The 54,716-nt window shown below is 62.2% G+C and carries 58 protein-coding genes and 3 tRNA genes (1 of these 61 running past the window's edge); 39 read left to right on the top strand and 22 right to left on the bottom strand.

Translation table 11 applies throughout. The features are described 5' to 3' along the window. From gatB to C8D77_RS33590, 5 genes are all read left to right on the top strand, one after another. Positions 1 to 1,163 carry the 3' portion of an Asp-tRNA(Asn)/Glu-tRNA(Gln) amidotransferase subunit GatB gene (gene gatB / locus C8D77_RS33610; RefSeq protein WP_109671709.1) on the top strand. Its footprint begins 343 nt before the window's first position, so only the last 1,163 of its 1,506 coding nucleotides appear in the window; its start codon lies off the left edge, out of view; its stop codon occupies positions 1,161 to 1,163. Further along, positions 1,160 to 1,855, top strand: coding sequence for a hypothetical protein (locus C8D77_RS33605; RefSeq protein WP_109671708.1), 696 nt, complete (start codon positions 1,160 to 1,162; stop codon positions 1,853 to 1,855). The genes gatB and C8D77_RS33605 overlap by 4 nt, the downstream gene beginning before the upstream one ends. Positions 1,856 to 1,870: 15 nt before the next feature. Then, positions 1,871 to 2,359, top strand: a complete 489-nt coding sequence (locus C8D77_RS33600; RefSeq protein ID WP_109671707.1) for a GNAT family N-acetyltransferase — start codon at positions 1,871 to 1,873, stop codon at positions 2,357 to 2,359. Positions 2,360 to 2,475: 116 nt separating this feature from the next. Next, positions 2,476 to 3,174 carry an AIM24 family protein gene (locus C8D77_RS33595; protein WP_109671767.1) on the top strand — a complete coding sequence of 233 codons (699 nt, stop codon included), beginning with the start codon at positions 2,476 to 2,478 and terminating at the stop codon, positions 3,172 to 3,174. A 102-nt stretch (positions 3,175 to 3,276) separates the two neighbouring features. Beyond that, positions 3,277 to 3,621 (top strand): VanZ family protein, encoded by a 345-nt coding sequence (locus tag C8D77_RS33590; RefSeq protein ID WP_164757748.1) that lies wholly within the window; start codon positions 3,277 to 3,279, stop codon positions 3,619 to 3,621. A gap of 35 nt (positions 3,622 to 3,656) precedes the next feature. Here the strand turns inward: C8D77_RS33590 and panC are convergent, their stop codons facing one another. Next, entirely contained in the window at positions 3,657 to 4,508 is an 852-nt protein-coding gene (panC, locus tag C8D77_RS33585; RefSeq protein ID WP_109671706.1) for a pantoate--beta-alanine ligase, read from the bottom strand. Beyond that, positions 4,505 to 5,347 carry a 3-methyl-2-oxobutanoate hydroxymethyltransferase gene (gene panB, locus C8D77_RS33580; protein ID WP_109671705.1) on the bottom strand — a complete coding sequence of 281 codons (843 nt, stop codon included), beginning with the start codon at positions 5,345 to 5,347 and terminating at the stop codon, positions 4,505 to 4,507. Before panB ends, panC begins: the two co-directional genes overlap by 4 nt. A 229-nt stretch (positions 5,348 to 5,576) precedes the next feature. On the opposite strand from panB, the gene C8D77_RS33575 reads away from it, so the two are divergent. The 3 genes from C8D77_RS33575 (at position 5,577) to C8D77_RS33565 (ending at position 7,170) form a co-directional block, all read left to right on the top strand. Beyond that, positions 5,577 to 5,975: an NADH:ubiquinone oxidoreductase subunit NDUFA12 gene (locus tag C8D77_RS33575; protein ID WP_109671704.1), complete on the top strand. Its 399-nt coding sequence runs from the start codon at positions 5,577 to 5,579 to the stop codon at positions 5,973 to 5,975. A gap of 141 nt (positions 5,976 to 6,116) precedes the next feature. Then, complete coding sequence (locus C8D77_RS33570) at positions 6,117 to 6,710, top strand: DUF2155 domain-containing protein (protein ID WP_164757747.1); 594 nt, start codon at positions 6,117 to 6,119, stop codon at positions 6,708 to 6,710. Between the two features lie 73 nt (positions 6,711 to 6,783). After that, positions 6,784 to 7,170, top strand: coding sequence for a hypothetical protein (locus C8D77_RS33565; RefSeq protein ID WP_109671762.1), 387 nt, complete (start codon positions 6,784 to 6,786; stop codon positions 7,168 to 7,170). A gap of 12 nt (positions 7,171 to 7,182) precedes the next feature. Here C8D77_RS33565 and aat read toward each other — a convergent pair whose 3' ends face one another. From aat to C8D77_RS33535, 6 genes are all read right to left on the bottom strand, one after another. Next, positions 7,183 to 7,800 carry a leucyl/phenylalanyl-tRNA--protein transferase gene (gene aat, locus C8D77_RS33560; protein WP_109671703.1) on the bottom strand — a complete coding sequence of 206 codons (618 nt, stop codon included), beginning with the start codon at positions 7,798 to 7,800 and terminating at the stop codon, positions 7,183 to 7,185. A gap of 12 nt (positions 7,801 to 7,812) precedes the next feature. Continuing rightward, the gene (accC, locus tag C8D77_RS33555; RefSeq protein WP_023812133.1) at positions 7,813 to 9,156 is read right to left on the bottom strand and encodes an acetyl-CoA carboxylase biotin carboxylase subunit; all 1,344 of its coding nucleotides are present in this window, start codon (positions 9,154 to 9,156) and stop codon (positions 7,813 to 7,815) included. A 10-nt stretch (positions 9,157 to 9,166) separates the two neighbouring features. Then, entirely contained in the window at positions 9,167 to 9,625 is a 459-nt protein-coding gene (gene accB, locus C8D77_RS33550; RefSeq protein ID WP_109671760.1) for an acetyl-CoA carboxylase biotin carboxyl carrier protein, read from the bottom strand. Positions 9,626 to 9,651: 26 nt separating this feature from the next. Then, a complete protein-coding gene (gene aroQ, locus C8D77_RS33545) occupies positions 9,652 to 10,086 on the bottom strand; it encodes a type II 3-dehydroquinate dehydratase (RefSeq protein ID WP_109671702.1) in 435 nt (144 codons plus the stop codon). Between the two features lie 149 nt (positions 10,087 to 10,235). Next, a complete protein-coding gene (locus C8D77_RS33540; protein ID WP_109671701.1) occupies positions 10,236 to 11,039 on the bottom strand; it encodes a DsbA family protein in 804 nt (267 codons plus the stop codon). Positions 11,040 to 11,100: 61 nt separating this feature from the next. Continuing rightward, entirely contained in the window at positions 11,101 to 12,495 is a 1,395-nt protein-coding gene (locus C8D77_RS33535) for a M48 family metalloprotease (protein ID WP_109671700.1), read from the bottom strand. Between the two features lie 145 nt (positions 12,496 to 12,640). Between C8D77_RS33535 and C8D77_RS33530 the strand changes: the two genes are divergently transcribed. From C8D77_RS33530 to C8D77_RS33520, 3 genes are read left to right on the top strand one after another with little or no spacing between them, the layout of a single operon-like run. Beyond that, on the top strand, positions 12,641 to 13,789 hold the full coding sequence (locus C8D77_RS33530; RefSeq protein ID WP_109671699.1) for a pyridoxal phosphate-dependent aminotransferase: 1,149 nt from the start codon (positions 12,641 to 12,643) through the stop codon (positions 13,787 to 13,789). Between the two features lie 4 nt (positions 13,790 to 13,793). Next, positions 13,794 to 14,723, top strand: a complete 930-nt coding sequence (locus C8D77_RS33525) for a glutaminase (protein WP_109671698.1) — start codon at positions 13,794 to 13,796, stop codon at positions 14,721 to 14,723. Between the two features lie 27 nt (positions 14,724 to 14,750). Continuing rightward, on the top strand, positions 14,751 to 14,981 hold the full coding sequence (locus C8D77_RS33520) for a hypothetical protein (protein WP_109671697.1): 231 nt from the start codon (positions 14,751 to 14,753) through the stop codon (positions 14,979 to 14,981). A gap of 122 nt (positions 14,982 to 15,103) precedes the next feature. Here C8D77_RS33520 and C8D77_RS33515 read toward each other — a convergent pair whose 3' ends face one another. Next, positions 15,104 to 18,034 (bottom strand): Rne/Rng family ribonuclease, encoded by a 2,931-nt coding sequence (locus C8D77_RS33515; protein ID WP_109671696.1) that lies wholly within the window; start codon positions 18,032 to 18,034, stop codon positions 15,104 to 15,106. Between the two features lie 653 nt (positions 18,035 to 18,687). Here C8D77_RS33515 and C8D77_RS33510 point away from each other — a divergent pair. The 8 genes from C8D77_RS33510 (at position 18,688) to C8D77_RS33475 (ending at position 27,103) form a co-directional block, all read left to right on the top strand. Then, positions 18,688 to 19,950 (top strand): N-acetylmuramoyl-L-alanine amidase, encoded by a 1,263-nt coding sequence (locus C8D77_RS33510; protein WP_109671695.1) that lies wholly within the window; start codon positions 18,688 to 18,690, stop codon positions 19,948 to 19,950. Positions 19,951 to 20,163: 213 nt separating this feature from the next. Then, positions 20,164 to 22,608 (top strand): penicillin-binding protein 1A, encoded by a 2,445-nt coding sequence (locus tag C8D77_RS33505; RefSeq protein ID WP_109671694.1) that lies wholly within the window; start codon positions 20,164 to 20,166, stop codon positions 22,606 to 22,608. Positions 22,609 to 22,725: 117 nt separating this feature from the next. Then, positions 22,726 to 23,857, top strand: a protein-coding gene (prfB, locus tag C8D77_RS33500; RefSeq protein ID WP_109671693.1) for a peptide chain release factor 2 whose coding sequence is annotated in 2 segments (ribosomal slippage) — positions 22,726 to 22,791 and positions 22,793 to 23,857 — 1,131 coding nt in all. Because the reading frame shifts where the segments join, the coding sequence is not laid out codon by codon here. A gap of 90 nt (positions 23,858 to 23,947) precedes the next feature. Beyond that, on the top strand, positions 23,948 to 24,370 hold the full coding sequence (locus C8D77_RS33495; RefSeq protein ID WP_109671692.1) for a GFA family protein: 423 nt from the start codon (positions 23,948 to 23,950) through the stop codon (positions 24,368 to 24,370). A gap of 193 nt (positions 24,371 to 24,563) precedes the next feature. Then, the gene (locus C8D77_RS33490) at positions 24,564 to 24,941 is read left to right on the top strand and encodes a hypothetical protein (protein ID WP_109671691.1); all 378 of its coding nucleotides are present in this window, start codon (positions 24,564 to 24,566) and stop codon (positions 24,939 to 24,941) included. A gap of 114 nt (positions 24,942 to 25,055) precedes the next feature. Continuing rightward, on the top strand, positions 25,056 to 25,424 hold the full coding sequence (locus C8D77_RS33485; protein ID WP_109671690.1) for a GFA family protein: 369 nt from the start codon (positions 25,056 to 25,058) through the stop codon (positions 25,422 to 25,424). A 175-nt stretch (positions 25,425 to 25,599) separates the two neighbouring features. Next, positions 25,600 to 26,250, top strand: coding sequence for a YiaD family glycine zipper/OmpA-like lipoprotein (locus C8D77_RS33480; RefSeq protein ID WP_013531371.1), 651 nt, complete (start codon positions 25,600 to 25,602; stop codon positions 26,248 to 26,250). Positions 26,251 to 26,497: 247 nt separating this feature from the next. Continuing rightward, the gene (locus C8D77_RS33475) at positions 26,498 to 27,103 is read left to right on the top strand and encodes a hypothetical protein (protein ID WP_109671689.1); all 606 of its coding nucleotides are present in this window, start codon (positions 26,498 to 26,500) and stop codon (positions 27,101 to 27,103) included. Positions 27,104 to 27,244: 141 nt separating this feature from the next. On the opposite strand, the gene C8D77_RS33470 is transcribed toward C8D77_RS33475, so the two are convergent. Next, positions 27,245 to 28,831, bottom strand: coding sequence for a DEAD/DEAH box helicase (locus C8D77_RS33470; RefSeq protein ID WP_164548698.1), 1,587 nt, complete (start codon positions 28,829 to 28,831; stop codon positions 27,245 to 27,247). A gap of 192 nt (positions 28,832 to 29,023) precedes the next feature. Then, positions 29,024 to 29,797 (bottom strand): NAD kinase, encoded by a 774-nt coding sequence (locus tag C8D77_RS33465; protein WP_109671687.1) that lies wholly within the window; start codon positions 29,795 to 29,797, stop codon positions 29,024 to 29,026. A gap of 788 nt (positions 29,798 to 30,585) precedes the next feature. Here C8D77_RS33465 and C8D77_RS33460 point away from each other — a divergent pair. The 6 genes from C8D77_RS33460 (at position 30,586) to C8D77_RS33435 (ending at position 36,822) form a co-directional block, all read left to right on the top strand. Beyond that, positions 30,586 to 31,668, top strand: coding sequence for an ABC transporter ATP-binding protein (locus C8D77_RS33460; RefSeq protein WP_109671686.1), 1,083 nt, complete (start codon positions 30,586 to 30,588; stop codon positions 31,666 to 31,668). Positions 31,669 to 31,672: 4 nt separating this feature from the next. After that, the gene (locus tag C8D77_RS33455; protein ID WP_109671685.1) at positions 31,673 to 32,593 is read left to right on the top strand and encodes an ABC transporter permease; all 921 of its coding nucleotides are present in this window, start codon (positions 31,673 to 31,675) and stop codon (positions 32,591 to 32,593) included. Further along, the gene (locus C8D77_RS33450; RefSeq protein WP_109671758.1) at positions 32,586 to 33,386 is read left to right on the top strand and encodes an ABC transporter permease; all 801 of its coding nucleotides are present in this window, start codon (positions 32,586 to 32,588) and stop codon (positions 33,384 to 33,386) included. Before C8D77_RS33455 ends, C8D77_RS33450 begins: the two co-directional genes overlap by 8 nt. 40 nt (positions 33,387 to 33,426) lie before the next feature. Continuing rightward, entirely contained in the window at positions 33,427 to 34,461 is a 1,035-nt protein-coding gene (locus C8D77_RS33445) for an extracellular solute-binding protein (protein WP_109671684.1), read from the top strand. Between the two features lie 91 nt (positions 34,462 to 34,552). Then, a complete protein-coding gene (locus tag C8D77_RS33440) occupies positions 34,553 to 35,980 on the top strand; it encodes an amidase (RefSeq protein ID WP_109671683.1) in 1,428 nt (475 codons plus the stop codon). Positions 35,981 to 36,120: 140 nt separating this feature from the next. Further along, on the top strand, positions 36,121 to 36,822 hold the full coding sequence (locus C8D77_RS33435; RefSeq protein ID WP_109671755.1) for a TetR/AcrR family transcriptional regulator: 702 nt from the start codon (positions 36,121 to 36,123) through the stop codon (positions 36,820 to 36,822). A gap of 6 nt (positions 36,823 to 36,828) precedes the next feature. Here C8D77_RS33435 and C8D77_RS33430 read toward each other — a convergent pair whose 3' ends face one another. Genes C8D77_RS33430 through C8D77_RS33410 form a run of 5 tightly spaced genes read right to left on the bottom strand, consistent with a single transcriptional unit; the run spans position 36,829 to position 41,421 of the window. Further along, on the bottom strand, positions 36,829 to 37,587 hold the full coding sequence (locus tag C8D77_RS33430) for an MBL fold metallo-hydrolase (protein WP_109671682.1): 759 nt from the start codon (positions 37,585 to 37,587) through the stop codon (positions 36,829 to 36,831). Positions 37,588 to 37,589: 2 nt separating this feature from the next. Continuing rightward, positions 37,590 to 38,654 carry an ABC transporter ATP-binding protein gene (locus tag C8D77_RS33425; protein ID WP_109671681.1) on the bottom strand — a complete coding sequence of 355 codons (1,065 nt, stop codon included), beginning with the start codon at positions 38,652 to 38,654 and terminating at the stop codon, positions 37,590 to 37,592. Next, positions 38,651 to 39,433 (bottom strand): ABC transporter permease, encoded by a 783-nt coding sequence (locus tag C8D77_RS33420; RefSeq protein WP_109671680.1) that lies wholly within the window; start codon positions 39,431 to 39,433, stop codon positions 38,651 to 38,653. Before C8D77_RS33420 ends, C8D77_RS33425 begins: the two co-directional genes overlap by 4 nt. 1 nt (position 39,434) lies before the next feature. Then, positions 39,435 to 40,316, bottom strand: a complete 882-nt coding sequence (locus C8D77_RS33415; protein ID WP_109671679.1) for an ABC transporter permease — start codon at positions 40,314 to 40,316, stop codon at positions 39,435 to 39,437. A gap of 13 nt (positions 40,317 to 40,329) precedes the next feature. Beyond that, complete coding sequence (locus C8D77_RS33410) at positions 40,330 to 41,421, bottom strand: polyamine ABC transporter substrate-binding protein (protein WP_109671678.1); 1,092 nt, start codon at positions 41,419 to 41,421, stop codon at positions 40,330 to 40,332. Positions 41,422 to 41,512: 91 nt separating this feature from the next. On the opposite strand from C8D77_RS33410, the gene C8D77_RS33405 reads away from it, so the two are divergent. From C8D77_RS33405 to C8D77_RS33395, 4 genes are all read left to right on the top strand, one after another. Next, positions 41,513 to 42,127: a TetR/AcrR family transcriptional regulator gene (locus C8D77_RS33405; RefSeq protein ID WP_109671677.1), complete on the top strand. Its 615-nt coding sequence runs from the start codon at positions 41,513 to 41,515 to the stop codon at positions 42,125 to 42,127. 127 nt (positions 42,128 to 42,254) lie between these two features. Further along, positions 42,255 to 42,674: a Sec-independent protein translocase family protein gene (locus tag C8D77_RS33400; RefSeq protein WP_245951951.1), complete on the top strand. Its 420-nt coding sequence runs from the start codon at positions 42,255 to 42,257 to the stop codon at positions 42,672 to 42,674. After that, a complete protein-coding gene (locus C8D77_RS38580) occupies positions 42,560 to 42,823 on the top strand; it encodes a DUF2569 family protein (protein ID WP_245951948.1) in 264 nt (87 codons plus the stop codon). Before C8D77_RS33400 ends, C8D77_RS38580 begins: the two co-directional genes overlap by 115 nt. A 368-nt stretch (positions 42,824 to 43,191) precedes the next feature. Continuing rightward, positions 43,192 to 43,845, top strand: a complete 654-nt coding sequence (locus C8D77_RS33395) for a hypothetical protein (protein WP_109671676.1) — start codon at positions 43,192 to 43,194, stop codon at positions 43,843 to 43,845. Positions 43,846 to 43,931: 86 nt separating this feature from the next. Here C8D77_RS33395 and C8D77_RS33390 read toward each other — a convergent pair. Then, positions 43,932 to 44,007: transfer RNA gene (locus tag C8D77_RS33390), tRNA-Thr, on the bottom strand. Positions 44,008 to 44,163: 156 nt separating this feature from the next. Here C8D77_RS33390 and C8D77_RS33385 point away from each other — a divergent pair. From C8D77_RS33385 to C8D77_RS33375, 3 genes are all read left to right on the top strand, one after another. After that, positions 44,164 to 44,331, top strand: a complete 168-nt coding sequence (locus C8D77_RS33385) for a hypothetical protein (protein ID WP_013531392.1) — start codon at positions 44,164 to 44,166, stop codon at positions 44,329 to 44,331. Positions 44,332 to 44,503: 172 nt separating this feature from the next. Beyond that, positions 44,504 to 44,704, top strand: a complete 201-nt coding sequence (locus C8D77_RS33380; protein WP_109671675.1) for a hypothetical protein — start codon at positions 44,504 to 44,506, stop codon at positions 44,702 to 44,704. Between the two features lie 266 nt (positions 44,705 to 44,970). Continuing rightward, entirely contained in the window at positions 44,971 to 45,273 is a 303-nt protein-coding gene (locus C8D77_RS33375) for a BA14K family protein (protein ID WP_109671674.1), read from the top strand. 71 nt (positions 45,274 to 45,344) lie between these two features. Here the strand turns inward: C8D77_RS33375 and bhcR are convergent, their stop codons facing one another. Further along, positions 45,345 to 46,166 (bottom strand): HTH-type transcriptional regulator BhcR, encoded by an 822-nt coding sequence (gene bhcR, locus C8D77_RS33370; RefSeq protein WP_109671753.1) that lies wholly within the window; start codon positions 46,164 to 46,166, stop codon positions 45,345 to 45,347. 215 nt (positions 46,167 to 46,381) lie between these two features. Between bhcR and gcl the strand changes: the two genes are divergently transcribed. The 3 genes from gcl (at position 46,382) to C8D77_RS33355 (ending at position 50,057) form a co-directional block, all read left to right on the top strand. Continuing rightward, positions 46,382 to 48,163 carry a glyoxylate carboligase gene (gene gcl, locus C8D77_RS33365; protein WP_109671673.1) on the top strand — a complete coding sequence of 594 codons (1,782 nt, stop codon included), beginning with the start codon at positions 46,382 to 46,384 and terminating at the stop codon, positions 48,161 to 48,163. A 21-nt stretch (positions 48,164 to 48,184) separates the two neighbouring features. Next, the gene (gene otnI / locus C8D77_RS33360; RefSeq protein WP_109671672.1) at positions 48,185 to 48,982 is read left to right on the top strand and encodes a 2-oxo-tetronate isomerase; all 798 of its coding nucleotides are present in this window, start codon (positions 48,185 to 48,187) and stop codon (positions 48,980 to 48,982) included. A 142-nt stretch (positions 48,983 to 49,124) separates the two neighbouring features. Then, entirely contained in the window at positions 49,125 to 50,057 is a 933-nt protein-coding gene (locus C8D77_RS33355) for a 2-hydroxy-3-oxopropionate reductase (RefSeq protein WP_281277068.1), read from the top strand. 131 nt (positions 50,058 to 50,188) lie between these two features. On the opposite strand, the gene C8D77_RS33350 is transcribed toward C8D77_RS33355, so the two are convergent. Continuing rightward, positions 50,189 to 51,037, bottom strand: coding sequence for a TrmH family RNA methyltransferase (locus C8D77_RS33350; RefSeq protein WP_109671670.1), 849 nt, complete (start codon positions 51,035 to 51,037; stop codon positions 50,189 to 50,191). Between the two features lie 198 nt (positions 51,038 to 51,235). Between C8D77_RS33350 and C8D77_RS33345 the strand changes: the two genes are divergently transcribed. Then, a tRNA-Tyr gene (locus C8D77_RS33345) sits at positions 51,236 to 51,320 on the top strand. 89 nt (positions 51,321 to 51,409) lie between these two features. Next, positions 51,410 to 51,483 (top strand) — tRNA-Gly (locus C8D77_RS33340). A gap of 71 nt (positions 51,484 to 51,554) precedes the next feature. Here the strand turns inward: C8D77_RS33340 and C8D77_RS33335 are convergent. After that, a complete protein-coding gene (locus C8D77_RS33335) occupies positions 51,555 to 52,019 on the bottom strand; it encodes a YidB family protein (protein WP_109671669.1) in 465 nt (154 codons plus the stop codon). 130 nt (positions 52,020 to 52,149) lie between these two features. Between C8D77_RS33335 and C8D77_RS33330 the strand changes: the two genes are divergently transcribed. Next, positions 52,150 to 52,407, top strand: a complete 258-nt coding sequence (locus C8D77_RS33330) for a GlsB/YeaQ/YmgE family stress response membrane protein (protein WP_109671668.1) — start codon at positions 52,150 to 52,152, stop codon at positions 52,405 to 52,407. A gap of 89 nt (positions 52,408 to 52,496) precedes the next feature. Here C8D77_RS33330 and C8D77_RS37880 read toward each other — a convergent pair whose 3' ends face one another. After that, on the bottom strand, positions 52,497 to 52,634 hold the full coding sequence (locus C8D77_RS37880) for a hypothetical protein (protein WP_164757902.1): 138 nt from the start codon (positions 52,632 to 52,634) through the stop codon (positions 52,497 to 52,499). Positions 52,635 to 52,747: 113 nt separating this feature from the next. Continuing rightward, the gene (locus tag C8D77_RS33325; RefSeq protein WP_109671667.1) at positions 52,748 to 53,635 is read right to left on the bottom strand and encodes a DMT family transporter; all 888 of its coding nucleotides are present in this window, start codon (positions 53,633 to 53,635) and stop codon (positions 52,748 to 52,750) included. Positions 53,636 to 53,928: 293 nt separating this feature from the next. Here C8D77_RS33325 and C8D77_RS33320 point away from each other — a divergent pair. Beyond that, positions 53,929 to 54,716 (top strand): elongation factor Tu (locus C8D77_RS33320; RefSeq protein WP_109671751.1); only part of this gene is annotated, 788 nt, incomplete at its 3' end.

Genomic DNA, 54,716 nt, shown 5'->3' with positions numbered 1-54,716 from the left:
AGCAGCCAATCGTCGGCGAGGGCACCGTGATCGTCTCGGTCGGCCCGGACCGCCAGGGCGAATTCGAGGACATCGAGGTCGGCATCGAGCGGCTGCATCTGGAGCAGGATGCCGGCAAGTCGATGCACGACCAGCATCCGACCATGTCCTATGTCGACCTGAATCGCTCCGGCGTGGCGCTGATGGAAATCGTCTCCAAACCGGATATGCGCTCGGCCGACGAAGCCAAGGCCTATGTCACCAAGCTGCGCACCATTGTGCGTTATCTCGGCACTTGCGACGGCAACATGGACGAAGGTTCGATGCGCGCCGACGTCAACGTCTCGGTGCGCAAGCCGGGCGGCGAGTTCGGCACGCGCTGCGAGATCAAGAACGTCAACTCGATCCGCTTCATTGGCCAGGCCATCGACTACGAGGCGCGCCGGCAGATCGCCATTCTCGAGGATGGCGGCAAGATCGACCAGGAAACGCGGTTGTTCGACGCCGTCAAGGGCGAGACGCGTTCGATGCGCTCCAAGGAAGAGGCGCATGATTACCGCTACTTCCCCGATCCGGATCTTCTGCCGCTGGAATTCGACCAGGCTTATGTCGATGCACTGGCCAAGGAATTGCCAGAACTGCCCGACGACAAGAAGGCGCGGCTGATCGCGTCGCTCGGCCTGTCGACCTATGACGCCTCGATCCTGGTGTCGGAAAAGCCGATCGCCGATTATTTCGAGAAGGTGGCCGCCGGCCGCGACGGCAAACTGGCCGCCAACTGGGTCATCAACGATCTGCTCGGGCAGCTGAACAAGGCCGGAAAAGACATTGAAAACGCTCCGGTTTCGCCCGACCAGTTGGGCGCGGTCATCGATCTGATCAGGGATGGCACCATTTCCGGCAAGATCGCCAAGGATCTTTTCGAAATCGTCTGGAATGAGGGCGGCGATCCGCGCCAGCTGGTCGAAAGCCGTGGCATGAAGCAGGTCACCGACACCGGCGCCATCGAGAAGGCTGTCGATGAGGTGATCGCTGCCAACCCCGACAAGGTCGAACAGGCGCGCGCCAAGCCGAGTATGGCCGGCTGGTTCGTTGGCCAGGTGATGAAGGCGACCGGCGGCAAGGCCAACCCGCAAGCAGTCAACGACCTGGTGAAGACTAAGCTCGGCATAGCGGATCAATGAGCGGAGACCCGAACCCGGGAAACCCGGCAAGCGTCTCGTCGGCTCTGTTGATTGCCGGCGCCGTGCTGCTTTTTGGCGGCACGCTGCTTCATCCGATGCATGAAGACCCGAATGATGCGCTTCGCGCCTTCCGTGAATATGCCGCCGACCCTGTCTGGCTGTTCAGCCACATGGCACAGCTTGCCGGCGTCCTGTCTATGGTCGCCGGCCTGGTGCTCATCCTTGGCCGTCCGTCGGCCGGCCCGCTTCGTGGCTGGGCGCTTCTGACGACCGTATTCGGCGCAGCGTCTCTGGCGGCGGCAGCTGCCTTGCAGGCCGTCGACGGCATTGCGCTGAAAGCGGTGGTCGATGCCTGGGCAATGGCTGATGCTGCGACAAAACCATCGTTGTTCAGTGCCGCCTTCGCCGTGCGCCAGATCGAAGTCGGCTTTGCCGCGATCAGTGCCATGCTGCTCGGCTTGACGGTTTTGCTCGCCAATGTCGCCCTGCGTCAGGCTAGGCACAGTCCGTTGTGGCTGTCGTCGCTTGGCGGCGCCGGCGCCGTGGGTGTCCTGATCGGCGGTTTCGCTACCGCGGCAACCGGTTTCTCCGACACTGCCATGGCGGCCAACATGCCGGGCAGCATGGTGCTTCTGGTCTGGGTCGTGCTGCTTGCCGTGATCGACTTCCGGCACAAGCCGGTCGCAGCATAGGCGGGGAAAGAATCCATGTTCGTCCGCACCGCCGGAGAGCGCGACCTTGCCGCTGTGCGGACGCTGCTGGTGGAAACCTGGCATGCGACCTATGACGCCATCTATGGCGCTGCCAAAGTCACCGAGATCACCGATGAATGGCACTCGATTGCCTCGCTCCGCTCGCGGCTGACACGGCCGAACTCGGAGTTCCTGGTGGCCGATGATGGCAAGCGCATCGGCGGCATGGCTTTCGCCGCGGCCACCGCCGATGCGAAGGTCATTCTGTTGAACCAGCTCTACGTCCATCCGGACTGCCAAAGGCGCGGGATTGGACAAGCACTGCTCGACGAGGTCGAAACCAGTTTCCCGGAAGCGCGAACGCTGCGTGTCGAGGTCGAGGAGGCCAATGGCGCTGCCATTGCTTTCTACCGATCGAAGGGTTTCTTGCCCGTCAGCGCCGCCGCGGATACTCATGAGACCTCAAGGCCGACGACGCTGAGTTTCGAGAAGCCGCTCGGATAGGCAGCCCGGCCGGCAATTGTCTCGCGTTTTTGATTTGACCGGCCCCCGCAGTCGTATCAACGCTTCCTGAGCCCGCGTCCGCATCCAAGGGACGCGACGGCGCGAGGGGGATGTTCATGCCAAGCTTGCCGGAACTGATGCCGACACAGGTGTCGGACGAAACCTTTGGCGGCGTCACCTATCACATTGCGGGCGAACTGGTGCCGGTGCTGTCGGTCGACGTGACGCGGATGCCGGTCTATTTCGAGCACCACATCCTTTTGTGGAAGAATTCCACCATCACCATCGGCCTGAAATCGCTGAAGGGTGCGCTGAAGCGCATGATGGCCGGCATGCAGATCTTCGTCACCGAGGCGTCGGGGGCGGGCATCGTTGCCTTCAGCCGCGATGGGCCGGGCCACATCGTGCCGATCCATCTCAGGCACGGCGAGGAGATCCAGGTGCGCGAGCACCAGTTTCTCGCCGCCACCGGCAATGTCGACTACACCTTCGAGCGGGTGCGCGGCCTGGCGACGATGCTGTTTGGCCAGAGCGGCTTCTTCATCGACCGTTTTCGCGGCGATTCCGGCGACGGCATCGTCTGGCTGCACGGCTATGGCAATGTCTTCGAAAAGACGCTCGCCGCCGGCGAAACCATCGACATCGAACCGGGTGGCTGGCTGTTTAAGGATGTCTCGGTCAGGATGGAAACCAAGATCGACCGCCTGTCGAGCGGCTTCTTCGGAGCCAACATGAATTTTATCGTCAACCGGTTCACCGGGCCGGGTCGGGTCGGCATCCAGTCTATGTATCTGCATATGCCGACCGAGGAATAGTTCGACGAAAGCCACCGGCGGGCAGCACGGCATGGCGGCAGCGATCCGGCCATGCGTCATCCCGGCATTTGCTGTGCCGGCTCACGACGGATATGCAAGGATATGACCAAACTGTCCCGCACTCTAGCGCTGGCGCTGCTCGCCATCATCACTTTCGCGACCTTGTCGCCGATCCAGATGCGGCCGCACATCGCCGAAGCGAATGTTGAGCGTGCCTTGGCCTATGTCCTGTTGGGCTTCGCCCTGGCGCTCGGCTTCCCCAATCGACTGTATCAAGCCGTGATCTTCGTGGCTGTGACCGCCGGCATATTGGAACTGCTTCAGATCATTGATCCCGGTCGCCACGCGCAGCTTTCCGACGCAGTCGTGAAAGCCTGCGCAGGCATTGTCGGGATCCTCGTGGGGCAATTGTTCGTCAGGAGCAGCGGACGAATAGGAGAGCCGTAGGCGCGGGCAGAAAGCCGCCGCATCGACGATCCACTTTAGGTAGAGGCAACCTCCACATTGTCGATCAGCCTGGTCTTGCCGAGCCATGCGGCCGCGAGCAGGCGCCCTGCGCGGTGTTGACGCCAAGGTGCCAGCGTCAGGCTTTCGCGGGCCTCGACATAGTCGACTTTCTGGAAGCCGGCAGCGACGAGGGCGCGGCGGGCCTCTTCGGTTGCGTCGCTCTGGTCGGCGCCTGCCGCCAGGGCCACTGCCGTGTTGCGCAATATCACGTTGAGCTGGCGGGCGATCGTCAGTTCGGCCTCACTGAGATAGGCATTGCGTGACGACATGGCGAGACCATGCGCGTCGCGTATCGTCGGCGCGCCGATGATGTCGACGGGCAGGTCGAGGTCGCGGCAGAGCTGCCTGACGACGCAAAGCTGCTGGTAGTCCTTCTCGCCAAAGACCGCACAGTCGGGCGTTGCCTGTAGGAGGAGCTTTGCCACCACGGTGGCGACGCCGTCGAAAAAGGTCGGCCGAAAGTCCGATTCGAGCCCGGCTGAGGGGCCGCCGACCGAGATTTTTGTAGCGAAGCCGGCAGGATACATCTCGCCAACTGTCGGTGTGAAGGCAAGGTCGGCTTTTGCCACGCCCAGCCGGTCGAGGTCGCGGGCGAGTTGGCGCGGGTATTTGTCGAGATCTTCGGTCGGCGCGAACTGCGTCGGGTTGACGAAGATCGACACGACACAGCGATCGGCTCTTTCGAGCGCGATCCTGACCAGCGAGATGTGCCCGTCATGCAACGCGCCCATGGTCGGCACCATGGCGACACGAAGGCCATCGCGCCGCCAGTCACGGATTTGCGCGCGAAGTGCGGCAACGCTGTCGACGACGACGGGTTGGTTCATGCGTCATCCCTGCTCTTTGTCGCCGAAAAGACATGGCCGGGGCCGGGGAATGTCCGGCTTCGCACTTCCGCCGCGTAGGTTTCGGCGGCATGCGAGATCACGCTGCGCAGATCGGCATATTCCTTGACGAATTTCGGCACGCGGTCGACGGTGAGCCCGACCATGTCGTCGATGACCAGGATCTGGCCGTCGCAGTCGCCGCTGGCGCCGATGCCGATGGTTGGAATGGCGATGCGGCGGGTGATATCGGCGGCGACGGCCTCGACCGTGCCTTCGATGACCACCGAGAAAGCCCCTGCGTTCTCGACGGCAAGCGCATCGCGAAGCAAAGCCGCGACAGCCTCCTCGGTGCGGCCCTTGATCTTGTAGCCGCCGTCCTTCTCGACCGATTGCGGCTGCAGGCCGATATGTCCCATCACCGGAATGCCGGCGGCGACGATGGCCGCGATCTGGCTGGTCATGTCGACGCCGCCTTCGAGCTTCACCGCCTGGCAGCCGGTTTCGTCGATGACCCGCCGCGCCGAGGCAACGGCTTGTGTCGCCGAAGCCTCATAGGTGCCAGCCGGCAGGTCGACGACGACGCAGGCCCTGGCCGAGCCGCGCATCACCGCCTGGCCATGCGCGATCATCATCTCCAGCGAGGCGCCCAGCGTCGTCTTGTAGCCATGCAGGACCATGGCGACACTGTCGCCGACCAGAAGCAGGTCGACATGGTCGTCGAGCAGACGGGCGACGGGGTAGGTGTAGGCGGTCAGGCAGACAATCGGCGTGCCGGCCTTGCGGCGGCGAATCGCCTCAGTGCTGATGCGGATATCGGTGGTCGGCAATTCCGTGGCCAATCGTCACCTCCTTCGGCCTCAAGCCGGGCTGGATGCCCGCATGGGCGCGCAGAGCTTTAGAAAGACCGCAAAGGCTTGGCAAGCGCCCATCCTGTCGCCCGGAAAGATCACAGGCTTGTATCGGGTTTCCGGCAAGCCATTTGCGCGCTCCACGTGGCAAAAGCCTTGCCTTCGGCAAGGCCTGACGCCATAAGCAGGAAACGGGCGCCGTCGGCGCGAGGGTTTTGTGATGAAGACTTTCCTTACTCAGTTTTTCACCTGGTGGAACAGCCAGACTCTGGGAACGCGCCTGCACACTTGGCGGCATGGCAAGAGGGTCGGCCAGGACGAGACGGGCAACATCTATTATGAGGGCGGCATCGATTCGGAAGGCCGCACGCGCCGCTGGGTCATCTACCGCAACTATTCGGAAGCCTCAGCGATACCGCCTGGCTGGCACGGCTGGATACATCACCGTGTCGACGTCGCGCCGTCCGGCGAAGACTACAAGCCGCGCGACTGGCAGAAGTCGCATCAGCCCAATCTGACCGGCACTCCGGCAGCCTATCGTCCGAAGGGTTCGGTACTGACCAATCAGCACCGCCCGCAGGTCACCGGCGACTATGACGCCTGGACGCCCGGGTCGTAACGGCCCCGACTTGTAACGGCGCAAGGTGCAAGCCGGTCCTTTATCGCCACAATTGGTGTTTAGCTGCTTGCTGATCAGAAAACGGCGACTAGCCTTGGCGATCGACAGAATCACCCGGGCGCGAACCACCGGTACCCCTATATGAGCTTTTTCAGCCTGACATCGATGGGCGGCCTGATGGTAGCCGCCGGCCTTGCCGTCAGCACCGCAGCCCTCGCGGCTTCGCCTGAACCCGCCGCGCCGGCGCCGGCGCCGCCCGCGGGAGCGAACCGGGTCACCAATCCCGTCGCCGAGTTTGCCGGCATCGACAAGATCACCGGCCGCATCATCACCTTCGATGTCTATATCGACGAGACCGTACAGTTCGGTGCTTTGCAGGTGACGCCGCGCGTCTGCTATTCGCGGCCGCAGACCGAGGAGCCGAAGACGGATTCCTTCGTCGAGGTCGACGAGATCACGCTCGACCGCAAGATCCGCCGCATCTTCACCGGCTGGATGTTTGCCGAAAGCCCCGGCCTCAACGCCGTCGAACATGCCGTCTATGACGTCTGGCTGAAGGAATGCAAGCAGAAGTCGGATGTGCCGGCGCCCGACGGCGCCAAGGCCGACGCAACCAAAGCCGAGGCACCCAAGCCTGCCGCAGCCAAACCGAAGCCCGCAGCCACTCCAGACGTGACCGAGCCTGATGTGGCTGAGCCGGACGCTTCGGAACCCGATACGACCGACTCCAACTGATCCTTCGGAACCGTCCTGGCCACCATGCGTTGGGCCTGACGACCGTGCATTTATGCGCAGGGAGGATTTTCCGATGTCAGACAGCAAGCGGATCACCGCCGGCAAGAAAGAGCTGCTGGAGCTCGAAAAGGGGTTCTGGACGGGCGACGCGGCCTACTATGCGGCCAATGCCGACACCGAATGCCTGGTGGCATTTCCGCAGATGGCCAAGGCGATGGACAATGCTGATCTCGCCAAGACCGCAACCAGGCCCAACCGTTGGCGGGACCTGAAGATCGACCTCAAGGGTATCATCGAGCCGGGCAGCGACATTGTCATGCTGACCTACGAGGCGCATGCCACGCGGGAGAACGGCGAACCCTACGCGGCCCTGGTCAGCACCGGCTATGTCCATCGCGTCAATGGCTGGAAGATGATGTTCCATGCGCATACGCCGATGGAAGCCGCTGCCGGGAAATAAGGGGCTCAATCGTCAGGGGTAGAATACGGCCTCGCCCTTCAGTGCGTCGGCCAGCATCTTCTCGTATTTGCCGCGCGGCACGTCGATCGCGCCGAAGCGCTTGAGGTGCTCGGTGGTAAACTGCGTATCAAGCAGAGCAAAGCCGCGTGCCTTCAACCGCTCGACGAGATAGAAAAGGCAGGTCTTGGAGGCGTCCGTCTCCCTGGCGAACATGCTTTCGCCAAAAAACACCCGGCCAAGCGATACGCCATAGAGACCGCCGACCAGCCGGTCCTCGCGCCACGCCTCGACCGAATGGCAATGCCCTATCCGATGCAGTTCGACATAGGCTTCGCGGATCGGCGCGTTGATCCAGGTCGACCGCCGTTCCGCACGTTTTTCCGCGCAACCGTCGATCGTGGCTTCGAAATCGAAATCGAAACGGATGTCGAAAGGGTGCTTCTTGATCGTTTTCTTCAGGCTTTTCGGCGCGTGAAAACCATCGAGTGGAATGATGCCGCGCGTCTCTGGGCGCACCCAGAACACCTCCGGGTCGCCGGCGCTTTCGGCCATCGGGAAGACGCCCGAGGCATAGGCCTTAAGCAAAAGGTCGGTGGGGATGCGATAGCCGGGCGCGTAGGGACGGGTCATCGCGTCTGCGCGCTACTCTTCCTTGGCCAGATATTTTTCCAGCCAGTGGATGTCGTAGTCGCCATTGGCGATGTCGGCATTGCCGACGAGATCACGAAACAGCGGCAGCGTCGTCTTGATGCCGTCGACGACGAATTCATCGAGCGCCCGGCGAAGCCGCATCATGCATTCGACGCGGTTGCGCCCATGCACGATGAGCTTGCCGATCAGGCTGTCGTAATAGGGCGGGATCTTGTACCCGGAATAGACGCCGGAATCGACGCGGATGCCGAGGCCGCCCGGCGTGTGGAAGTGGGTGATCGTGCCGGGCGAGGGCGTGAAGGTGCGCGGGTCCTCGGCGTTGATGCGGCATTCGATGGCGTGGCCATTGAACTTGATGTCCTCCTGCTTCACCGACAGGCCGCCGCCGGAGGCGACGCGGATCTGCTCGTGAACGAGGTCGATGCCGGTGATCGCTTCGGTCACCGGATGCTCTACCTGCAGGCGCGTGTTCATCTCGATGAAATAGAACTCGCCGTTCTCATAGAGGAATTCGATGGTCCCGGCGCCGGAATAGCCGAGATCGGCGATCGCCTTGGCGCAGATGCCGCCGATACGGGCGCGTTCTTCGGCATTGAGGGCCGGCGAGGGCGCCTCTTCCCAGACCTTCTGGTGGCGGCGCTGCAAGGAACAGTCGCGCTCGCCGAAATGCACGCCGCGGCCAAAGCCGTCGCCGAACACCTGCACCTCGATGTGGCGCGGCTTTTCCAGATATTTCTCGATGTAGACGGCATCGTCGCCGAAGGCCGCACCGGCTTCCGTGCTTGCTGTCTGCAAGGCGATCTCGAGATCAGCTTCGGTGAGGGCGACCTTCATACCGCGCCCGCCACCGCCGGCCGAGGCCTTGATGATCACGGGATAGCCGATCTCGGCGGCAATGCGCCTGGCTTCCTTTTGATCGGTGACGGCGCCGTCGGAACCTGGCACAACCGGAATGCCGAGACGCTTGGCGGTGCGCTTGGCCTCGATCTTGTCGCCCATGATGCGGATATGGTCGCCGGATGGGCCGATGAAGGTGATGTTGTGCGCGGCCAGTATGTCGGCGAACTTGGCGTTCTCCGACAGGAAGCCGTAACCCGGATGCACGGCATCAGCGCCGGTGATCTCGCACGCAGCGACGATCTGATGGATGTTGAGGTAGCTGTCGCGCGATGGCGGCGGGCCGATGCAGACGCTCTCGTCGGCGAGCCGCACATGCATGGCGTCGGCGTCGGCGGTCGAATGCACCACCACCGTCTGGATGCCGAGTTCCTTGCAGGCGCGCAGGACCCGGAGGGCGATTTCGCCGCGATTGGCGATGAGGATCTTCTGGAACATCAGGCCCGCTCTACTCGATCACGACGAGCGGCATGCCATATTCGACCGGCTGCGAATCCTCGAACAGGATCGCCGTCACAGTACCGGCGCGCGGCGAGGGGATCTGGTTCATCGTCTTCATCGCTTCGATGATCAGCAGCGTCTGGCCTTCCTTGACCTTCTGGCCGACCTCGATGAATGCCTTGGCATCCGGCGACGGCGCCAGATAGGCGGTGCCGACCATCGGCGAGGTGACCGCATTCTTGGAAAGGTCGGCTACAACAGGCACAGCGATGGCGGCAGCTTGGGCTGCTGCCGGGGCATAGGCCGGCTGCGGCGCTGCGATCGCATGAACGGCCGGTGCCTGGCGCGAGACGCGCACCTTCAGGTCGCCCAGTTCGACCTCGATCTCGGTCAGGTTGGTGTCGTTCAGTATGCCCGCCAGATCGCGGATCAGCTGCTGGTCAACACCGGTCTTCTTTATCGACATTTTCGAGCCTTCTGTTTGTTGGCCGGTCATAGGCGTGCTGCCAGCGCCTGCAATGCCAGCGTGTAGCCGAGCGGCCCAAAGCCACAGATCATGCCGACGGCGACCGGCGCGACCATGGAGACGTGGCGGAATGGTTCCCGCGCATGGATGTTGGAAAGATGAACTTCGGCGACGGGCAGCGGCGCTATGGCGCGGATGGCGTCGTGGATGGCGATCGAGGTGTGGCTGTAGGCGCCTGGATTGATGACGATGCCGACAGCCTTGTCGCCGGCTTCCTGGATCCAGTCGACAAGGTCGCCCTCATGGTTCGACTGGCGGAAATCGACCTCGAGCCCGAGTGCCGTGCCGGCCTGCTTGCAGTCCTCGGCGATGGCGGCCAGCGTCTTGCCGCCATAGATGCCCGGCTCGCGCTTGCCGAGCGCGTTGAGATTGGGACCGTTCAGGACGAAAACCGTTTTCAAAAAAACCGACCTTTTCCGGCGCCGGCATCAAGCCGGCGCGTTGGGCCCTCTATAATGGGCATAGCTGCCCGCGGAAAGAGCGCAAGTGCGTTCTTTCACTGTCCACAACGGGTGGAAATGTGGCCGTGAGAAATATGCCGGTGAGCAAATCAAAGCGCGGCTTTCGCCGCCTCGATCTTTTCAGCCAGCACTTCCTGCCCAAGCGCCCCGAACACGACCTCGTTGCCGACCACGTAGGACGGCGTTCCGGTGATCGCCAGCTTGTTGGCAAGATCGTAGGTCTTGGCGAGGGCCTCGTTGATTGTCGGGTCCTTCATTTTCTCACGCAGCGCCGCTTCGTCGGCACCGAGCGACAGCGCGACCTTGATGGCCGCCGCCTCGGTTGCGCGTCCCTGGCCGCCGAGCAGCGCATTGTGGAACTCGCCGTACTTTTCCGGCTTCATCAGATGGAAGGCCATCGAAACGACGCTCGCCTTCTGCGAATCCGGTCCGAGGATGGGGAATTCCTTAAGCACGAAGCGCAGGTCCGGATCGGACTTGGTCAGCGCCCGCATGTCGTCGATGGCGCGTTTGCAGAAGCCACAATTGTAGTCGTAGAACTCGACGATGGTGACCTTGCCGTTCGGGTTGCCGACGACGCCGTCGAAGGCGGAGTTGAATATCTGGTCCTTGGCATTCTTGATCACGCCGAGATGAGCGATGCGCTGCTCTTCCTTCTGCTTGGCCTCAAGCGCGTCCTGAACTTCCAGAAGGACTTCCGGGTTCTTCAACAGATAATCGCGGATGATGCCTTCGACCTCGGCGCGGTCGATCTTGGTGTCGGCCGCCACCGTCTCGACGGGCTGCGCGGTACCAGCCCTGGCAATCTGTGGACTTCCGGCCACGAATCCGAAAGCCAGCATGGCCAGGGCGACCGCAACCCCCGTGGTGCCCAACAGCAGTGCCTTTTTCATCGTTCCTGTTCCTTCTACCTGTTTTCCGGTCTGGCTATGTCGCAGCGCGCGACCGGAAGGTTCACTTGATCTTGGTTGATGGCCTGTAGTTTATGATATCCTGGGCGCGAAGCCAGCGCGGCTCGCCACGCTTCATCTCTTGCTGCGCCCGCATGGCAAAAATCTTCGCATCCTTGTAGTTGCCGGAATAGAAGTGGCCCTCGGCGGTGGCGAGTTCGGCGCCCGGTATGTCGCCCAGCTCGCCATAGGCCTGCGCCAGATAGCGATACCCGGCCGAATTTTCCTTGTCGCGCCCGAGGCCATTGTTGATTTGCACGACGGCTTTTTTGAGCGAGTCAGGCGTGCCGACGGCCATCAGTGCCTGGCCAAGGGAGACAGGCAGCAATCCGGACCGCGCCGGATCGAGGCTGACCGCCTTGGCATAGGCGTCCGCGGCATCCTTGGGCTTGTTCGCCTTCATCAGGATATCGCCGCGCAATTCCTGGAAATAAGCGTTCTTCGGCTGCGCCTTGATCAGTGCATTGGTCTTGGCGAGCGCGGCGGCGATACTGCCGAACAGGTAGGTCGACTGGGCATCGCCATATTGCGCGGCGAGGGTCCCTTGCATCTTGCGCATCAAACGCGACGCGGCGGCCTGGCCTTCCATATAGACGGCGATCTTCACCCGCATCATGTCATGACGCTGCTGCAGCGCGGGCGGGTCGAGCTTGTCGACATTGGGGCTCTGTTTCACCAGCACTTCAAGATTGGCGATGCGGTCCTGCGGCATCGGATGGCTGATCCGATAGGGATCGACCTGCGCGCCCGATAGCGAGAGTGCCGTTTGGAAGCGATGGAACGTCTTCAGCATGCCCATGCCGGATTGGCCGGTGGCGTTGAGATAGGTGATCGCCGAGCGGTCGGCGGTCATCTCCTCGGTGCGCTGATAGGCGAGGATGCTGCGCTGTGCCATCTCGCCGCCGCCGGCAGCCACACCCATGCCCGCACCGGCAAGGCCGCGGCTGTTGGTGGTTGCACCGGCGACGATGGCGCCGGCGCCAAGCAATGTCGCGATGATGGCCATCGTCTTGGCGCGTTCGAGCTGGTCGCGCAGCTTCTGCTGGTGGCCGCCGGCGATATGGCCGGCTTCGTGGGCAATGACGCCAATGATCTCGTTGGGCGTTTCGGCCGTCATCAGCGCGCCGGTGTTGATGAACAGCCGGCGCCCGGTGACAAAGGCGTTGAAACTCTGGTCGTTGACCAGAACGATGTCGATGCCGTCATTCGCCAGACCCGCCGCCCTGAAGATCGGCCGTGCGTAATCGCGCACCAGCGCCTCGATCTCGGCGTCGCGCACCACCGGCACGTTCTGGGCAAAGGCGCTGACCGAACTCGCCATTGCAACGGCTACGCCAAGCGAAAGCGTCGCGAAGACGCGCGCTGCCTGGGCAATCGTCGATCTGGGTCGGCTCAACATGATGGCTCCACTGGTAGACGAGCGGGCGAAAGATGAAAAGTCGGCGCCGGAAACTTCCTCAACTTGTGATCCTCACATCAATCGGGCATTTGTGCGGCACATGCGCCAGTGCTTGGCGCCGTCAGTCATCGGGAATACTGGTTAAATGGTCGTTTCGCTCTCACGCCGTGGCAATGTCGAACCCTTCCATGCCATGGACATTCTGGCAGAGGCAAACCGGCTGAAGGCCGAGGGCGTGCCGGTTGTTTCGATGGCCGTCGGCCAGCCCTCCGATCCCGCGCCGGTTCTGGTTCGTGCGGCCGCGGCCAAGGCTCTGCAGGACGGACGCATCGGCTACACCGACGCGCTCGGCCTCGCCGCCTTGCGCAAGGCGATCGCCGGACACTACGCTGATCACTACGGGCTTGATATTGAGCCCGGCCGGATCGCGGTGACGACCGGGTCGTCGGCCGCCTTCAACCTCGCCTTCCTGGCGATGTTCGACCCGGGTGACCGCGTCGCCATCGCGGCGCCCGGCTATCCCGCCTATCGCAACATCATGGCCGCACTCGGCATCGACGTGGTCGAGATCGAGCTCGGCGACGCCGCCTACCTGCATGCCGGCCATCTCGAGACCGCGCATCGTGGAAAGCCGCTGAAAGGTGTTCTGTTCGCCAGTCCGGCCAATCCAACAGGCGCGGTCATTCCGGCCGATGAACTGGGGGCTCTGGTGAGGACGGCACAAGACCTCGGCGTCGCCGTCATCTCCGACGAGATCTACCATCGGCTGGCCTACGCCGCACCCGACACCACGGCGCTTGCCTATGGCGGCGACGTGACGGTGATCAACTCGTTTTCGAAATACTATTGCATGACCGGCTGGCGCATCGGCTGGATGGTGCTGCCGCAAGACCTGGTGCGGCCGGTCGAGCGCGTCGCCCAGAGCCTCTACATCTCGCCGCCTGAATTATCGCAGATTGCCGCGATCGAGGCGTTCAGGGCAACTGAGGAGCTGGAGGCGGTGAAAGGCCGTTACGCCTGGAATCGTGAGCTCTTGATGAAACGTTTGCCGGAACTCGGCTTTCCGCTGGCGGCGCCAATGGACGGCGCCTTTTACGCCTTCTGCGACGTCACCAGGCACACCAATGACAGCATGGCCTTTGCACGCAAGATGCTGGCCGAGGCGCATGTGGCGGCAACGCCTGGCCGCGACTTCGACACGCAGGCGGGCCACCGGACCATGCGTTTCTCCTACGCCGGCAGCCACGACGACATGGTCGAGGCAATGGCGCGCATCGAACGCTGGTTGAGGTAGGGCCATGCCGGAACTCGAACAAGCGCTGGCCGAAGTCGCAGCCGAAATGGCCGAGCGCACCGATCGCGGCGACGTCGCTTCCTACATTCCGCAGCTGGGCAAGGTCGATCCGAAGAGATTCGGCATCGCGGTGGTCACCAATGACGGCCGCGTGCTGATGGCGGGTGACGCCGAACAGGCCTTTTCGATCCAGAGCATCTCGAAGGTGTTCACGCTGACGCTGGCGCTCGGCAATGTCGGCGACGCGCTGTGGCAGCGGGTCGGGCGCGAACCGTCAGGCAACCCGTTCAACTCGATCGTGCAGCTCGAGCATGAGAACGGCATTCCGCGCAATCCGTTCATCAATGCCGGCGCCATCGTCATTTCCGACATCCTGCTTGCCGGCCACCAGCCGCGTGAAGCGATCGGCGAAATCCTGCGCTTCATCCAGTTTCTGGCCGATGACGAGACGATCATTATCGACCGAGAGGTCGCGGCGTCCGAACGGGCCACCGGCTACCGCAACTTCGCGCTTGCCAACTACATGAAATCCTTCGGTAATCTCCACCATGCGCCGGAGTTGGCGCTGGGTGTCTACTTCCACCACTGCGCCATCGCCATGAGTTGCCGGCAACTGGCGCTCGCCGGCCGCTTCCTCGCCAATGGCGGCAAGAACCCGGCGACCGGGCATTCCGTGGTGTCGGCCGAGCGAGCACGCCGCATCGGCGCGATGATGCTGACCTGCGGCCACTATGACGGTTCCGGTGATTTCGCCTTCCGTGTCGGCATCCCCGGCAAAAGCGGCGTCGGCGGTGGCATATTGGGCATCGTGCCGGGCGTGGCCTCGCTTGCCGTCTGGTCGCCCGGCCTCAATGCCAACGGCAATTCCAAGCTGGGGTCGATTGCGCTGGAAAAGCTGGCCAGGATGATGAACTGGTCGATCTTCGCTCCTTAGGAATGCAACAGGATCGAGCAGGCAGCCATGGAAGATCGGAATCGCTGGATATTGCATATCAAGGAGGTTCGCTCTCGCCATGGCGTAAGTCTTCTGGAGGCGGAGCGTATTGCCTTGTCCGATCCTCATTGGCGACGTTGGGTAGAGCGCCAAATCAATGCTGACGAACGCTGCCGCAAGTTCGCACGGACCCATATGGCAGCCAATCGCCAGGCGTCCTTGGTTTACAGGGACGGCGAGGTGCTGAAACTGCGCTAGCAGGTGAAGCAGCGAATTCGCCGTTTCAATTCGGCAATGTTTGAAGCAAAAGTCCCGCGCTATCTTTCAGGATGGCACGGGACTCTTTTTTATCAAAAAATCACTTCAAGTGACTGAAAGGCTTAGAAAAAGCCCTTCCGCTGCCACCATCCGCCGCGCTTCGGCTTGTCCTCGGTTTTCGCGGCCGGTTCCTCGGCCACGGTCGAAGACACCACCGGCTCGACCGGCGCATTCACCGCCGCCGGCTTGCGCCGCGACGGGCGGGCCTTCGGAGCCTTCTCGACAGCCACCGCCTCGTCGGACGCCGTGGCCGGCGTCTCGACCGGTGCTTCCGCCTCGGCAGCCGGCTCTTCGGCGACGATTTCGGCCGCGGCCTTCTTCGGCTTGGCGGCACGGCGTGGCTTCTTCGTGCTCGGCGCGTCGTCATTGGCCGGAGCAAGCGCCACCGGCTCTTCGGCCGCTGCGGCAACCACCGGCTCGCCGGCGATCACCTCGGTTGCCGAGACTTCGACTTCGGACGCGTCGGTTGCTTCGCCAGCACTTGCCTCAGCCTCGCCTTCACCGTCTTCGCGGCGGTTGCGCTTGCCGCCGCGCTTGCCGCGCCGGCGTTTCTTGCCCTGGCCTTCGTCTGAAGCTTCAGCTGTCTCGGACGTTTCGGCAACACCAACAGGGGCGTTGTCGTCCGCTTCCGTGTCGCCATCGCTGGCGGCCGAGTCCGAGTCGGAGTCCGAAAACTCACCGGCCGGAGCCGAGACGGAAGCACCGTCCGCAGGGGCGCCATGTTCGCGATCGCGATCCTTGCCGCCGCGCCGACGCCGACGCTTGCGGCGCTTGCGGTCGCGGCCTTCGCCTTCCTCGCCACCGGCGGCAGCAGGTCGGGGTTGTTGCTGCGGCTGCTGGCGTGGCTGTTCGGCCTGCACCGGCGCCTCGTCATCCTCCTCCTCGGCGACGACAATCTCGTCCTCGGGCTCTTCCGGCTCGACATAGGCCGGGAAGCTGCGCGCCTCGACAAAGCCTTCCGGCTTTTCAGCCAGCGCGCCGCGGAAGATCGCATAGTGCTGCGAACCCACCGAATCGTCGGCCTCGACGGTGATCGTCAGCCCGAAGCGGCTTTCGAGTTCCACCAGCGTGCCGCGCTTGTGGTTGAGCACGTAGAGTGCGGTCGCCGCCGGCGTCCGCACCGTGATGTGGCTGCGCGAATCCTTGAGCAGGAATTCCTCGATCGCCCGCACCACCATCAGCGCGACCGACGAATCGGAGCGCACATGGCCGGTGCCGCCGCAATGCGGGCAGGGCTTCATGGTCGATTCCAGCACGCTGGCGCGGATGCGCTGGCGTGACATCTCCATCAGACCGAAATGCGAGATACGGCCGACCTGGATGCGCGCACGATCGTTCTTGAGGTGATCCTTCAGCCGCTTCTCGACGGAGCGGTTGTTGCGGTTCTCCTCCATGTCGATGAAGTCGATGACGATCAGGCCGGCGAGGTCGCGCAGCCTGAGCTGACGCGCGACTTCCTCGGCCGCTTCCAGATTGGTGTGGAGCGCGGTGTCCTCGATCGAGTGCTCCTTGGTGGAACGGCCCGAATTCACGTCGATGGCAACCAGCGCTTCGGTCTGGTTGATGATGATGTAGCCGCCGCTCTTCAGCGTCACCTGCGGCTGCAGCATGCGGTCGAGCTGTGCCTCGATGCCGTTGCGCACGAAGATCGGCGTCGTGTCGCGGAACGGCTGAACCACCTTGGCGTGGCTCGGCATCAGCATGCGCATGAAGTCCTTGGCCTCGCGGTAGCCTTCCTCGCCGGAGACAAGAATCTCGTCGATATCCTTGTTGTAGAGGTCGCGCACCGAGCGCTTGATCAGGCTGCCTTCCTCGTAGACCAGGGCAGGGGCCGTGGACTGCAAGGTGAGATTGCGGACATTTTCCCAAAGCCGCATCAGATATTCGTAGTCGCGCTTGATCTCGGCCTTGGTGCGGCTCTCGCCGGCGGTGCGCAGGATGACGCCCATGCCTTGCGGCACTTCGAGATCGGCAACGACCTCCTTCAGACGCTTGCGGTCGACCGCGCTGGTGATCTTGCGCGAAATGCCGCCGCCACGCGCCGTGTTCGGCATCAGCACCGAATAGCGGCCGGCAAGCGACAGATAGGTGGTGAGGGCCGCACCCTTGTTGCCGCGCTCTTCCTTGACGACCTGCACCAGCAGGATCTGCCGGCGCTTGATCACTTCCTGGATCTTGTACTGGCGGCGCACCGGCTTGCGGCGGTTGCGCACTTCTTCCAGCGCATCCTCGGCGCCGACCGATTCGACCTCGTGATCGTCCGGATGCGAGGACTGCACTTCCTCGAGCATGCCGCGATCATTGTCGCCTGACGTGGCTTCGCTGCCCTGTTCCGCTTGGGGAACGGCTTCGGAAATCACATCGCCTTCGACCGCGGCGGCGATCGATGTCGGGCCGCCTTCGCGGGGCTCTGCTTCGTCCTGGTCAGTTGAAGCTTCCTCATGCTCGGACGCGCCGGCATGCCCCGAGGCATCCGAATGTTCCGATGTATCGGCTGCGTGTTCGATGATCTCGGAGGTGTGGGAGATCTCCTCGACAACGATGTCGCCATTTTCGCTGCCTTCGCCTGCCTCGTCGGAATCGGCTGCATCGCGCTTGTGCTCACCGCGGTCGCGGGGCTTGCCACCGCGCCGGCGGCCGCGCCGCCCACGATCGCGGCTCTGGCGATCATCGCCGTCGCCGTCCTCGTTCTCTTCGTCCTCAGCCTCCTGCGCTTCCGCGCGCAGCAGTGCCTGACGATCGGCGACCGGAATCTGGTAGTAGTCGGGGTGAATTTCACTGAAGGCGAGAAAACCGTGACGGTTGCCGCCATATTCGACAAAGGCTGCCTGAAGCGAGGGCTCTACGCGCGTTACGCGGGCTAGGTAGATGTTTCCTTTGAGCTGCTTCTTGTCCTGGGATTCAAAGTCGAATTCTTCAATACGGTTACCGCGAACGACGACAACGCGTGTTTCCTCCGGGTGGGAGGCGTCTATCAGCATTTTGTTGGGCATTATTTCGTTTCCCCCCGGCAGCCGTCAGCCGCAGCTTGCGAGGCAATGCCTGCTGCTGCGTGTCTGGAGTGTGGGTGCCGGATATCTTAACGTCCGCCGGCCGCCGCTTGAGCGCCATGGCGGTGCCGCCCGCAGCCATAATGGCGCGGTTTGATGCGGACCTTTCCATGATTGCGCTTGAAGCCATCGTCACCAGCAGAACCTTTTGAACCAAAGCCCGGACGAACCGGACCAGCTTGTTTGCTCATACAGAGCCGGCACGGGGACAAACCCGGCCGTTTTCCTCACGCAGGCGATTCCCCCGCCACGGGCGCACGCCTGCGAAATTCGTCGCGATCACCTGAACCCTTTTCGCGTGAAGCGAAAGGAGCCGCCTTTACGTCTGACCCTGTAGCAAGAAGCTGCGGAGGAGGGCGGTTCCAGGATTGCAGTGATCCACCATCGCTTTTATGATTTGGCGGGGTGGAAGGCAACCCCGATTTCCGATGCCGGCAAAAAGCAGTTCCGTAACGTAAGTCTGGGTTACGACCTGCATGAAAAGGCTTGGTTAACCTTCTCTGGATACCAATCGTTAATCGAGTTCGCGGCCTAACCGGCATTTCGACAAAAACGACCGGGCGCCTGGCGCCAAACCGGGAGCGACTGGAAGAGAGATGGGACTGGCGGACTTCACAGACAAGGGATGTCGTGTTGGCGGCCGGATTCTCTGCGCCTTCTGCCTCTTGCTGCTGCTGGCGATCTGTTCTGGCTTTTCCTCGATTGCCAATGCCGCCGACGCTCCGCTGGTGGCAAAGGGCTACAAGATGGCCGGCGATGCCACCAAGATGCGCATCGTCATGGATTTCGATCGCGAACCCGATATCAAATGGTTCCTGTTGCGCGGCCCCAACCGCCTTGTCATCGATCTCGCCAATACGAGATTCGCCATTGACGCCAAGGATTTGAAAGCACGCGGCCTGGTCAAGGGTGTGCGCCTGGGCGAACTCGGCGAGGGCGTTTCGCGGCTGATCCTCACCGGCAAGGGACCGTTCGCCGTCGACAAGCTCGATGTGCTCAAGAATGAGGACGGAACCGGCTACCGCATTGCCATCGACATGTCGGCGGTCTCCGCACGCGAGTTTGATGCCGCACTTGCAAATCAGGCGCTGACCACCGGATCGACGGTTTCGACCGACAAGGGAGGGCGGGTCGGCACCGGACCGGTGTCCAATCCGGGCCATCGTTTCACCGTGGTCATTGACCCCGGCCATGGCGGCATCGACGGCGGCGCCGAGGGCCTGAACGGCACCATCGAGAAGAACGTCACGCTGGCCTTCGCCACGGAGCTGCGCGACAAACTCGCAGCCGTCGGCAATTACGATGTGTTCATGACGCGCGACACAGACGAATTCCTACGTCTGGACGATCGCGTGCGCATTGCCCGGCAGCATGAGGCCGACCTGCTCATTTCCATCCATGCCGACACAATCAGCGTCAAGGGCATTCGCGGCGCCACCGTCTACACCGTCTCCGACAGGGCTTCGGATCCCGAGGCGCAGGCGCTTGCCGACCGAGAAAACCTCTCCGACCAGTTCGCCGGCATGGAGATCAAGAACGACAAAAAGGAAGTCACCGACATCCTGATCGACCTGATCCGCCGCGAAACGCACAATTTCTCGATGAGTTTCGCCCACACGCTGGTCGGCCAGCTGTCGACCAGCGTCGGCCTTATCAACAATCCCCAGCGTTCGGCGGGCTTCAAGGTGCTCAAGGCACCCGATGTGCCGTCCGTGCTGGTCGAACTCGGTTACCTCTCGAACGCCAAGGACGAGGCGCAGCTGCTCAACGCCGACTGGCGGGGCAAGGCCGCCCAGAGCATAACCAATGCCGTCGCGCTTTTTGCTTCAGCCAAGGCCGGACCGGGAACCGGAGGCTGACATGCCTGGCGGCGCCTGCAACCAGAGGCGGCGTTGCGCGACGACAACACCCGGTGCTTTTATTTCCGGCTCGCGGCCGCGAAATCCGGCATTGCCGTATTTTGTCCACATGGTGGCGACAAGGGTTTTCGATTACGGATTGGGACCGGCTCGAAAGCTTGCGCGAAAGGCGGCTTCGTTTAGGAAATTCCCGAACCAAGGACTGGAGCGGGTATGATTCGTCTCATTGGCTATTTTTTTGGCATCGGCACGACGCTGGCCCTTCTGGTCGCGGCGGGCGTTGCGATCTACATCGGCCATGTGGCAAAGGATCTGCCTGACTACGAAGTGCTGGCCAAGTACGAGCCGCCGGTGACTACCCGCATCCATGCCTCGGATGGCTCTCTCATGGCGGAATATGCGCGCGAACGGCGCCTGTATTTGCCGATTCAGGCGATCCCCGACCGTGTCAAGGCGGCCTTTCTGTCGGCCGAGGACAAGAATTTCTACACCCACCCTGGCGTGGACATAACGGGATTGGGCCGCGCGGCGCTCACTTACGTTTCGGGTGGACCGATGCAGGGCGGTTCGACGATCACCCAACAGGTTGCCAAAAACTTCCTCCTCACTAACGAGCGCTCCCTGGAACGCAAGGTCAAGGAGGCCATCCTTTCGTTTCGCATCGAACAGGCCTATTCCAAGGACCGTATCCTTGAGCTTTATCTCAATGAGATTTTCTTTGGCTTCAACGCCTATGGTGTGGCCGGCGCCGCACTGACCTATTTCGACAAGTCGGTGAACGAATTGACGGTGGCCGAGGCCGCTTATCTGGCATCGCTGCCGAAAGGTCCGGCCAACTACAATCCCTTCAAGCATGCCGATCGCGCGCTTGAGCGGCGAAACTGGGTCATCGGCCAGATGGTCGAGAACGGCTACGTCACCCCCGAAGAGGGTGCGAAAGCGAAGGCCGAGCCGCTTGGCGTTGCCCCGCGCCGCACCGGCTCCTATCTTTTCGCCGGCGAGTATTTCACGGAAGAGGTTCGCCGGCAGATCATCGCCCGCTATGGCGAGAACGCGCTCTATGAGGGCGGCCTGTCCATTCGCACCACCCTTGACCCGAAGGTCCAGCTCATTGCCCGCACGGCGATGCAGAACGGTTTGATGAAATACGACACGCTGCGCGGCTATCGCGGACCGGTGAAATCAATCGACGTGTCCGGCGATTGGGGCGTCCCGCTGGGCGCCGTCAAGGGGCTGGAGGATGTTCCCGAGTGGTCGCTCGCCGTCGTGCTCGACAGTTCGGCGACAGGCCTGTCGATCGGCCTGCAGCCCGCGCGCCAGGCATCCGGCGACATCGTCAAGGAACGCGTCGAAGGCACCGTCAGCAAGGAGGACATGGGTTTTGCCATGCGCCATGTGGTCGACGGCAAGACCGTCAAGGCCAAGTCGCCGGCGGAGGTGTTGAAGCCGGGCGACGTCATCTTTGTGCAGAAGAACGATGGCTCCGACAATGCCTACAGCCTGCGCCAGGTTCCGGAGGTTGAGGGCGGCCTGATCGCCATGGATCCGCATACCGGCCGCGTGCTGGCCATGGTCGGCGGCTTCTCCTACGCGCAGTCCGAATTCAACCGCGCGACGCAAGCCATGCGCCAGCCGGGCTCCTCGTTCAAGCCGATCGTCTACTCGGCGGCGCTCGACAATGGCTATACGCCGGCTTCGGTGATCATGGACGGGCCGATCACCATCCAGAGCGGCAACACGACCTGGACGCCGAAGAACTACGACGGGACCGTCGCTGGTCCGGCGACCCTGCGCTCCGGCATCGAGAAGTCGCGCAACCTGATGACGGTGCGGCTTGCCAATGACATGGGCATGAAGCTGGTCGTCGAATATGCCGAGCGCTTTGGCGTCTACGACCATCTGGCGCCCTATCTGCCGATGGCGCTGGGCTCCGGCGAAACGACCGTGATGCGCATGGTGTCGGCCTATTCGATCATGGCCAATGGCGGCAAGTCGATCAAACCGTCGCTCATCGACCGCATCCAGGATCGCTACGGCAAGACGGTGTTCAAGCAGGATGAACGTGGCTGCCAGGGCTGCAATGCGCCCGAATGGCAGAACCAGCCGGAGCCTGAACTGGTCGACAATTCCGAGCAGGTGCTCGATCCGATGACGGCCTACCAGATCACTTCGATGATGGAGGGTGTCGTGCAGCGCGGCACCGGTGCCACCATCGGCGAACTTGGCCGCCATATCGCCGGCAAGACCGGAACGACGAACGACGAAAAGGACGCCTGGTTCATCGGTTACACGCCCAACCTCGTCGTCGGTCTCTACATGGGCTACGACACGCCGCGCGGCCTGGGTCATGGCGCCACCGGTGGTGGTCTCGCAGCACCAATCTTCAAGGACTTCATGCGGGTGGCGCTGGACGGCACGCCGAATGTCGACTTCAAGGTGCCCGAAGGCATGAACCTGGTCGCCATCAACCGCAAGACCGGCATGCGTGCCGCATCGGGCGATCCGGGCACCATCATCGAAGCCTTCAAGCCGGGCACCGGTCCCGCCGACAGCTATTGGGTGATCGGCATGGGCGCCGACGGCTCCAATGCCACCGGTGGCGCGCTGTCGCCGCAGGCCAATCAAGCCATCCAGTCCGGCGGCGGCGGCCTCTACTGACGATTTTCATGAGCGGATGGGCTGGCCTTGCGCCAGCCCATTTTGCTTTACAGCCGGCGGCGGCCTCCCTATGTATCGCGCCGACCGATTTCAGCAAACAGGACAGAACAGCCAGCCATGCGCGCGGAAACGCAGAATATTGTCGACGAGATCAGGCAGGCGATAACCCTGCTGAGGAGGCATCTTTGACTGGGATCAGGCCATAAAGCGGCTTGAATACCTCAATGTGCGCGCCGAGGATGCCAGCCTCTGGAACGAGCCGCTGGAAGCGCAGAAGCTGATGCGCGAACGCCAGGGCCTCGAAGAAGGCATCGCCTCGGTGAAAGGTCTGACGCAGGCGCTGGAAGACAATATCGGCCTGATCGAGCTCGGCGAGGAAGAACGCGACGAGGGCGTCATCGCCGAGGCTGAAGCCGCGATCCGCTCGATGCAGGGCGAGGCGAAGGCGCGCCAGGTCGAGACGCTGCTGTCGGGTGAAGCCGACGCCAACGACACCTATCTCGAAATCCATGCCGGCGCCGGCGGCACCGAAAGCCAGGATTGGGCCTCGATGCTGCTGCGCATGTACACGCGCTGGGCCGAGCGACGCCGCTTCAAGGTCGAGGTGCTGGAAGTGCATGACGGCGAGGAGGCCGGCATCAAGTCCGCCACGTTGATGATCAAGGGCCACAATGCCTATGGCTGGATGAAGACGGAATCGGGCGTGCATCGCCTGGTGCGTATTTCGCCCTATGACAGCAATGCGCGCCGGCACACGTCCTTCGCCAGCGTCTGGGTCTATCCGGTCATCGACGACACGATCGAGATCGACGTTTCCGAATCCGACGTCCGCATCGACACCTATCGCTCGTCCGGCTCCGGCGGCCAGCACGTCAACACCACCGATTCGGCGGTGCGTATCACACATCTGGCCACTGGCATCGCCGTCGCCTGCCAGGCCGAACGTTCACAGCACAAGAACAAGGCCAAGGCCTGGGAAATGCTGCGCTCGCGCCTCTACGAGGAAGAGCTGAAAAAGCGCGAGGCGGTTGCAAACGCCACCGAAGCGTCGAAGAGCGACATCGGCTGGGGTCACCAGATCCGCTCCTATGTGCTGCAGCCCTATCAGCTGGTGAAGGATCTCCGCACCGGCGTCGAGAGCACCAGCCCGTCGAGCGTGCTCGATGGCGACCTCGACGATTTCATGGAAGCCTCGTTGTCGCAGCGCATCGAAGGCGGTGCCGGTGAAGCCGTGGCGGACCTGGACTAGTGTATGCTCATATTCAGGTGAGGCCGGCCTGCAAACTCGGGCTGACCTGAATCTGAACATACCCTGCGCACCACAGCGACGGAGGAGAGAGTGCCGAGCAAGCTCACCGGAAAGTGCTTTTGCGGCGCGGTTCACTACGAGGTCGCCGACGAATTCATCTATGCCGGGAATTGCCATTGTTCGAACTGCCGGCGCACCACCGGTTCGGCCTTCAAGCCTTTCGCCGGCATCGAACGCGGCAAGTTTGCCCTCACCGCGGGGCAAGACAAGCTCCTGATCTTCGGCGACGAAAGCGGCCATGACGCGCATTGCGGCCGGTGCGGCTCCTTGCTTTATTCGCTCGTGCGCGATGGCGCCTACGTCCATGTCGCCATGGGAACCCTCGTCGACGATCCGGCCATCCGTCCGACCGCGCATATTTTCGTCGGCTCGAAGGCCGGCTGGTTCACCATCGCTGACGATCTGCCGCAGTATGAAGAGCACGTCGTGGCAGCTGGATCCGTCGACGAATAGGCTTCGGCCGGCCACGCAGCAATTTCTTGCGTCGACTCACATTTGCGCTCACCATTCACGGCATTGAGGGGAGACAAAAAGCATTTATGGCCGGTCGCGGCATATCTGCAAGCTGACGATCTGGCCGCTGGGAAGACACGTTCCGGGAACGGGCAAGCGAAACGCTTGACGCTCGTTTGAAAGGAACGTTTCCATGTCTGCTGCCACATCCAGATCGGCCAATGCCGTTCAACCGGCTGGCCGACTTTTGTTTTCCCTGCTCGCAATCGGCGCGACCGCAATGCTGACGGCACCTGCCTTCGCACATGACGCCACGCCCACGGCGGCAAAGCCGCAAGGCTGGAGTTACCCATTCGCATGCTGCGCCAACTATGATTGTCGCACCACCCATACCGGCGAAGTGTTGGAGAAGCCCGAGGGCTATGTCATCGCCGGAACGGGTGAGGTCGTTCCAATGAGCGACAAGCGCGTCAAGGACAGCCCGGACGGCGAGTTTCACTGGTGCGCGCATCAGGCCGGTCTCGACGCTGGCAAGACAATCTGCCTGTTCGTGCCGCCGCGCTCTTATTGACGACAGGCCGGGTTTCCGCGGTTCGGTGGATGCCTGCTGACAGACAGTTGTCAGGAGCACCTCCTTATGCTGCCTTTGCCGTACAGGGCGGCGGGCGACAGAAGGAGTTCGTTGATGACCATCAAGGCAAGCTGTCATTGCAAGGCGACGACATTCGAGGTTTCGCAGGCACCGCGGACGGTGACGCAATGCACCTGTTCGTTCTGCTCGAAACGCGGCTCGCTCTGGGCCTACTACGTTCCATCGCAATTCAAGCTTACCAGCCCGCCGGAGAACGTTTCTGTCTACGAGTGGGGGTCGAAAACCGTAAGGCACGGTTTTTGCGCCACCTGCGGCTGCGGCACCTTTACCGAAACGCCGGACTGGTCGACCGGCGAGCCGGATTTCGACAATCCCAAGATCAGCGTCAACTCGCGACTGTTCGACGATTTCGATCTCGACAAGGTCGAAGTGGTGATCATTGACGGCAAGAATCTCTGGTAGCCTGATCAGGCCATTCCGGCACGGCGATGCGGCGCTTTCGTCGGGCATTAGTCCTCCGGGAAAAGCCATGGGCGGCGCTTTTGCCGTTCCGCTTTTCGCCGCAATTCATGGTACAAGTCGCGGGAAGGGCTGATTTGGCGCCACCGCAAGGCGTGACTTGGAGAGGGACGATCCTATGAAAAAGACTGTGCTCGTCGTCGTGGCGACGGCTGTGCTCGTGAGTGCCTGCACCACCACCGATCCGTATACCGGCGACCAGAAGATTTCCAACACGGCGGCCGGCGCCGGCCTTGGCGCCCTGGCGGGTGCCAGCCTTGGCTTGCTTGCTGGCGGCAATGACCGCCGCAACGCGCTGATCGGCGCCGGCATCGGCGCGCTGGCCGGCGGCGCCATCGGCGCCACCATGGACCAGAACGAAGCCGAACTGCGCCGGCAGCTCGAGGGCACCGGCGTCAGCGTCACCCGTAGCGGCGACCAGATCATCCTCAACATGCCGTCGGACATCACCTTCAACTCGGATCAGGATGCGGTGAAGCCCGGCTTCTACCAGGTGCTGAACTCGGTTGCGCTGGTGCTGAAGAAGTTCAAGCAGACCACGGTCGACGTCTTCGGCCACACCGATTCGACCGGCGGTGACCAGCACAATTTCGACTTGTCGCAGCGCCGCGCGCTGGCCGTCGCCAACTATCTGTCCGGCCAGGGCGTCGATCAGCGCCGCTTCGCCGTCACCGGTTTCGGCAAGACGCGTCCCGTCGCGTCCAATGCGACAGCCGAAGGCCGCGCCCAGAACCGCCGTGTCGAGATTCAGTTGTCGCCGCTCACCTGAGCTGTTCGGCAAATCAATGCGAAACGGCCCCCGCGTGGGGGCCGTTTTTGCTTGAGCTGATGTCGGCGCTCTTCAGATGGAGCACCATAGGATTAGTCTTTGCTAAAATAAGAGCTTTCGCGCAGCCATGCAAAGGAATAGCATCATCGCTGTTCCGGAGGGGATGAGGCGGTACAAACTGGCCGCGCAATCAGCATTTTTCCGCCTCGGTCTTGCACGGCCAGATCAGAAAGTCTGGGAGGAATGCATGGCAAGAACAGCCACCCTTGGGCGCTGCGGCGTCCTCGCTTTAACAAGTCTCGCAAGCGCATGGTTGGGCATCGCTACGGCCCTGGCCGAGGACGCCAACAAGGCCGACATCGATGCCTTGAAAAAGTCGCTCGCCAAATATGAGGACTACACCGCCGCCGTCCGCGACCTTTATCTGTCGACAGTCGGCTGCGTCTATTACAGCGGAGAAAAGATACCGGGCGCGATGGATTACCCGAAGGGCGCCATGGGTATCCATTTCGTCAATGTCCCGAGTGTCGGCCAGAAACTCGACCCGATGCACCCCAATGTGCTGATTTACGAACCAACCAAGAAGGGCCTGCGCCTGGTGGGCGTGGAATGGCTCGTGCCGCTGACGCCGGACATCAAGGCACCGCCGAAGCTGTTTGGCCAAACCTTCATGGGCCCGATGGAGGGACACTATCCGCTCATCCCGAAAGAGTTCGTCCACTATGATCTTCACGCCTGGCTCGGGGACAACCCGAACGGCATGTTCAGTCCGACGAACCCGAACGTGAAATGCAACAAGGCCGAGTTTCCGATGCTGGAAAAGCCGACCAAGATGATGCCCGGGCCAATGTAACGGGCGAACCAGGCTGATCCATGTCGACATGAACAGAGACTTAAAGCGGGTCGTTTGAACCCGTTCAGACGCGACACGCTTTGGGAGCCTTGCCGAGAAGGCAAGCCGGATGGCTGGCTTGCCTTCGAAAGCGCTCGGGGGTCAGACCTTGGCGACGATCCGCATGAAGGCCGGCATGTCATCGCCGAAGCCGACGGTGGAGTCGTTATCTTCCTGGTGGCGTTGGCGGGCAGGGCGGTTGCTGTCGCGCTGCGGCCTGGTGTCGCCGCGTTCCGGTGCGCGCTGCTCGTTGCGATCGGATGATTTGCGCTCGGTGTTTTCCGAACGGATCGCTTCCTTGCGCGAGCGCCGTTCGCCGATGTCGGCGACTGCGGTCTCGACCACATCAGGCTGCTCCTCGCGTACCATTGCCGGTGCCGCATCTTCGCTTGGCCTGGCGTGGCGTTCGCGCGGTTTGCGCTCACCCCGGTCCTTGCGGTCATCGTCCTTGCGGCCGGCACGGCGCGGGGCGCCCTTGCCACGGCGCGGAGCGTCGTCCTCGCCGCCTTCGCTGGCGACCACTGTCGACAGGTCGCCGTCATGCCATTCGATCTTGTTGCCAATCAGCCGCTCGATGGCGTCGATGTACTTGGTATCCGACTTGGTCGCGATGGTGAAGGATTTTCCAGAGCGCCCGGCGCGGCCAGTGCGGCCAATGCGGTGGACATAATCCTCGGCATGGATCGGCACGTCGTAGTTGAAGACGTGGCTGACATCGGGGATGTCGAGGCCGCGCGCGGCGACGTCGGAAGCGACGAGGTAGCGCAGCTTGCCGTCGCGGAAATTGGCCAGCATCTGCATGCGCGCGCGCTGGTCCATGTCGCCATGCAACGCACCGGCGTCGAAATCATACTTCAGCAGCGAGCGGAACAGCTCCGACACTTCGACCTTGCGGTTGCAGAAGATGATGGCGTTCTTCAGTTCCGCATCCTCGGCCTTGATGAGGTTGCGCAATGTCTCGCGCTTGTCCCATGGCTTGGAGCCGGATTTGACCAGCCGCTGGATGATGTTGGTCGCCGCGGACGCGGCCTTCGAGACTTCGACGCGCACCGGCGCATGCAGGAACTTTTCGGTGAGCTTGGTGATTTCGGGCGGCATCGTCGCCGAGAAGAACAGCGTCTGCCTGGTGAACGGAATCATCTCGCAGATGCGCTCGATGTCGGGAATGAAGCCCATGTCGAGCATACGGTCCGCTTCGTCGATGACGAGGATCTCGACGCCGTTGAGCAGCAACTTGCCGCGTTCGCGGTGGTCGAGCAGGCGGCCGGGCGTCGCGATCAGCACGTCGGCACCGCGCTCCAACTTCTTGTCCTGTTCGTCGAACGACACGCCGCCGATCAGAAGTGCGATGTTGAGCTTGTGGTTCTTGCCGTATCTGATGAAATTCTCTTCGACCTGTGCGGCGAGCTCGCGCGTCGGCTCCAGGATCAGCGTGCGCGGCATGCGGGCACGAGCCCTGCCTTTTTCGAGGCGGGTCAGCATTGGCAGCACAAAGGAAGCCGTTTTCCCTGTGCCGGTCTGGGCGATGCCCAGAATATCCTTACCGAGCAAGGCGTGCGGAATGGCACCAGCCTGGATCGGCGTCGGCTGGGTGTAGCCGGCGTCGGTGACTGCGGAAAGGACCTTCGGCGACAGGCCGAGGTCTGCGAAGGTCAACGCTTCTTGAGCGGTCGTGGTGTCTGAGGACAAGTGTTGTTGTCTTTGGCTGGTTCGGGGAAGCGCAACGGCGTCTGTCGCGGCAAGCGCCACGCGCCTGCAAGATTGGTATTGCGATTAGGCGCAAGCCCGCGATTTGTCAACAGAAACGGGCGGCATTGGTGCGATTGTGAAGTTGTAACCTTAATCGGGATGCTTAATCGAGGTGTTGGTCACTGCGCCGGCTCAGTAGCGGAACTGCTCGGCCAGAATGCGCTCGTTCCAGGAATGATTGGGATCGAACAGCAACGTTGCTGTCGCCGTTGGTGATTCCCGTACCGTTACCGAGGTCACCGCCTTGACCTCGGTATGGTCGGCGGCGGCGTTCACCGGCCGCTTTTCCGGCTCGAGAATGTCGAAGCGCACGGTCGCCTTGTTGGAGAGCAGCGCACCGCGCCAGCGGCGCGGGCGAAACGGGCTGACCGGGGTCAGCGCCAGCAGTGGCGCATCGAGCGGCAGGATCGGCCCGTGCGCCGAAAGATTGTAGGCGGTGGATCCGGCAGGCGTCGCGATCATCACGCCGTCGCAGCTCAGTTCCTCGAGCCGGACCTGCTCGTCGACGGTGATACGGATCTTGGCCGTCTGGTAGGATTGGCGCCACAGCGCCACCTCGTTGATCGCCAGCGCCGAAACCGTTTCGCCGTCCGAGGTGACGGCCAGCATCTCCAGCGGGCGGATCGTTTCGGCGACGGCGGCCGCGATACGCTCGGTGAGGCCACCGGACCGGTATTCGTTCATCAGGAAACCGATGGTGCCACGGTTCATGCCATAGACCTTCTTGCCGGTCCCCATCGTGTCGCGCAGGGTCTGCAGCAGGAAGCCGTCACCGCCAAGCGCAACGACGATCTCGGCATCCTCGACGGAGGATTGGCCATAGCGCGCCGACAGGCTTTCCAGCGCCGTCTTGGCGTCAGTGGTGTCGGACGAGACGAAGGCGATACGGCTGGCGGCTTTGCTCATGGCTCCCCGATGACGACCGGTTGGCAGCGGCCGGTTGCTGGGCCGCGCCAGCGCCGGGGTAGCATGGGCGGGGTGCGTCTGCAAAGGGAGCCGCTATTCCGTGACAAGCCATCCCGGATGGCAAGGCGGCCGCGCAACGGCGGGATGCGGACTTGCCGTTCGCGCATCATGTCAAAGGCTACGCGAATGTGATGGTTAAGACCGGGCTTAAGCTCTCGTAAAGCCAGGTCGGCCATGTTAGCCGGCAGTGGATGGGTGGCGTGGGGGCTAGCCAGTCGAGGCCGACCTATTGCCGGTAACACGCCTGATCATCGTCTTCCTGATGTTGGGAAGCTTCGCGCTTCTCTTTGCCGAACTGGTGCGCCAGTCCGAAGAGACGAGCTTCCGACCTCAGCCCACGGCGTCGCGCTGTGGTGACGCCGCCGGAGCGCCATGCCCACAAAGGGCGCTGTAACTCCCGAGGCATATGGATCATCGGCCTGATGACCAGCGGCACGACGCCTGCGCGGCTGAGGATCTGACGCAAAGAACGTCCATTCACTGCGCCACCACCTGCAGGTTGGCGCCGCAAACTTGCCCCAATTCATCAATGGCCTCGTCCTTGACCATCTCATGACGGGTTCACCGGCGCATCGGCCACAGCATCACTGGTTGATGCCGTGGTCATGCCGGCAAAAAGATATTGACTGTATGTTTAGTCACAGTTATTCCTGAGGTCGAGGATTGAGTTGGCCAGCCGGCGTTAGCGGGTGAATGGCCACCAGGGAGAGGGGAATATCTTGACAGCCATGCGGCCCGCCGTTGAGGCGAAGGGCGTCACCAGGGTCTTTCGGGGAACCGGCCAGGATTCGGTCAGAGCGCTCGATAATGTCTCCGTCGCGATCCGCGAAAATGAATTCTTCACGCTGCTTGGCCCATCCGGCTGCGGAAAGACGACGCTGCTGCGGCTGATTGCCGGCTTCGACTTTCCGACCGACGGCGAGATCCTGCTCTATGGCCAGGACATTGCACCGCTGCCGCCCTTCAAGCGGCCGGTCAACACTGTCTTCCAGTCCTATGCGCTGTTCCCGCACATGACGGTCGCCGACAATATCGGCTTCGGTCTGAAGATGCTGGGCAGGCCGAAGGTCGAGATCGAAGCGCGTGTCGACGCGATGCTGAAACTCGTCCACATGCAGGAATTGAAGAACCGGCGCACCAGCCAGATCTCCGGCGGCCAGCAGCAGCGCGTGGCGCTGGCCCGGGCGCTCGCGCCGCAGCCGAAAGTGCTGCTGCTCGACGAGCCTTTGTCGGCGCTCGACTACAAGCTGCGCAAGGAAATGCAGATCGAATTGAAGCGGCTGCAGCATGAGACGGGCATCACCTTCATTTTCGTCACCCACGACCAGGAAGAAGCGCTGACCATGTCGGATCGCATCGCGGTGATGTCGTCGGGCAACATCCTGCAGGTCGGCACGCCGTGGGATGTCTATGACCACCCGGCGGAGCGGTTCGTCGCCGACTTCATCGGCGAGACGAACTTCCTGACCGGCACGGTCGAAAATGCAGGCAATGGCCAGGCGCAGGTCGCCTTGCGCTCGGGTGCGAAGATCTGTGCGACCGCCGCCGTGGACTTCCGCGCCGGCAGCAATGCAACGCTGATGGTCCGGCCTGAACATGCGAAGCTCGTCAAAGGTCGTGGCGATCTGAGCGGCACGATCGAGAACATCGTCTATTTCGGCACCGACACGCATATCCATGTCCGGCTGGACGAAGGCGATGTCTTCATGGTGCGCCAGCAGAATTCGCGCAGCGCCGGCTGCGGTTTCGAAAACGGCACCAGGGTCGGCATTTCCATCGGCGATGACGCCGCCCAGTTGCTGAAGGACTAGGGCGATGGGAACCGCGAAAGAGGTCGCCGAACAGGCCGAACGTGACGATATCCGGTTGCGCTGGCTGCTTTCGGCCCCAGCGCTGCTGATCGTCTTCCTAGCGGCCCTTGGGCCGCTGTTGATCGTGGTCGTCTATTCCTTCCTGACGCCAGGCAATTACGGCGATGTGAAATGGCAGTTCTCGACCGACGCCTGGGTGAGCGTGCTGTTCGAGCGCGATGTCTTTGACGACACGCTGTCCTTCGCCACTGCGTATCTGTCGATCTTCTGGCGCTCGGTGTCGCTGTCGCTGGCAACCACTGTGCTGACCCTGATCCTGGGCTTTCCCACCGCCTATTTCATCGCCACGCGGCCGGATCACCGGCGCGACATCTGGCTGTTCCTGATCACCATACCGTTCTGGACGAACCTTCTGATCCGCACCTTCGCCATGCAGGAAGTGCTGCGCAATGACGGCATCATCAATTCAGCGCTGCAGCTGCTTGGCATCACCGACCATCCCGTCCAGCTCATGTACACCAATTTCGCCGTCCTGGCCGGCATGGTCTACGTCTTCCTGCCGCTGATGGTGCTGCCGCTCTACGCCAGCATGGAGAAGATCGATTTCCGCCTTGTCGAGGCGGGCTATGATCTCTACGCGACGCGGTTCGAGGTGTTGAGGCGCATCATCATCCCGCTGGTCACGCCGGGCATCGTCGCCGGCTCGATCCTCGTCTTCATTCCTTCGCTTGGCGCCTATGTGACGCCGCGCGTGCTGGGTGGCGGCACCAACCTGATGATCGGCAATTTGATCGAGCTGCAGTTCGGCCAGGGCCGAAACTGGCCGCTTGGCGCGGCGCTGTCGATCACCTTGATGGTGATCGTCATGGTGGCGCTGCTGTTTTATGTCCGCAACACGACCAGGTCGGATGGCGCCCATGGCTAAGCGCTTCGACGTCCGGCGGCAGAACGGCTTCGTCAGCCTGGCGATACTGTGCTTCTTCCTGCTCTACCTGCCGATCGCCACGCTGGTGGTCTACGCCTTCAACGACAACGATTCCCTGGCGATCTGGAAGGGCTTTTCGCTGCGCTGGTTCCATGTGGCCTGGAACAACGGGCTGGTGATCGAATCGTCGATCCGCTCGTTCCAGATCGCGGCCGTCGCTGCGCTGCTGGCGACGATCTCGGCGACCATGGCGGCACTGGCGACGACCCGGACCAAACCCTATCGCGGACTGACCTTCAAATACGCCTTCATCAACCAGCCGCTCATGGTGCCGGAGATCGTGACCGCGGTGGCGTTGCTGATCGTGTTTTCGCGCATCAAGATCTGGACCGGCTATTCCGGCCTCGGCTACCTCATCGCCGCGCACACCGCTTTCTGCGTCCCCTTTGCCTATCTGCCGATCCGGGCGCGACTCGAAAGCATGGACCTGGCGCTCGAAACCGCGGCGGCCGACCTCTACGCGACCAAATGGAAGACGTTCCGGCACGTGACCTTGCCGCTGCTTTGGCCGGGCATTCTGGCCGGGCTGATGCTCGCCTTCGTCGTCTCGCTGGATGACGTCGTCATCACCGAATTCGTCAAATCCGGTGGCCAGGACACGCTGCCCACCTACATGCTCGGCCAGATCCGCCGCGGCGTCACACGCGAGATCAATGCAATCTCGACAGCCTTCCTGGTGCTGTCGATCGGCATCGTCACCGCTTTCTTTTTCGTCAGCCGGAAACGGACCTGAGGCCGTAACGCCGCCGGTCCCAACAATGGGAGCATGGAGCATGAACTGGAAACTGACCGCGACGGCCATCGGGCTGTCGTTGCTGACTGTCACGGGCGTGGCCCGTGCCGAGGGTGAGCTCAACATCTACAATTGGGGCAACTACACCAGCCCCGACCTGATCAAGAAGTTCGAGGAGACCTACAAGGTCAAGGTCACCGTCACCGACTTCGATTCCAACGACACTGCACTTGCCAAGATCCGCCAGGGCGGCGCCGGTTTCGACATCGTCGTGCCTTCGGCAAGCGTCGTTCCGATCTGGATCAGCGAAGGCCTGCTGCTGGAGACCGATCCCAACAACATGGAGAATTTCAAGAATATGGACCCGAAATGGGTCGACGTGCCATTCGATCCGGGCCGCAAATACACCGTTCCATGGCAGTGGGGCACGACCGGCGTGTCGGTCAACAAGTCGGTCTATTCCGGCGACATCAACACGTCCGCGATCTTCCTCGACCCGCCGCCCGAGCTCGTCGGCAAGATCAATGTCGTGCCCGAGATGGGTGACATCATGTTCCTCGCCATCGCCTATGAAGGCGGCCAGTACTGCACGGCCGACAAGGTGGTGCTGAAGAAGGTGCGCGACAAGCTGGTCGAGGCCAAGGCAAAATGGCTGTCCTTCGACTACGGCGCCGTCGATGGCCTGGGCAAGGGCGACATCGCCGCCGGGGTCAACTGGAACGGCATATCGCTGCGCCAGCGGTTGCAGAACGACAAGATCGCCTATGGCTATCCCAAGGAAGGCTATCCGATCTGGATGGACAATGTCGCGGTGCTGAAGGACGCCAAAAACGTCGAAAATGCCAAGCTCTTCCAGAACTTCGTCATGGATCCGCAAAATGCCGCTCTGATCTCGGCCTTTGCCCGCTATGCCAACGGCATCAAGGGCTCGGAAGCCTTCATGCCCGCGGACATGAAAGGGGTGCCGGAAGTCGATGTTCCCGCCGAGTTCGCCGCCAAGGGCCAGTTCATGCAGGCCTGTCCGCCGGATGTGCAGGCGCTCTACACGAAAATCTGGACCGACCTTCAGAAATGACCTGATCCGGGTTCTCCGCGTCGCACACGCGGCGCGGCCACCTCCTGTCTATTCATGCCAAACGCGATCCGCCGATCGCAGGAGACTTCCCATGACCGATCTCGACCTTTGCTACATGCCGGCCAGCGAGGCGCTGCGGCTGTTCAAGGCGAAGAAACTTTCGCCTGTCGACTTGATGCAGGCCACCATCCGCCGCGCCGAGGCCACCAAGCCGACGATCAACTGCTTCACCTTCACACATTTCGACGAGGCGATGGATCTAGCCAGGAAAGCCGAGGCGAAATACGCCAAGGGCGCCCGCACCGGGGCGCTCGAGGGGCTGCCCATCGGCATCAAGGACGAGAGCTATATCAAGGGCAAGCCGACATCGAACGGCTCGCTGCTGTCGAAGGATGCCATCGGTGGTCATACCTCGACGATGAACGAGCGCATCATCAAGGCCGGAGGCATCGTCCATGCCCGTACGGCGACGCCTGAATTCAGCTGCGCCGGCTACACCTGGTCGAGACGCTGGGGCGTGACGCGCAATCCGTGGAATCCGGATTTCACCCCTGGCGGTTCGTCGGGAGGTTCCGCGGCGACGCTGGCTTCCGGCACGTCGTCGATCGCCACCGGCTCGGACATTGCCGGATCGATCCGCATTCCAGCGTCGGCCTGCGGTCTTGTCGGCTTCAAGCCGCCCTATGGCCGCAATCCGGACGAGCCGCCGTTCAACCTCGACTTCTACTGCCATACCGGACCGCTGGCGCGAAACGTCGGGGATGCGATCCTGCTGCAGAACGTCATGTCCGGACCGAGCCCGCTCGACATCGCCACGCTGCGCCCAAAACTGCGCCTGCCGCTGGATTACAAGCCGATCAAGGGCTGGAAGATTGCTTTCTCGATGGACCTTGGTTCTTTCGAAGTGGATGCCGATGTGCGCAAGAACACGCTTGCGGCCTGCGATGTGTTCCGCTCGCTTGGCGCCACGGTCGAGGAAGTCGATTTGGGCTGGGGCGATGACGTGCTCAAGGCCGGCATGGCTTATCTCGAACATCTCTTCGGCGCCTCGCTGTCGCAATTGCTCAAGGAGCACGGCAAGGACATGACGACCTATGCCAGGCAGTTCGCCGAGGACGGGCAGAAGTCCAAAGCCGCGGATTTTGTCGGGACCCTCGACGTGGCGGCCAGGATGTACCAGACGCTGGGGCCGCTGCTGGAGACCTACGATGTCCTAATCTGCCCGACCAACGCGCTTCCCTCCGTGCCGGCGGAGTTCGATCAGACCACGGGTACGGTTGAGATCAACGGCAAGCAGGTGAACCCGTCGCTGGGCTGGGTGATGACGACGCCGTTCAACATGATGAGCCGCTGTCCTGTTCTGTCCGTGCCATCGGGCCGGGCGGCAAGCGGCGTGCCGACAGGCATCCAGATCGTCGGCCGCACCTATTGCGACGCCGATGTTTTCCGCGCTGCCATGGCCTATGAGACGGCCAAGGGGCAATGGTACACAAACACCGAAACGCGTCCGTCGCTCTGATCGGGCGATGCGGCTCTTGCCGCGATGGTGCTTGATCTCCGGCTTCGCTTGTGGTGAGCCGACGCCGGGCACCTCGAATAGACGGATCCGTGGCGGCGCCGGCGATCGCCGCCACAAGGTCCGAAAGGAACTGGACGAAGATGGCGCAACAAAAGGCTGCAGCGACAAAACGCAAAGGCGCAATGGCCAAGGACGGGGTTTCGGCAAATGATGCCGCGCCGCCCAAGGACCGTCGGCGCGAGCGCGGCGAAGCCAGCGTGCAGCGGATCATAGACGCCACCATCGAACTCATCGCGGAGGAGGGGCTGGCAAGCGTCACCATGCAGCGCATCGCCGAGCATGTCGGCTCGTCCAACGCCTTGGTCGTCTTCCATTTTCGCAGCAAGGAGAACCTTTTTCGCGCCGTCCTGCAGTATCTCAGCGATCGATACGATGAATTGTGGGTGTCGCTGGTGCGGGCGCCCGGCTTGTCGCCGGTTGAGCGCCTGCTCGGGGCGGTCAACTGCGCGCAAAACTTCGCCCGGCAGCATCCGAAATGGGTTTCGGTCTTTGTCGTGTTCTCCAGCGACCGCAAGAGCATGCAGATCTACAACGAGATCGGCCTGCCGAGCGACCTTGCCTACACCGCCGAGGCGCGCGAGCTGCTGATCGAGATTTCGCGCAGCGGCGGTTATACCGGCGTCGACATAGACACCCTGTCAGAGAGCCTGAATTATCTGGTTCATGGCGCCTGGTATTGGGATCACCTGAACCCTCGCGGTCGTGACACCAACGTGCTGCGCAAGACCATGCTGCTCCTGCTGCATCAGGCGTTTCCGCGGCATTTCGAACTGATGCGCTAACCGCTTTCAGGGCTGCCGCAGATGGCAGCCGGCTTGCCGCTTCTGTTCCAGATACTCGTCGACAAGCTGGCGGTAGCGCACCTTGCCGAAACTCGGGAAATGGCCGCCATGCACGACCGAGACGTCGAGGTCGCGCAGGCGCATGAGCGTTGCCATGTAGTCTGATATATCCGAGTGGTAGACATCGTCGATCAGCGGGCCGTCATAGATGATGTCGCCGGACAACAGGATGCCCGTCCTGTTTTCGTAGAGCGCGATGCCGCCGGGTGAATGGCCGGGCGTGTGGATCACCTCGAAGGCACGGTCGCCGAGATCGACGACATCGCCCTGTGCGAGCAGGCGACCGGCAGGTGCGGGCAGAATATTGTAGCGAGCCGTATCCCAGCCTTGTGGCATGCCGTCGAACATCTCGTCGGTCGCATAGGTGCCGGCGGCGGTCCATTCATTGCGCGGATCGGCGAGGATGTCGGCCTCGGCCGCGTGCACGCAGCGGTCGGGAAATTCGTGGTGGCAGCCGATATGGTCGAAATGCGTATGGCTGGCAACGCAGGTCAGCTTGCGCTCGCTCACCAGCGGCACGTGACGCCGGAGGCTGAAATGGCCAAGCCCGGTGTCGAACAGAAGGTCGCGGTCGCGGCCACGCACATGCCACATGTTGCAGCGGAAGAACGGTTTTATCCACGGCTCGTGGATCAAGGTCACGCCATCGCTCATGCGGATGGTCTCGTACCAGTCTGGTGCCTCGATGAGCGGAAGCGTTGCCATGTTCAATCCGCCAGCAGGATGATCCGGTCGGTATCGCAGGAAATCGCGACCGTGTCGCCCGGCTGGACGGTCGCTGTCGCGGGCAGCTTGGCGATGAATTGCACCGAAGGATCTTCGATGGAAGCCGCGAGCACGCGCTTGAAGCTGCCCTGGAAGACGACGTCGCTCACCCCAGCCGTGCCGAGCCTGACACCGCCTGCAGCTGTGCCGAGGACAAGATGCTCCGGCCGTATGGCCAGCGCAACGGCGGAGCCTACTGGTAACGCGCCGGGCAGTGAAACCGCCCCAACCGGCGTCGCGACAGTACTTGTCCGGTCCGTGGCCTCCGTGACCGTGCCGGCGAGGATCGTGCTCTCGCCCATGAAGGTGGCGGAGAAGCGCGTCGCCGGCCGTGCATAGACGCGCTCGGGCGGACCTTCGTCCTCGATGCGCCCGTCATTCATCACCACGCAATGGTCGGCCAGCGCCATCGCCTCTTCCTGGTCGTGGGTGACATGGATGAAGGCGGTGCCGACGCGCTTCTGGATCGCCTTCAATTCGTCCTGCATCTGCCGGCGCAGTTTGAGGTCGAGCGCGCCGAGCGGCTCGTCAAGCAACAGCACCGCCGGCTCGATCACCAGCGCCCGCGCCAGCGCCACGCGCTGCCGCTGGCCGCCCGAGAGCTGGTGCGGCTTCTTGTCGAAGGCGGCAGCCAAGCCAACCAGCGCCAGCGCCTCGCGCGCCTTTGCTGCGCGTGTCGCGCCGTCGACACCCTGCATGCGCAGGCCGAAGCCGACATTGGCGCCGACACTCATATGCGGGAACAGCGCATAGTCCTGGAACACCGTCGTCGTCGGGCGCTTCGCCGGCGGCACCGAGGTGCAGTCCTCGCCACGGATGAACACCTTGCCTTCGCTGGGGGTGACGAAGCCGCCCAGAATGGACAAGAGCGTCGTCTTGCCGGACCCGGACGGCCCGAGCAGGATCGTGTAGCTGCCGGGCTCGATCTTCAGTGAAACGTCCTTCAGCACGGTGTGCTGGCCGAAGCGATGCGAGACGCTGCTGATGTCGACAAGGGGCGCGCTCATGCCGGCTTTCTCCGAAGCAATGTCAGTTCAAAAAACACCACCAGCACGATGGACACGGCGAAGACCAGCGAGCCGACGGCGTTGGTCTTGGGGTTGAGGCCGGAACGCAGCAGGTTCCAGATTTCGACCGGCAGCGTGGTGTCGAAGCGGGTGAGCAGGAAGGAGATCACGAACTCGTCCCAGGAAAAGGTCATCGACAGGAAGAACCCGGCGAAGATGGCGGGCGCCATGACCGGCACGGTGATCAACAGCAGCACCTTCCATTCCGGCGCGCCGAGGTCGCGCGCGGCGCGCTCGATGTTGATCTGGTGGTCGCCCATCTGGCTGTAGATGATGGCGAAGCACAGCGGCAGGTTGATCACGACGTGGCCGATGCCGGCGGCAAGCAGCGATTTCGGCACGCCTGCCCAGTTGAACAGCACCAGCAGCCCCATGCCGATGATGAGATAGCTGACCGTCAGCGGCAGGGTGATCAGGCCGCGCAGCAGTCCGGAGCCGGGCAGGACAAAACGCGCAAAACCCCAGGCGGAAAGGAAGCCGAGCGTGACGGCGGCGAGCGACGAGATGAACGCCACCAGCAGCGAATTGACCAGCGCCGAGGTCAGCCTGACATCGGAGAGCACCGCATCGTACCAGCGCAGCGACGGGCCGGTGAAGGGCGGGATTGGGAACGACGTCGCCTGCAGCGAAAACAGCACCAGCACGACAACCGGCAGGAAGATGAAGGCGTAGACGGCCAGCGCGTAGAGCCAGGAGGCGATGCGGACGAGCTGGCGCATCTCAGGCCCGCTCGATCTTCAGCCAGCGGGCGCAGGCGAGGTAGGCGATGGTGACCACCGCCATCAGGATGATCGACAGCGCCGAGGCCAGTGGAAAATCGCCGCGTCGGCCGATCTGCATCATCACCAGCTGCGGCATCAGAAGCTCGTTGTTGCCGCCCAGGATCTGCGGCGTGATGTAGTCGCCGATGCACAGCACGAAGGTTAGGAAGGCGCCGACCATGATGCCGGGCAAGGTCAGCGGCAGCACGACATGCAGGAAGGTGCGCACCGGCCCGGCGCCGAGATCGGCCGCCGCTTTGCGGTAGCTCGGGCTCAACTGCTTGAGGTTGGCAAAAATCGTCAGCGTCAACAGCATGACGAAGAAATGCACGAAGCCGGTGACGGTGGCGAAACGGGTGTTGGCGAGTTGCACCGGTTCGGCAAACAGGCCGGAGCCGGTCAGCGCCCGGTTGATGACGCCGTTCTGCGCCAGCACCAGCAGCCAGGAGTAGGAGCGCACGACATAGGAGGTCCAGAACGGCAGCACCGCCAGCATCAGCGCCAGCCGCTGCCAGCGCTCCGGCACCTGTTCGGCGAGGATCCAGGCAAAGGGGTAGGCGAGCAGCACCGAGATCACGGTGACTATCGCCGTCACCTGAAGCGAATTCACCATCGCCTGCCAGTAGGAGGGGTTGGTGAAGAACTGGCTGTAATTGGACGCCGTGAAGCCGCCGCCCTCATGCGCCGTCAGGCTGGAAAAACCCATGGCGATGAAGGGCAGCACGAAGAACAGCAACGTCCAGCCGAGCGCCGGCGTGACCAGTGCCCAAGGCAGGGCAGAGCCCGCCCGGGGCAGGGCACGGCCCGCCCGGGGCAGGGGGGTGTTTCCCGAAGGGCTCATGAGCGATATCAGCTCATTTTGCCTGCAGCATTTCGGTCCACATATCCTGCATCTTCTTGTCGAGATCGGCGTTCGGCGCCGGATAGGCCTGGGCGCGCGCCAGGAAGCCCGGCTGCTCGTCGAAGCGTAACACCTTCTTCTGGTCGTCGGTGAGTGCTGCCTTGGTGTTCGCCGGCATGCCCCAGTAGCAGGACGAGGTGGCAAGCCGCGCCTGGCCTTCCGGGCTCATGATGTACTGGATGAATTTCAGCGCCATGTCCTTGTTCTTGGAGTCCTTGAACATGGCCAGCGACTGCGACCACAGCACCGCACCCTCCTTGGGGATGGAGAAGTCCAGCGCCGGGTTCTCCTTGGCCAGCCCCGCCGTCACCCATTCGCCGCCGCCGACCAGTATGTCGACCTCACCCGTCGCCAGCGCCGTCTGGCTGGCGGTCACTTCGCCGACCAGCTTGGCATTGGCCTTCATCTTGAGAAGCTCGTCCTTGAGGGCGGGCAGATCGGCTTCGGTTAGGTCGGCCGTCTTCTTGCCGATGGCGAGCGCGGCCATGCCGATGACCGGCAGGTAATAGTCGTAGATGGCGACCTTGCCCTTGTACTTGTCGCCGGTGAGCGCGGCCATCGACTGCATGTCGGCCGGATCGACCTTGGTCTTGTTGTAGCCGATCGTGTTGTAGCCGAACTTTTCGGTGATGCCGTAGCGCTTGCCGCCGATCACGGTGGAGCCGTCCATCTTCACTTGCGGGAACAGGTCGGCCAGCGGCAGTTTGTCTTCCGGCAGCGGCTCGAACAAGCCCTTTTCGACACCACGCGGCACATCGATGCTGTCGATGACCATCACGTCCCAGTCGCCCGGCTGCGACTGTTCGACGATGGCGAGGCCGGCGCCGGTGCCCTCGAACTCCTTGACGTTGACCTTGACGCCATTGGCCTCCTCGAACGGCTGCAGCAGAGCCGGGTCGGCATGATCGCACCAGATCAGCGCGTTGAGGTCGGCGGCCTCAGCAGCGCTGCCGGCTCCGAGCAGCAGCGCCGTGGCGGCGCACGCGGCATGCAGATGGCTCTTCAGGATGGAAAGCGGATTCCTGGATGCGGATTGTGCGGACATCGAGTGTTCTCCCTTGCCTTTGTGGCTTCTTGCAAAAAATTGAACCAATTCTAAAATTGAGTCAATTCTGTTTTTGTGGCAAGAGGCTGATATGAGCGGATTGCGGGCAAGGCAAAAGGCGGACCGGCACAGGCGCATCATCGAGGCGGCGGCGGAACTTTTCCGCGAGGCCGGTTATGAAGGCGCCAAGATCGAGGCGATCGCCGCGCAGGCCGAAGTCTCGGTCGGCACGATCTACAATTACTATGAGAACAAGGGCGACATCCTCGGCGCCATCGTTTCGCTGGAGGTCAACGAGGTGCTCAATGCCGGGCAGGGCGTCGTCGCCAGGCCGCCGGCCAATGTCGGCGATGCGCTCGACACGTTGATCGGCATCTATATCGAGCACTCGCTGCACTATCTCAGCAAGGAGATGTGGCGGCAGGCGATGGCGATCTCGACGCAACTGCCCGACAGCCCGTTCGGCCAGGCCTACACCGCGCTCGACCGCGCCCTGACCGAACAGATCCGCGCCCTGATCGCCCGGCTGCAGGCGCTCGGCCTGGTGCGGCAGGACATCGACGGCGCAGCGCTCGGCGAACTGATCTTCAACAACATGAACATGATGTTCATCGAATTCGTGAAGCGCGACGCGGCGAAGATCGCCGAGCTGCGCGCGGCGATCCGGAGGCAGAACCGGATATTGGTGGCGGCGATTGCGGTGTGAGAAAGTCAGGAGCAGGCAGGAGAATTCGTCGCTTCCGCATAAGATCTGGTTTCAGACGAGGCTCACCTCTTGAGTTGAGTTTGAAATCTGGTACAACCTAGGAGGGCATAAATAGGGGGAGGGGTAAATGGGGGCGTTTTCCATCTGGCATTGGGCGATCGTGCTGCTGTTGATCGGCGTGCCTGTTTTCTTTGCGGTTCGATCGGCCGCGAAGCCGTCACGCAATCCTGAGGCTCTTGTGGGCTTCGGCGGCTGGTTGATGCTGCTGGCGATCGGTCAGACATTGTCACCGCTGCGCACACTCGCCGACTTCGCCAATTCGGCGGACGGCTACCAGCAACTCATGACCCTCTCAAATGGCCCGCTGGCGGTGTATGGCGAGGTTGCCCTCAATCTGGCATTTCTGGCGCTCAGCTGGTTGTGCTCGTTTCGATGCTGCGGCGAAGCCACCGCTTTCCGCAATTGTTTCTGCTCCAGTGGCTCGCCATCCCTGTCGTGTTTATCCTGGACACGATCTGGATTTCATCAATTCTGGGGGTCTCGGTGAATCAGGTGCTCGCAGGCGATGCGCTGGTGGCCCCCATAGTCTCGTTCGTGCTGACAGGGCTCTGGGTCGCCTACGTCTACAAGTCTGTCAGGGTCCGGAATACGTTCATCAGAGTTGGGGCATCCGCCCAGGTCGCGAGCGCGTCGTAGACCCGGCATTGTCGGGCGCAGCCTCGCAGAGTTGCACGGCTAAGATACAATGATGATGCAGCTTTAGCGACCGGAGCAGTGGTTACTCGAACAGGCGCTGGCGTCACCATGCCGGTTAGAAATTACAATAAATTCAACAATCAATGATGCCATAGAATGAGCGCTCAGCGGCAACAAGGAATTCGGCCCGATTGGTGAGCCTTAGTAAGAAGATAAGAAGCAAACAACCGCACTGCATTTACTGCGGCGGGCTTGTGCTTGGTGATAGCGTCGATCATGTGCCGCCTAAGGGCCTGTTTGATGGGGCATGGAGGCCGAAAGGCGGGGAGGTTACCGCATGTAAGGAATGCCATGCCGGCACGCGCGAGATGGACGATGTAGCTGGCTTCCTGAGCAGAATTTTTCCCAACCCTCAAACCGACGAACAGAGGGACGATGTAGTCCGATCAATCGCATCCCTTGCCCGAAACTATCCGCGTCTTGTAGAAGAGCTAGGGCCGCCAGAACCCGCAGATGAACATGCAGCGGGTGCCGCTACATTCGTCGCGAACGGTCCCATCCTCTCGTCGATAATGGCAACATTCGGGGCGCGTATCGGGTTCGCACTGCACTACCGATTGACGGGCGAGATCATCGGCCCGGCGGGAGGTGCGTTTGTGAATTGGTATTCAAATGCGCAGCGATTTGAGGGAAACCTACCCCAAGAATTTCTTGCAACGTTGGGGCCTGACTACACGATGAGCCAAGGCCGCAAAAACGTTGAGGGCCAATTTGCCTTTGCGTTCGCCTCCAGCCCTGACGGTGTGACGGCTTACTGGGCAACATTCCGACAATCGTTCGCGATAGCTGCTTTCGTATCGCAATCTGCGGCGAACTTCGCCGCAGCACACCCCGATTACGTGGCGCGTCCCGGCTTCCTTCTAGGTTATTCGGTCAAACATTTGGGGTCATGGCCGGGCATCAACGGGGTTCCGTTTTATCGGCCGTATGTCGTCAAGCGCTCATGGAATGGTGCCGCGTGAAGGCGGTACTTTGCCCCTCGGATTACCCGAGGCGAGCATCTTCCATTCTGCTGAGCGCTGGAACTGATCTAAGTAGTTGATTTTGCTGGTGCCCCCGGACGGAATCGAACCGCCGACCTTCGGTTTACAAAACCGCTGCTCTACCAGCTGAGCTACAAGGGCACGGCGCTCCCGTTAGCATATTTGTTGCGCCAGTAAAGACAAAACTCCGTTTTTCCCCGGCATGTCGTATGGACCGCCGGGGAGGAGCATCCTGAAAAGCACCGGATTGCTTCCTACATAGGTGGAAGGTGCAATCGCTTCGAGCAGGGGTGTCGCATGATCAGATTTGTCATCATTCTCCCGATCATCTTCGTGGCCTGGATGCTGCTGGTGAAGATCATCAGCGATGTGAAGAAGGCCAATGTCGACTGGACCGGCGTCACCACCATCATCGGCTTCATCGCGCTGGCCTTCTGGCTTCGCCATGTCACGGGGATGGGGTGAGAGAGCGGGAATAGGGGAATAGGAGAATAGGGGAATAGGGGAATAGGGGAATAGGGGAATAGGGGTTCCCCCCTCGAAAAATCTCCTCGACCTATCGAACCTTTTCCCGCGCTGCGCCGACTGATCTCCAGAGGCGAATGGGTCGCCTCGATCAAGGATCCAGGAGATCATCATGTTCAAGCGCACTCTTACCTCAGGCCTCGTCGCCATTTTCGTCGCCACCGGCGCGCTCGCCGGCACTGTGGGCACGTCGTCGGCCCACGGCATGCACGGCCATCATCATCACCACCATCACAACAAGCACTTCAAGAAGTTCTGGTGGAAGCACAACCATCATCACCACAGGCACGGCAGGGTGATCATTTTCCTTTGATGGAGGGACCCATTCTCCCAAGAGGGCGGCTTCGGCCGCCCTTTTTGCGTTTGACGCCGGAAGCCCCGGGACCCGCCTGCAAGTTCGATATCAAGGTCCAAATTCGAACGCTACGCGGTCCAGGGGCATCGCGTCGAAAGACCTGCAACTGGCTGATTTCCTCGGCTCCAGAAAAATCGAAAAAAGATTCGAACCTTTTTCCTGGCCGCAACGACTGATGATCAAGAGGCGGATGTCGCCTCGGTCAACGAAGCAAGGAGATCATCATGTTCAAGAACACACTCGTTTCTGGCCTCATCGCCACCGCAGTCGCCGCCACTACGCTGGTCGGCACCGTCCAGCCTTCGGCTGCTCACAGCCATCACCACGACCTCGGCATCGGCATTGCCGCCGGCGTCGGCGGCTTCGTCCTCGGCAGCCTGCTCGCCCAGCAGCCCCGTACCGTCTATGTCGACGAAGACGGCGGTTCGTGGCACGTCCGCCGCTGCTACGATCGTTACGCGAGCTACGACGTGGACTCCGACACCTATGTCGGCCACGACGGCTATCGTCACTACTGCCGGCTCTGAGAGGAGGTGGCGTTTCAATCAGCTGAAATGAGGGGCGCCCCACCGCCCCTCTTTTCGCTGTCCGCATGATCTCAAGCCGAGCTGACGCCGCCGATCATCCTGGTCACTTCGGCCGCGGCATCGCGCACCAGCGGGCCGATCTCGGCCAGCCGCTCCGGCGTCACCCGCACGGTCGGTCCCGACACCGAAACGCCGCCGATCGGCTCGCCGAATTCGTTGAAGATGGCTGATGCCACGCAGCGCATGCCGGGATGCCGCTCTTCGTCGTCGACCGACCAGCCGCGCAGCTTTATTCGCGCCAGGTCGTGGGCAAGCGCCGAAATGTCTGAAAGCGTCCTGTCGGTGAAGCGTTGCAGGCCTGCCTTGCGCAGGATGGTTGCGACGCGCTCCGGCTCGAGATGCGCCAACACCGCCTTGCCGATGCCCGACGCATGGAAGGGGCTGCGCGTGCCCGGCCGGAAGAAGGCGCGGATCGCCTGATGCGTCTCGACCTGGCTGACAAAGACCACGCAATCATCCTCGGCGACGCCGAGATTGGCGGTCTCGCCCGTTCTCTCCATCAGCTCCTGCATGACGACACGGGCGCGGTCGACCAGCTTGCGGCGGCGCAGGAACGCCGCGCCCATGCGGTAGGTCTCGACGCCGATCGACCAGAGCTGGTCTGATGTGTCGAATTCGACCATGCCGTGGTTTTGCAGCGTCGTCAGCATGCGGTAGGCGGTGGAGGCGGCAAGGCCGCTCTGCGCTGATATCTCGCTCAGCGACAGGCCGCTGCCTTCCGCGACAATAGCCAGGATGCGCAGTGCCCGGTCGAGGGACTGCACCGAACTGGCCTCCGATGGCCCGTTGAAAGCGCGCGGCCGGCCGCGCTGGCGTTTTTCGGTCATGTCCATGGCGCCATTCTCGACCGATTTCGCCAAACGCACAATGAAAAAGTTTTTCATTCGGACGGCCGGGCGAATTACTGGAAAACGGAAAATATAATAAAATCAGAAGCATGACGCTATTTTCTAGAAATGAAAAAATATTCTGAAAAAATTGAAAAATAGCCGGCTTGCTGGCATCCTCAGCCAATCCAACAATGACAAATCCCGTGGAGGGCTGGAAAATGGCCAGGATGCGCGCTGTCGACGCTGCGGTTCTCGTTCTCGAAAAGGAAGGCATTTCCTGCGCTTTCGGCGTGCCGGGCGCGGCGATCAATCCATTCTACTCGGCGCTGAAGGCGAGGGGGACGATCCGCCACGTGCTTGCCCGCCACGTCGAGGCCGCCTCGCATATGGCGGAAGGCTATACCCGCGCCAAGGCAGGCAATATCGGCCTGTGCATCGGCACCTCGGGTCCGGCCGGCACCGACATGATCACCGGGCTTTATTCGGCGGCGGCGGATTCCATTCCGATCCTGTGCATCACTGGCCAGGCGCCGCGCGCGCGGCTGAACAAGGAGGATTTCCAGGCCGTCGACATATCAGCCATCGCCGCGCCGGTCGCCAAATGGGCGGTCACCGTCATGGAGCCTTATCTCGTACCGATGGCGCTGCAGAAGGCATTTCATCTGATGCGCTCGTCACGTCCCGGCCCGGTGCTGATCGACCTGCCGGTCGACGTGCAACTGGCCGAAATCGAATTCGACATCGATGCTTATGAGCCTTTGACGCCGTTCAAGCCGGCCATGACGCGCGCGCAGGCCGAAAAGGCGTTGACCATGCTCAACGCGGCGGAAAAGCCGCTGATCGTCGCCGGCGGCGGCATCATCAACGCCGATGCGTCGGATCTGCTCATCGAATTCGCCGAAATTTCGGGCGTGCCGGTCATCCCGACCTTGATGGGCTGGGGCGCGATCCCCGACGACCACCGCCTGATGGCCGGCATGTGCGGGCTGCAGACGTCGCACCGCTATGGCAATGCGACGATGCTGGAAGCCGACTTCGTCTTCGGTATCGGCAACCGCTGGGCCAACCGCCACACCGGCTCCGTCGATGTCTACACAAAGGGGAAAAAGTTCATCCATGTCGATATCGAGCCGACGCAGATAGGCCGTGTCTTCGCGCCGGACCTCGGCGTCGTGTCGGATGCCGGGGCGGCGTTGAAGATGTTGCTCGACGTCGCCACTGAGTGGAAGACGGCCGGCAAGCTGCGTGATTGGTCGGGCTGGGCGAAGGAGTGCCAGGACCGCAAGAAGACCATGAAGCGCAAGACGCATTTCGACCAGGTGCCGCTGAAGCCGCAGCGTGTCTATGAGGAGATGAACAAGGCATTCGGTCGCGACGTCACCTATGTCACCACGATCGGCCTGTCGCAGATCGCCGGCGCGCAGTTCCTGCATGTCTACAAGCCGCGCAACTGGATCAATTGCGGCCAGGCCGGCCCGCTCGGCTGGACCTTGCCGGCGGCGCTTGGCGTTCGCGCCGCCGATCCCGACCGCACCATCGTGGCCCTGTCTGGCGACTATGATTTCCAGTTCATGATCGAGGAGCTGGCGGTCGGCGCGCAGCACAAATTGCCCTATCTGCATGTCGTCGTGAACAACGCCTATCTCGGCCTGATCCGCCAGGCGCAGCGCGGTTTTTCGATGGATTTCGAGGTCAGTCTCGCTTTCGAGAACATCAACCGCTCAGGCGATCCCGAGGCCGGCTATGGCGTCGACCACGTCGCCGTTGCCGAAGCCATGGGCTGCAAGGCGGTCAGGGTGCGCAAGCCGGAAGAGTTCGCGGGTGCCTTCAAGGAGGCGCAGCGGCTGATGAAAGAACATCAGGTGCCGGTCGTGCTCGAATTCATCCTCGAGCGCGTCACCAACATCTCCATGGGCACGGAGATCGACAAGGTGACCGAATTCGAGGACCTTGCCGAACATCAGGAAGACGCGCCGACGGCGATCGTCATGCTCGACTAAGGACTAAGAAGGACAAAAAGAATGCCGCGTTTTTCAGCCAATCTGTCGATGCTCTTTGGCGAGCATGATTTCCTCGACCGTTTCGATGCCGCCGCCCGCGCCGGCTTCAAGGGCGTCGAATATATCGGCCCCTATGACCATGCGCCCGATGTCGTCGCCGCCCGGCTGAAGAAGAACGGCCTGACCCAGGTGCTGTTCAACCTGCCGGCGGGTGACTGGGGCAAGGGAGAGCGCGGCATCGCCGTGCTGCCGGACCGGGTGCCGGAATTCCGCCAGGGCATCGCCAAGGCGATCACCTACGCGCAAGCGCTTGGCTGCCAGCAGGTCAATTGCCTGGCCGGCATCGCGCCCGCCGGCGCCGACCGCAAGGTGCTGGAGGATGTCTTTGCCGAAAACCTCGCCTTCGCGGCGGAAAAGCTGGAGCAGGCCGGCATCAGACTGCTGATCGAGCCGATCAACACGCGCGATATTCCAGGCTTCTTCCTCAACTATTCCGACCAGGCGCTGGCGCTGATCGATCGCGTCGGCTCAAAGAACCTGTTCCTGCAATACGACATCTATCACATGCAAATCATGGAGGGGGATCTCGCCCGTACCATCGAGGCAAACCTCGGCCGCATCGCGCATATCCAGCTTGCGGACAATCCCGGCCGTCACGAGCCGGGGACGGGCGAGATCAACTATCCCTTCCTCTACGAGCACATCGACCGCATCGGCTATTCCGGCTGGGTCGGGGCTGAGTACAAGCCGAAGGCGGGTACGGAAGCTGGGTTGGGATGGTTCCGGGAATTGGTCGGGCAGGGAAGTGCTGCGGCGTAAGCGCTAGAGGCCCCCTCATGCGGCCCTTCGGGCCACCTTCTCCCCGGTGGGGAGAAGAGACAGGCACCTCCGTTGGCGACCTCTTCTCCCCTCGGGGAGAAGGTGGCCCGAAGGGCCGGATGAGGGGGCGTTTCACACAGTCATTTGGAGAACCACAATGGAAACCATCGGCTTCATCGGCCTCGGCATCATGGGCGCGCCGATGGCGGGGCATCTGCTCGACGCCGGCTACAAGGTCATCGCCAGCAACCATCGATCGAAACCCGCCGCCGATCTCGTCGCCAAGGGTCTGAAGTCAGTTTCCGGCCATGCCGCCGTGGCCAAGGCTGCCGACATCATCATCCTGATGGTGCCCGACACGCCGCAGGTGGCCGATGTGCTGTTCGGCGAGAATGGCGTCGCGTCCGGCCTGTCGAAGGGCAAGCTGGTCATCGATATGAGCTCGATCTCGCCGATCGAGACCAAGATTTTTGCTGGGAAAATCAACGGTCTGGGCTGCGACTATCTCGACGCCCCGGTCTCGGGCGGCGAGGTTGGCGCCAAGGCGGCATCCCTCACCATCATGGTCGGCGGCGAGGAGAAACCCTTCGACCGCGCCAAACCCATCTTCGAGAAGATGGGCAAGAACATCACCCTGGTCGGGCTCAACGGCGTTGGCCAGACCACCAAGGTGGCCAACCAGATCGTTGTCGCGCTGACCATTGAAGCCGTCGCCGAAGCGCTTGTTTTTGCATCGAAAGCCGGCGCCGATCCGGCCAAGGTCCGGCAGGCGCTGATGGGCGGCCTGGCGGCTTCGCGCATCCTGGAAGTGCATGGCGAGCGCATGGTCAAGCGCACCTTTGCGCCGGGCTTTCGCATCGAACTGCACCAGAAGGACCTCAATCTGGCGCTGGAAGGCGCGAAAGCGCTCGGCGTGTCGCTGCCCAACACCTCGACCACGCAGCAGCTGTTCAATTCCTGCGCGGCCAATGGCGGCGCCAAGGAAGATCATTCGGCTCTGGTCAGGGCGCTGGAGCGGATGGCCAATTTCGAGGTCGGCAGCGAGGCTGCCGGCACCCAGGGCAAAGCGGCATAGGTCAGGAGAGGGCGGCGCAACGTTCCCAAGCCGCCAACTCTTGGCCCATCGAAGAACGGGTTCCGGCGTCTGTCGCCGGAACCCGTTTCTCGTTTCGAGTGGTTCCTGGCAGGCGGCCTGCCGTTTCCCAGTCAGCCGCGCTTCAAGAATGTCCGCGCCACGTAAAGACTGATCGCCGCGGCATTCGATACGTTGAGCGAATGGATCGCGCCGGGCATGTCGAGCCGCGCCAGCGTGGTCACCGTCTCGCGTGTCTTCTGGCGCAGGCCCTTGCCTTCGGCGCCCAGCACCAGCGCGATCTTTTCTCCGGCAAAGCTCTTTTCGAGTTCGGCCGGCGCGTCCGAATCAAGCCCGATGGTGCGGAAGCCCGCCTCGTGCAGCTGGCCGAGCGCGTCGGCGAGGTTCTTCACCTCGATCTGATCGATGTGCTCCAGCGCGCCGGAGGCGGATTTCGCCAGCACGCCCGATTCTTGCGGGCTGTGGCGGGCCGTGGTGATCAGCGCGCCGGCGCCAAAGGCGACCGCCGAGCGCAGGATGGCGCCGACATTGTGCGGATCGGTGACCTGGTCGAGCACCAGCACCAGCCTTGCATCACCAAGCGCGTCAAGCCGCTTCGGTTTCAGCGGCTCGGCCTCGATCAGCACGCCCTGATGCACGGCGTCCGACCCGGTGATCTTGTCGATGTCCCTGGGTTCGACCAGTTCCGTCTTGAAGGGCAGCGCGGCGAGATCGGCTATTTCCAGGCGCTCGGCCGCGTTGCGCGTCACCAGCATTTTTCTGATCTTGCGGCGCGGATTGTCGAGTGCGGCGCGCACCGTGTGCAGGCCATAGAGCCGCACCAGGCCGTCCGCGGCATTTTCGCCCGGCGGAACCGGCTGTCGTGGCCTGAACGCCGGCGCGCCGCCGCTTTTCTCGTCGCGATAGGCGCGGCGCAGCTTGGCGTAATGGGTGTCTTTGGGAGTGTTGGTTTTATCGCTCATGGCTGGCTTCTATAGCCGTGTCCTCCGGCCATGGATATGGCCCGTCGTCGCAGCCGGCGAACAACATCGAAAAACCCTTGTTGCGCGGTTGACACCCAATGGGCTTGCCGCCATAAGGCGCTGCGCTGGTTTCGGAGAACACATAACTCGGGTCCGGATTGGCGCGAATGCCTCGTTGCATGGCTCCGGCGGCAGACTGGAGAGGTGCCCGAGTGGTTAAAGGGGACGGACTGTAAATCCGTTAGCTTAGCTTACGTTGGTTCGAATCCAACCCTCTCCACCACTGCCGGCCCGGAAGCCCTGAAACGCGAAAAGAATCGGACCGAAAAGTGCATGGCGCTTTTCGGGTGAATCCGGTACTTCAGGAACGGTGCGGGTATAGCTCAGTGGTAGAGCAGCAGCCTTCCAAGCTGAATATGCGGGTTCGATTCCCGCTACCCGCTCCAGACACTCATCCCCGGCAAACCGAAACACCGCGCACCAGGCGCAGTGCTCCAATCGCGGTGTCCGCGACGCGCTAGCTGTTGAACGCGGATGCGACCTGGTGCTGCTGCGGCACCTGGCCGTTCGGCGTCAGCTTGTCGACGATGCCGGGCAAGGCCGTGGACAGTTGCTTGAGCAGTTCCTGCTCGTCCATTCCGGTCCGTTGCGCGATCTCGCGTATGATCTGCGGTCCGATTGCAGTGCCGAGATCATTGGCGTTGATCGGCTGGTTTTGGCCGGTGCCGACCCAGGAATCCGCGGCATTGCCATGGCCGGCATTTCTGAGCTTGTCGAGCAGGCCGCCCAATCCGCCAACCAGGCCGCCATCGGCGGACGTGGTTTCCGTCGGGGCGGGGCCGGTTGGAGCAGGAGCGGGAGACTGCTCGGGCTGTTCGGCACTTCTGCCGCTCAGCATTTTTCCGACCAGCAATGCGCCGAGCGCGATCATCAGTGGTTTGGTGATGTTGCCGCCGGGAACGGCATTGTCAAAAAGTCCCATAGTGGATCCTCCATAGCGACCAAGCCCGACCCTGCTCAACAATGGAGCATTCGGGCGGAATTTCAAGCTGGCTTGAGGTTTTGACAATCATATGAAAATGTCCGGCTGGCGGGGGATGGAGAGGAAAAAAATGGGTATCATCAGCTGGATCATTCTCGGCGTGGTCGCCGGCTTCATCGGCAGCAAGATCGTCAACAAGACCGGCCAGGGCATGATCATGGATATCGTGCTCGGCATCGTCGGCGCCATTGTCGGCGGCCTGATCTTCAGTGCCTTCGGCGCGTCGGGCGTCACCGGCCTCAACATCTACAGCCTGATCGTCGCGGTGGTTGGCGCGGTGGTCGTCCTGTGGGCTTACCATCAGTTCAGCGCAAAGCGGACGCTTTAGGCGCTAGCCGGATCGTCTGAAGTTTCGAACTATTGCTGCTGGGAGGCGAGGAGAACGGCTCAGGGCCGGCATACCCAGCAGCGGCTCGCCTATGGCATCAACACCGTGTCGGCGGCGGCGAAGAAGATCAGCGTTCCCGCGATGAACACCGCCCAGCCGACAAGCGACTTGCGGATAGCGGCCTTGTGCTCGGCGTCGGAGTTCTTGTTCTGGTCAAAATCGGTCATGGGAACTCCCCTGATTGATCATGCCGTCGTCGATTCGACGGGTCTTTGCCGGTTGGACAATCTTTTTCGGCTCGGCAACAACTCGTGCGTGAGCGCCTGCTTGGGTGGTGAGGCTATGCGACGACGGCCAGCCGGCGCTGGCGCTGATCCAGCGACACGATGGTCAGCCCGCTGCCGACAACCAGCAGGATACCGCAGACCGCCAGCGTGTTGGGGAATTGCCCGAACACCAGCAGGCCTGAAATGACCGCCCAGACGGTGAAGCAATAGTAGAACGGTGCCACGGCGCTGGTCGGTCCGACGCGATAGGCCATGAAGATGAAGAAGTGGCCGAAGATCAGGAAAAAACCGGCGCCGGCCATCAGCAGCAGGTGGTGCGTCCCGGGCACGACCCAGCGCTCGGAAACCAGATGCGCGGCACCGGCGCCGATCAGCACCACCACGACGGCGGAAATCGCCACGATCATCCCCGGCACTTCGGCCGCGACCCGTCTGCCGGCAAGGTCGCGCGCCGCCGCAAGCGCGGCGTTGCCGAGCGCCAGCAGTGCGTAGACCGAAATGCCTTGCATGGTCGGTTGCGCCACCATCAGGGCGCCGATGAAGCCGAGCCCGATCAGCGCCATGCGCTGGCCGCCGATCCGTTCGCCAAACAGGATCGAGGAGCCGACCAGCATCAAGAGCGGCGTGATCTGTCCGAGCGCGGTGGAATCCGCGATCTGCATGTTGGCGAGCGCCACGACATAGCAAAGGATCGCTGCCATCTCGAGCAGGTTCCTGTGCAGCACGCGCCTGTCGAAGATCAGTGGGATCTGCTTGCCGTAGCCCAGCGCGAACAACAGCGGGAAGCCCCAGAGCGCTGCCGCCACGCCGCGCAGAAACAGCACTTCATAGGACGGCAGGCCCGCCGTCGCGAGCTTCATCATCGTGTCGTTGACGAGATACGACCCCGTCGAGACGATCATGAACAGCGGGCCGCGGACGGAGGCAGGGATGAAATGCATTCGGTCACAACATCAGACCCCGGTTACGACCGCAATGGGCCATGGCCTGGCCTTGAATCAGACAGGGCGGGCAAGCAAGGCCGCGCTATCGCGGCTTCGATGCATCGGTCTGTCACCCATTTCATTTCGTCTCCGGCCTTCCTATATCAGCGCCACATCCCCGCAATCGGATCGATGGTTCGGACTGAGTGACACGGCACCCAGCCAAAAGACGCTTGTGTTTTTTGGCCTTTGTCGCTAATCGCCCCGCATTCGACTGAACTGAAGGTCCAGGCCGTCCAAGGAAAGAGACTATGGCAAAAGGTAAATTCGAGCGTAACAAGCCTCACGTGAACATCGGCACGATTGGCCACGTCGACCATGGCAAGACGTCGCTGACGGCGGCGATCACCAAGTATTTTGGCGAATACAAGCGCTACGACCAGATCGACGCTGCCCCTGAAGAAAAGGCGCGCGGCATCACGATCTCGACGGCGCACGTCGAATACGAGACGGCCAACCGCCACTACGCTCACGTCGACTGCCCCGGCCACGCCGACTATGTGAAGAACATGATCACCGGTGCCGCGCAGATGGACGGCGCGATCCTGGTCGTGTCGGCCGCCGACGGCCCGATGCCGCAGACCCGCGAGCACATCCTGCTTGCCCGTCAGGTCGGCGTGCCGTCGATCGTGGTGTTCTTGAACAAGGTCGACCAGGTCGACGACGCCGAGCTGCTCGAACTGGTCGAGCTCGAGGTTCGCGAGCTTCTGACCAAGAACGAATTCCCCGGCGACGACATTCCGATCGTCAAGGGTTCGGCTCTGGCTGCTCTGGAAGACTCGGACAAGAAGATCGGCGAGGACGCGATCCGCGAGCTGATGGCTGCGGTCGATGCCTACATCCCGACGCCGGTTCGTCCGCTCGACAAGCCGTTCCTGATGCCGATCGAAGACGTGTTCTCGATCTCGGGCCGCGGCACGGTCGTGACCGGTCGCGTCGAGCGCGGCATTGTCAAGGTTGGCGAGGAACTCGAGATCATCGGCATCCGTCCGACGACCAAGACGACCTGCACCGGCGTCGAGATGTTCCGCAAGCTGCT

It is taken from the genome of Mesorhizobium loti (assembly GCF_003148495.1).
Classification (GTDB): domain Bacteria; phylum Pseudomonadota; class Alphaproteobacteria; order Rhizobiales; family Rhizobiaceae; genus Mesorhizobium; species Mesorhizobium loti.
Note: the sequence above shows the minus strand (reverse complement) of the source record. Positions and strands in the feature narration are given on the sequence as shown.

Excerpts from the sequence above, each read along its gene's own strand:
- C8D77_RS33605 (WP_109671708.1), top strand. The coding sequence starts at position 1,160 with ATGAGCGGAGACCCGAACCCGGGAAACCCGGCAAGCGTCTCGTCGGCT.
- C8D77_RS33600 (WP_109671707.1), top strand. The coding sequence starts at position 1,871 with ATGTTCGTCCGCACCGCCGGAGAGCGCGACCTTGCCGCTGTGCGGACG.
- C8D77_RS33595 (WP_109671767.1), top strand. The coding sequence starts at position 2,476 with ATGCCAAGCTTGCCGGAACTGATGCCGACACAGGTGTCGGACGAAACC.
- C8D77_RS33590 (WP_164757748.1), top strand. The coding sequence starts at position 3,277 with ATGACCAAACTGTCCCGCACTCTAGCGCTGGCGCTGCTCGCCATCATC.
- panC (WP_109671706.1), bottom strand. The coding sequence starts at position 4,508 with ATGAACCAACCCGTCGTCGTCGACAGCGTTGCCGCACTTCGCGCGCAA.
- C8D77_RS33575 (WP_109671704.1), top strand. The coding sequence starts at position 5,577 with ATGAAGACTTTCCTTACTCAGTTTTTCACCTGGTGGAACAGCCAGACT.
- C8D77_RS33570 (WP_164757747.1), top strand. The coding sequence starts at position 6,117 with ATGAGCTTTTTCAGCCTGACATCGATGGGCGGCCTGATGGTAGCCGCC.
- C8D77_RS33565 (WP_109671762.1), top strand. The coding sequence starts at position 6,784 with ATGTCAGACAGCAAGCGGATCACCGCCGGCAAGAAAGAGCTGCTGGAG.
- aat (WP_109671703.1), bottom strand. The coding sequence starts at position 7,800 with ATGACCCGTCCCTACGCGCCCGGCTATCGCATCCCCACCGACCTTTTG.
- accC (WP_023812133.1), bottom strand. The coding sequence starts at position 9,156 with ATGTTCCAGAAGATCCTCATCGCCAATCGCGGCGAAATCGCCCTCCGG.
- accB (WP_109671760.1), bottom strand. The coding sequence starts at position 9,625 with ATGTCGATAAAGAAGACCGGTGTTGACCAGCAGCTGATCCGCGATCTG.
- C8D77_RS33540 (WP_109671701.1), bottom strand. The coding sequence starts at position 11,039 with ATGAAAAAGGCACTGCTGTTGGGCACCACGGGGGTTGCGGTCGCCCTG.
- C8D77_RS33535 (WP_109671700.1), bottom strand. The coding sequence starts at position 12,495 with ATGTTGAGCCGACCCAGATCGACGATTGCCCAGGCAGCGCGCGTCTTC.
- C8D77_RS33530 (WP_109671699.1), top strand. The coding sequence starts at position 12,641 with ATGGTCGTTTCGCTCTCACGCCGTGGCAATGTCGAACCCTTCCATGCC.
- C8D77_RS33525 (WP_109671698.1), top strand. The coding sequence starts at position 13,794 with ATGCCGGAACTCGAACAAGCGCTGGCCGAAGTCGCAGCCGAAATGGCC.
- C8D77_RS33520 (WP_109671697.1), top strand. The coding sequence starts at position 14,751 with ATGGAAGATCGGAATCGCTGGATATTGCATATCAAGGAGGTTCGCTCT.
- C8D77_RS33515 (WP_109671696.1), bottom strand. The coding sequence starts at position 18,034 with ATGCCCAACAAAATGCTGATAGACGCCTCCCACCCGGAGGAAACACGC.
- C8D77_RS33510 (WP_109671695.1), top strand. The coding sequence starts at position 18,688 with ATGGGACTGGCGGACTTCACAGACAAGGGATGTCGTGTTGGCGGCCGG.
- C8D77_RS33505 (WP_109671694.1), top strand. The coding sequence starts at position 20,164 with ATGATTCGTCTCATTGGCTATTTTTTTGGCATCGGCACGACGCTGGCC.
- C8D77_RS33490 (WP_109671691.1), top strand. The coding sequence starts at position 24,564 with ATGTCTGCTGCCACATCCAGATCGGCCAATGCCGTTCAACCGGCTGGC.
- C8D77_RS33485 (WP_109671690.1), top strand. The coding sequence starts at position 25,056 with ATGACCATCAAGGCAAGCTGTCATTGCAAGGCGACGACATTCGAGGTT.
- C8D77_RS33480 (WP_013531371.1), top strand. The coding sequence starts at position 25,600 with ATGAAAAAGACTGTGCTCGTCGTCGTGGCGACGGCTGTGCTCGTGAGT.
- C8D77_RS33475 (WP_109671689.1), top strand. The coding sequence starts at position 26,498 with ATGGCAAGAACAGCCACCCTTGGGCGCTGCGGCGTCCTCGCTTTAACA.
- C8D77_RS33465 (WP_109671687.1), bottom strand. The coding sequence starts at position 29,797 with ATGAGCAAAGCCGCCAGCCGTATCGCCTTCGTCTCGTCCGACACCACT.
- C8D77_RS33460 (WP_109671686.1), top strand. The coding sequence starts at position 30,586 with ATGCGGCCCGCCGTTGAGGCGAAGGGCGTCACCAGGGTCTTTCGGGGA.
- C8D77_RS33455 (WP_109671685.1), top strand. The coding sequence starts at position 31,673 with ATGGGAACCGCGAAAGAGGTCGCCGAACAGGCCGAACGTGACGATATC.
- C8D77_RS33450 (WP_109671758.1), top strand. The coding sequence starts at position 32,586 with ATGGCTAAGCGCTTCGACGTCCGGCGGCAGAACGGCTTCGTCAGCCTG.
- C8D77_RS33445 (WP_109671684.1), top strand. The coding sequence starts at position 33,427 with ATGAACTGGAAACTGACCGCGACGGCCATCGGGCTGTCGTTGCTGACT.
- C8D77_RS33440 (WP_109671683.1), top strand. The coding sequence starts at position 34,553 with ATGACCGATCTCGACCTTTGCTACATGCCGGCCAGCGAGGCGCTGCGG.
- C8D77_RS33435 (WP_109671755.1), top strand. The coding sequence starts at position 36,121 with ATGGCGCAACAAAAGGCTGCAGCGACAAAACGCAAAGGCGCAATGGCC.
- C8D77_RS33430 (WP_109671682.1), bottom strand. The coding sequence starts at position 37,587 with ATGGCAACGCTTCCGCTCATCGAGGCACCAGACTGGTACGAGACCATC.
- C8D77_RS33425 (WP_109671681.1), bottom strand. The coding sequence starts at position 38,654 with ATGAGCGCGCCCCTTGTCGACATCAGCAGCGTCTCGCATCGCTTCGGC.
- C8D77_RS33420 (WP_109671680.1), bottom strand. The coding sequence starts at position 39,433 with ATGCGCCAGCTCGTCCGCATCGCCTCCTGGCTCTACGCGCTGGCCGTC.
- C8D77_RS33415 (WP_109671679.1), bottom strand. The coding sequence starts at position 40,316 with ATGAGCCCTTCGGGAAACACCCCCCTGCCCCGGGCGGGCCGTGCCCTG.
- C8D77_RS33410 (WP_109671678.1), bottom strand. The coding sequence starts at position 41,421 with ATGTCCGCACAATCCGCATCCAGGAATCCGCTTTCCATCCTGAAGAGC.
- C8D77_RS33405 (WP_109671677.1), top strand. The coding sequence starts at position 41,513 with ATGAGCGGATTGCGGGCAAGGCAAAAGGCGGACCGGCACAGGCGCATC.
- C8D77_RS33400 (WP_245951951.1), top strand. The coding sequence starts at position 42,255 with ATGGGGGCGTTTTCCATCTGGCATTGGGCGATCGTGCTGCTGTTGATC.
- C8D77_RS38580 (WP_245951948.1), top strand. The coding sequence starts at position 42,560 with ATGCTGCGGCGAAGCCACCGCTTTCCGCAATTGTTTCTGCTCCAGTGG.
- C8D77_RS33395 (WP_109671676.1), top strand. The coding sequence starts at position 43,192 with ATGGACGATGTAGCTGGCTTCCTGAGCAGAATTTTTCCCAACCCTCAA.
- C8D77_RS33385 (WP_013531392.1), top strand. The coding sequence starts at position 44,164 with ATGATCAGATTTGTCATCATTCTCCCGATCATCTTCGTGGCCTGGATG.
- C8D77_RS33380 (WP_109671675.1), top strand. The coding sequence starts at position 44,504 with ATGTTCAAGCGCACTCTTACCTCAGGCCTCGTCGCCATTTTCGTCGCC.
- C8D77_RS33375 (WP_109671674.1), top strand. The coding sequence starts at position 44,971 with ATGTTCAAGAACACACTCGTTTCTGGCCTCATCGCCACCGCAGTCGCC.
- bhcR (WP_109671753.1), bottom strand. The coding sequence starts at position 46,166 with ATGGACATGACCGAAAAACGCCAGCGCGGCCGGCCGCGCGCTTTCAAC.
- gcl (WP_109671673.1), top strand. The coding sequence starts at position 46,382 with ATGGCCAGGATGCGCGCTGTCGACGCTGCGGTTCTCGTTCTCGAAAAG.
- otnI (WP_109671672.1), top strand. The coding sequence starts at position 48,185 with ATGCCGCGTTTTTCAGCCAATCTGTCGATGCTCTTTGGCGAGCATGAT.
- C8D77_RS33350 (WP_109671670.1), bottom strand. The coding sequence starts at position 51,037 with ATGAGCGATAAAACCAACACTCCCAAAGACACCCATTACGCCAAGCTG.
- C8D77_RS33335 (WP_109671669.1), bottom strand. The coding sequence starts at position 52,019 with ATGGGACTTTTTGACAATGCCGTTCCCGGCGGCAACATCACCAAACCA.
- C8D77_RS33330 (WP_109671668.1), top strand. The coding sequence starts at position 52,150 with ATGGGTATCATCAGCTGGATCATTCTCGGCGTGGTCGCCGGCTTCATC.
- C8D77_RS37880 (WP_164757902.1), bottom strand. The coding sequence starts at position 52,634 with ATGACCGATTTTGACCAGAACAAGAACTCCGACGCCGAGCACAAGGCC.
- C8D77_RS33325 (WP_109671667.1), bottom strand. The coding sequence starts at position 53,635 with ATGCATTTCATCCCTGCCTCCGTCCGCGGCCCGCTGTTCATGATCGTC.